The sequence below is a fragment of the Micromonospora halophytica genome (assembly GCF_900090245.1).
GTDB lineage: Bacteria > Actinomycetota > Actinomycetes > Mycobacteriales > Micromonosporaceae > Micromonospora > Micromonospora halophytica.
This window is the reverse complement of record NZ_FMDN01000031.1, coordinates 1-49,071: the sequence shown is the minus strand read 5'-3', so window position 1 is coordinate 49,071 and position 49,071 is coordinate 1. Positions and strand designations below refer to the sequence as shown.

The window sequence follows — 49,071 nt, the reverse complement described above, 5'->3', positions numbered from 1 at the left end:
ACCAGCGTCGCTTGCGCCAGCGCAGCCGTACCGGCCGGCCTCCGACCGGCAGGTCCCGCGGCCGGGTCGTGGTCCACTGCTTGATCCGGACCGCCCGCTGCCCGCACTGCGGGCAGCATCGCGCCTGTTCACAACCGGTGGCCAGGTGCACCACCGGGACGCCGGTGGCGTCCAGCTCGACCCGCTCGGCCACCAGGCCGTCCAGACCCAGCAGCCGGGTCGTATCGTTGACCATGCTCGCAGCTCTTCACTTGTGACCATCCGACTTAGACACTCAGATGATCACCGATGAGCTGCGAGCCCTTCACGCTCGGGCCGCCTCCAGCAGCGAACCCCGCTCAACTTCGAAGAGCCGTCATGGCCGCCTCCACGACCGAGAACACCGCCGGGATCCAAGCCCTGGAACAGGTAAAAGCCACCCATCCCACCGTGACCAAGAGGGTGGACGCCGGTTTCAAAACCAAGTTCGTCGAACACGCCGCCACTCTCGGTATCAACGCCGAGGTCGTACCGAGAAACACCGAGACCAAAGGCTTCCACGTAGTCAAACGGCGATGGGTCGTAGAGAGAACGCTGGGCTGGCTGATGCTTCACCGCCGACTCGTGCGCGACTACGAGACCCACCCGGCCAGCTCCGAAGCCATGATCCACATCGCCATGATCGACAATGTCAGCCGCCGCATAACGGACGAAGCTACACCCACCTGGCGAGGCACATACTAGTAGATCAAGAACAAATCGAACGCCCTCTGACACCTCCCGCTGGTCTGCACAGACATACGACCACGGCCTTGGCCACCCTCACTTGCCCGATTGATGGCGGCATTGCCAGGGGCGACGCCACCGCGTGAGTCGGGGCTATCGTGCTCCGCATGCGCGTTCCCGGTTGGCTCGACGACACTCGGACTTCCTACAACACCGTGGCGGTCAGCTACGCCGACCTGCTGCGGGACGCCCTCGCTGGCGAACCATTCCAGCGGGGCATCCTGGCACTCTTCGCCGAACTGGTGCGCGCTCAGGGGAACGGGCCGGTCGGCGATGCCGGCTGCGGTCCGGGTCGGATCACCGCCTATCTGCAAGGCATCGGCCTGGACGCGTTCGGCGTTGACCTGTCCCCCGCGATGATCGACATTGCCCGGCGGGACCATCCCGGCCTGCGGTTCGAGGTCGGCTCCATGACGAGTCTCGAACTGGCCGATGGCTCGCTGACCGGCCTGCTCGCGTGGTTCTCTCTGATCCACGTCCCCGACGACGAGGTCCCCACGGTCTTTGCCGAGTTCTTTCGGGTGCTGCGGCCTGGCGGGATCCTGCTACTGGGCTTCCACGCCGGCGAGGGCAGCAAGCTCAAGACGGAGGGCTACGGCGGCCACCCAATGAATGTCTACGTGCATCGTCGGTCACCGGCGCGGGTCGCGACCTGGCTGGACGCTGCCGGATTCACCGTCGAGGCGGAGATGGTGCATCACCCGGCCCCTAACGTCGAAGGCGCCTTCGTCTTCGCCCATCGGTGAGGTGGCTGGAGAAGCATTGGTGATCGCGGTCGCCACCGGGCACACGCCTGTTTGCCACCTCCGACGTTCATCTCAGTCCGACGCCGACGTGGCGACCATTGCGAGACTCAGGATGGAAGGACATGGACCAAGGCACCCGCGCCGAGTTGCTCGGCCGCCTGACTGAGGCAGTCGGATCCGTCACCGTCGCCCACCCGACCCGAGTTGCCATCGACGGACCCCCCGCCGCAGGCAAGACCACCCTCGCCGACGAGCTGGCCGACGTCTTGCACAAGCAAGGCCGCGACGTCATCCGCGCGAGCATCGACGATTTCCTCTTCCCCCGGGCACAGCGCTACCCTCGCGGCGAGTACTCGGCCGAAGGCTGCTACTTCGACACCCACGACTACGACGCGCTGAACAGGGCTCTCCTCGATCCGCTCGGCCCAGGCGGAGATCGACGCTTCCAACACGCGGTCTACGACCGCACTACAGACACTGCCCTGTCCCCGCCGCTCAGTACCGCCCCCGCCGACGCCGTGCTGGTCTTCGACGGCGTCTTCCTCATGCGCCCGGAACTGATCGATCGATGGGACCTCCGTATCTTCGTGTCGGCCGCGCTCGACAAGACCGTAGATCGTGCCGTGATCCGAGAACGCCGGGTGTCATCTCCGGCCGAAGTCGAACGGCGCTGGCGCGAGCGCTACATCCCCTCCCAACAGCTCTACTTCGCCACGGTCCGCCCGACCGATCACGTCGACATCATCGTGCACAACGACGAGCCCCAACAGCCGGCCTGGGAGATCCAAACACACTGAGCGCATTCGACTGGACAGATCCGGATGCCGACGCAAGCCCGCTGCAGCTACGGTGCGTGACGCGCCCCTACGGCGGCTGGCTCGCCCGCGGGAACTCACATCGGACGAATACGCACTCCTGCCAGTCCAGCAGCGCAATGGTTAGTCTCGGAGGCGCTCGCCACGACTAGGAACGGCGGAACCCGCGTGACGGACCACTTGCAGGTGCCGGTTTGGACCCTGGCGACGGACCCCGAGAGGGTCTCGCGGGCAGCTCAGCTTCCCGTGGACCACAAGGGAATGAATCCGGAGCGGCTTGCCGGGCTGCGGCAGGCGCTCGCCGCGTTTCTCGACACACCGCTCGTCACGGTGGAAGCGTATCCGCTGCCCGCAGAGGCGCACTTTCGAGGCGGAAGACTCCTCGACGCCGCTTCGCCTCTCGCCGTACAACTCCGGAACCTGTTGAAAGTACCGGCGAACGCCTCCACGAGCACGGCCGGCGCCGCGCAGTCGACGGAGACGCTGTACCGGATGGTGGTGCCGAGGACGGTGGCCGCGCAGCTCGGTGAAGGCCTCGTCCGCTCCATGCCGTCCAAAGCCGCCACCGGCGGGATCTACAGCGACATCCTCGGCAAGTCGGGGATCGTGAAGAAGGCGACCTTCGTCCCGGTGGTGACCGACGCGCCACGTTCAGGCGGTACCGCGGCGATGAGCGGCACCGCAAAGGCGGTGACCGGCGCCGGCATGGTCACCGCCGCAGCATCCTTCGTTCTCCTCGCCGTCGCCACCGCCGCGAGCGTGTACGCCGAAGAGCAGCGGCGTAAAGCCATGGAGAGAGTCACCGAGCTTCTCGAGGAGCTGACCGCCGACAATCTCGACGCGGAGCGCGATCGCCTCAACGGCGCGACGACAGCGGTCGAGAGAGCCACCGCGCTCCTGCTCGACAAGGGTGAGGCCGGACACGCCCTCGGCCTGGACGCCGCGGTGCACACCGTCGACACCGCCATCGCCGCGGCCACACGCAGAGCCGGCACCTGGCGAGCGAAACTCGCTGCGTTCTCTTCCGAAGGTGTGGAGGTCGCTGACCTCGTCAAGGCCTTCCCCGGGATCGACCAGCCCAACGGCGCCTTCCGCGTCGAGCTCCGGCTCGCCTCGCTCGCGATCGCCACGAAACGACGTGTCGCGGTTCTCCAAGCCGTGCAACACGCGCAGAAGTCGCCGGAACTCGACTTCCATCGCTTCACCGCGATGCTGCAGGATGAGCAGCGAAGCGTGGACGAACTTCAAGGCGAGCTGCGCGCGCTCCTGGTCGACTTGGTGGAACTCCGGCTCCGTGCTCCCACCAAGAGCTTCACGGACCGCCTGCTGACGCAAGGCGAAGTTAACAACCTGCTCGCCTGGCCGGCCCGTCTGCGCCAACTGGCGGCCGAGGAGTCGGTGGCTACCTCGGAGCTCCCCGACGTCGAGATCGGCCTCGTCCAGCGGGAGGACGACAAGGTACTGGTTCTGCCCGCGAAGGCGTTGCCACGCGATCACATCGCCTGAGGTCCTCCGCCGCACTACGGTCGTGTCGAAACGACACACGGCGAAACGTCCGGGACCAACCGCACCAACTCGTCCCACTTTATCGATCTTGTTTCAACCAGTTTGCGCGGGTGGACCAGACCTAGCGGCCAGGCCCACCCGCTGTCTAACGCTCAGGCCAAAGGATGGGCTTCGCTGGTCAAGGCCGCCAGAGCCGCGGCCACCTCCTGCAGGCTCGCCCGGACGTAGGTACTGGTGGTGCCGACATCGCTACCGCTGTCTGAGTGCCCGGCGTACGCGCGTGCCACGGCGTAGCCGAAGTTCCGCTCGACCCACGTCAGGGTCGTGTGCCGCAGCCAGTGCGTGCTGAGCTGCTGCACGTACACCCACGGCAGGTGCTCACCGATGCGCACCCATAGGTGGTCGTAGCGCCGGTAGGTGATCGGCCGCCCGTTTCGGTAACGCAGCAGCTGACCCGTTCCCACCGCCCGACGCTCCTCGGCATGCTGCTGCAGATGCCTCATCAGGGTCGGCGACACCGGCTGCCACCGCACCGTGTCGCCCTTCTCCCGCAGCAGGATGAGGCACTGGTCCGGGTCCAGGTCGACCGGGCGCAGGGCCAACGCACCGCCTCGACGGCACGCCGTCTCGGTGTGCAGCCGCAGCAGCAGGCTGTCCAGCGCCGGATCGTCGCCCGTGCTGGCGGCGACGGCGTTGATCTCCGCCAACCTGCTGTCGGCCACCGCCCGCCTGGTGCTGGGCAGGCGCCGCGGCTTGGCCACCTTGAGGGCCGGGTTGTCCGCAGCGGCGACGTACCCGTCGGCAACGGCCCGCTTGTACAGGCAGCGCAGCGCGGCGATCAGGTGCTCCGCCGCACTGCGTCCGCCTCGCGCGTTGCGCCGGGCAACGACGTGCGTCTTGGTGTACTCGGCGAGCTGCTCAATCTCCGACGGCGTCGGCTCATCAAGCCGCCGCTGCCCCCACTGCTCCAGGACCCGCTTCCAGTACGAGCCGTACGCCCGCCGCGTACCGTCGCTGACCGCCGCCGAGATGACCGGCACGTACTCGGCGAACGTTGGTGCTGGTGGACGATCCGACGCCGCCGCGACAAGATCAGCCGGCGAGATCCCCATCCGCGACAACAACAACCGCGCGGCGTCCAGCTCCGCCCGGCCCACGGTGATGTCACTCATGCCCGACCACTCCCGCACCAGTGCCGGACAGCCGTCGGCAGGTGGAGGTGACCTTGGTCGGTGACGGTGAAGACGCCCTGTTGGTCCAGCCGGACGACGATGACTCCAGAGCCCTCGCGGATGTGCAGCCGCGTGCCCGGCCCCCATCCAAGGGCACGGATGATTGCGCGGTCGGCGATGCGGTCGCTGGTGTCGATGGCAGCCAAGCCGTACACCATCGTGCCGGCGCGTGGCGTCGGCAGGACCGGCAGGGGCAAGGGAGAACGACGAGAAGCTCCACCACGCGGGCGACGAGATCCCTGCTCCCGGTCCGACAGCCGCACGGGAGGGATGACGGGAGCCACGGAACGATCAGCCACGACAATCGCCCCCGATCAAGACACGATCGATCGAGGGAGCCGCTGCGCTGAGACTGGCGTGGTCAAGCGTGCTTGACCACCAGTACGCGAACCACAGCATGGATGCTGCAATTTGGTGTCCGAGGGGGGACTTGAACCCCCACGCCCTATACGGGCACTAGCACCTCAAGCTAGCGCGTCTGCCATTCCGCCACCCGGACCTGCTCCGTGAGCCTACCCTGTCGGCCGCGGCGGGTCTCCCGCCAGTCGGCCGCCCTGGCGGGCCGCACGGGGCATTACTGTACACGGCCGGGATGGATCATGCACATCGCCGTCCGGCACGTTCCCTCACGACGCGTATGCCCTGGTCAGAGGCGTGCAGCCGGGAGAGCCGGAGGTCCCCGCCTGCTCTGCGGGTAGCGTCCGGGCTCGGTCTAACGGCAGCATGGCTCCCGTGTCACAGCCCTCTCCCCTCACCACCGTCCAGCAGCGGGCCCTCGCCCTGCGTTCCGCCGGTGATCTTCCTGCCGCCCGCCGGCTGCTCACCGACACGATCGCCTCGGCCCGGCCCGCGTACGGCGAGGACCACCCGGAGGTGCTGAGCAGCGCTCACCTGCTGGCCCGGATGCACCGCGAGGCCGACGACCCGACCGCCGCCCGCCGGGTGCTGGAGGAGGCGTACGCCGCGGGCGAGCGTCGGCTGAGCGCCGCCGACCCGCTCATGCTGGCGATCTCCTTCGACCTCGCCTCCGTCGCCGAGGAGTTGGGCAACCGGCACGAGGCGCGCCGCAACTACACCCGGGTCGCCACCGCTGGCCCCGCCGTGCTCGGCGAGCACCACCCTGCGGTACGGGCCGCCCGGCAGTACCTCGGCGGGAACGCCGCTCCGGCGACACCGCCCGCTCCCGTCGCCCCACCGCCCGCGCCGCGTCCCGGCCCGATGCCGCCAGGGCCGGTGCCACCCGGTCCGGTGACCGCACCAGGGCCCGTGCGACCCGGTCCGGTGACCACGCCGGGGCCGGTCACCCCGCACCGGCCCGGCCCGCACGTCGCGCCCGTGAGCTCGGGTCCGCAGGAATGGCGGCCCGGTCCGGCCACCGGCACCCCGGGTCCCACGCCGGCCCCGCCCTACCCGCCGCAGGCCGGGCAGGCGCTGCCGTACGTGCCGATGCCCCGGCAGCAGCGCCCCGGCCCGCCGGTGCCGACTCCGCCACACCAGGCACCCACACCGCCCGGGCCGGTGCCACCAGTCCCGCCGCACCGCCAGGTCTCGGTGCCGCCAGGCCCGCCGATGCCCGGTCCCCGGATCGAGCCACCCGCCGTACCCGGGCCCTACCCGCCCCGGATGGGCCCGCCCGTGCACCCGGGCCCCGTCGCCCCGGCGACGTCCCCGTGGGCACCGCCGCACCTCCGGTCACCGGCCACCCCGCCGGCGCCGCCGGTCGTACCGCCGGCCTCCCACCACGCCTCTGCGACTGCGCCGCCGGGACCGGCTCCCGTCCCGCAGCCGCCGCACGTCGCCCGCGCCGTCGCGCCGTCGCCCGACCCGGCCCCCCGGGTCGCGCCGCCGCCCCAGCGGGGACAGCCGACGGCGGGTCCGGTCTCCGCTCCCCCGGTCGTCCCGCCGCCCCCGGCCCCGGCCCCGGCGCACGGCATGGCCGTTCCGCCGCAATCGGCGCCACCGGTCGTGCCCTCACCGGCGACCGTTCCGCCCCCACCGCAGCCGCCGGCCACCAACGGCCCGGGACCGGTGCAGGCCCGAGCCCCGATCGCCGCTGCGCAACCGACCAGCCCGGTCAACCCTGAGCGACCCGCTGCCAACGCCACGGCTCACCCCACCGGCACTCCGCAACAGGCCGATCCGGTGCCGCCTGCCACCAGCGCTCCGGCACCGGTCGAGGCCACGCGTACGGCCGCTGCCGCCCCGCCCCGGACCGCACCGGTTACGCCGCAGCCACCGACCACCGGCCCCGCGGTGCCGGTCGAGGCCCGGAGCACGGCCGACACCCCGCGACAGGCCGATCCGACCACGACGGAGTCGACGGGCACCGGCGGCTCGGAGTCGATGACCGACCGGCCGCCGACGATCGCGAAGCCGCTCGGCTGGGACCTGCCGACGATCCAGGTCAAGCAGATCGGACCGCTGCTGCAGGAGGAGGCCGAGCGGATCGCCGCGACGGCCGGTCGGACCTCCAGCGCTCCCGCCCGACCGGATGCCGCCCCGGCCAGCGCGCCCTCGGTCAGCACGCCGCCCGCGCCCACCCACCCGGTCTCCGCGCCACCGGTCGTCAGCGCGCCACCGGCCCCTCCTGCCGTTCCGCCGCCCCCGCCGGTGAGCGCCCCGCCCGTCAGTTCGCCGCCCGCGCCCGCCCGGCCGTTCTCCGCGCCGCCGGTGGTCAGCGCGCCGCCGGTCCCTCCTGCCGTTCCGCCGGCACCCGCCCACCCGGTCAGCGCGCCGCCGACGCCTCCGCGTCCGGTGAGCGTCCCGCCACCGCCGGTCGTCAGCATCCCGCCGGCGCCCACCTACCCGGTGAGCGCACCTCCGGTGCCGCACCAGCCGGTCAGCACTCCCCCGGCACCGCCGGTGGTGAGCACCCCGCCCGCGCCGGCCCACCCGGTGAGCACGCCGCCGGCCGCGTACCACCCGGTGAGCACCCCACCGGCCCACCCGGTCAGCGCCACGCCGGTGAGTGCCGCACCGCACAGCGCTCCGCCGTGGGGGCTGACCGCGCCGCCGTGGAGCAGCGTCGCGCCCCCGCAGCCGCTGACCACGTCCCCGGCCGACGACGAGCCCGACGAGGACACGACGGACGGGGTGACCGATCCGGCCGACGGCTCGCTGGTGGCCTACGACGTTCCCGAGCGGGTGTCCGAGGTGGCCGATCCGTCCGCCCCGGTCGAGCAGGAGCAACGCCCCGCGGCGTACCCGCAGGGCGACCCGGCGTTCCCGCCGCCGCTGGCGTACCCGATGGGTCCGGAGCCCGAGCGGCGCGGACGGGGCCGGACGGTGATCGCGGTCGTCGTCGGCGTCGTGGTGGTGGTCGTCGCCGGCGTGGTCGGCGCGGTGGTGCTCGACCGGGACGAGGCCGCGCCCCCGTCGACGCCGCCGGGTGCGTCTCCCGGCGTGCCGAAGGCGACCGGCGCGCCACCGGCCGACCTGAAGCTGCGCGACGACGACACCACCGTGACGATCAGCTGGTCCGATCCGACCAACGGTGGTGTGCCGTTCATGGTGGCCGGCGGTCGGGCCGGCAAGGCGCTGGGCGTGATGGCGACCGTCGAACCCGGACAGACCAGCTACACGGTCAACGGGCTCAGTGAGTCGGTGGACTACTGTTTCACCGTGCTGGCCGTGTACTCGACGGACGCCTTCGCCACCTCGGGGCAGGTCTGCACCGACCGGGAGCGCCGCTCGCCGGCCGGCTGACCGTCGATCCACACCGCACACGCTGGGTGTCCACAGCGGGACGGTGCGGGTTTCCCCGTGCCGGAGCGGCCCATATGATGTCCCACGGCTCAGGGGAGGGTCGCCGGGGCACGGCGCGCCACCTGGGAGAGCCAGACGGGGAGGCAGCCGGCCGTGGCCACCATCGAGGACGCCGTGAGCACCGACACCGGGACCGCACCACGCCGCTCGCGGATGCGGGGCGGGCTGGTCACCATCGGCACGGTGGCCGCGTTGCTGGCCGCCATGGGGTTGACCGTGCTCGGGCTGGGCGCCGCCGACAACGCGGTGGCCAACTACGACGCCAGCAGCTGGTTGTGGAGCGCGGCGCGCAGCGAGATGGCCCGGGTCAACGGGGTCACCGCCCGGGTGGACACCCGGATGGAGGTCCCGGGCGCCCGCCGGCACCCGATGCAGGTCACCCAGACCGACCGGCTGCTGATCCTGCGCGACCTGAAGACCGGTCAGGTCAGTTCGTTGGACCTGGCCACCCTCCAGATCACCGCGACCACCCGCACCACGCCGGGCCTGGGCGTGAACGTCGTCCTGCACGAGGACGCCGCCTTCGTGGTCGACGCCGTGCAGGGCATCGTCCGGCAGCTCGACCCGCGCTCGTTGACCCCGGTCGGCGAGCCGGTGCGGTACCCGCCGGGCATCACCGGTGGCGCGTTCGACGGCGAGGGCAGGCTCTGGATCGCGATCCCGAGCGAGGGCACCGTCTCGGCGGTGACCGCGGCCGATCTGCCCGCCACACCCGAGGCGGAGGCGACCGGTGGGCTGAGCCCGAAGCAGGTCGAGACGTACACGGTCGCGGAGCCGAGCCACGAACTGGTGGTGTCCACCCTGGACGACGGGGTGGCGGTGCTGGACCGCACCTCCGCGTCGCTGGTCACGGTGCGCGCCGGCACCACCCGGCGGACCGCGTTGACCATGGCCGCCGCCGGCACGCTGCCGGCCCGTACCAGCGGCCCGGCCGTGCCGGTCACGGTCAGCGGCGACCGGCGGGTGCACGTGGTCGCCGACGGCGACGGCGAGGTGCGGCAGTTCACCGTGCCCGGGGCCGGCGACCGGCTCAGCCCTGCGGTGGCCTGGGCCGGCCGGTTCTACTGCGCCGACGAGGCGACCGGCACCGTCTACGCGTTCGACGGCGCCGGGCAGCTGGTCGACACCGTCGCCGGCAAGGCCACCGGCCCGTTGGAGCTGGAGGTGCGGGAGAACCACCTCTTCATCAACGCCCCGGACTCCTCCACCGCCCGGGTGGTGGACGACAGGCACCAGGTCCGTGAGGTCAACAAGTACGCCAATGACGTGCTCGGTGGTGACCCGCCGCCGGCGCCCCCGCCGCCGCCTCCGCCGAAGAAGCCCAAGGTGGGCAAGCCGGGCGCTCCGCGCAGCGTCACCGCCTCCGCCGGCGACGCGCGGGCGCGGATCAGCTGGCGGCCGGCCGCCGCGAACGGCGCCGAGATCACCAGGTACGTGGTGCAGGGCGCTGGGCAGAAGCACGAGGTCGGCGCCAACCAGCGGGCGATCGAGATCAAGGGCCTGACCAACGGCGAGACGTACACGTTCTCCGTGCACGCGGTGAACGCCAGGGGCGAGGGCCCGGCCCGCCGGAGCAACCCGGTCACCCCGACCGCGGCGGTGCCCGACCCGCCGGCCAGCGTCACCGCCGAGGCCCGGCCGGACGGCACGGTGCTGGTGCGGTGGCCGGCCGCGAACGGCCAGGGCAACACCATCGCGAAGTACGCGGTGACCGCCACCTCGGCCGGCACGAACGCCCCGGCCGGCGAGTCGACGAAGACCGAGCTGGTGATCCCGGCCGGCGAGCTGGAGTACGGCACCCAGTACGCCTTCACCGTGGTGGCCGTCAACGACGAGGGCGCCGGGTCGGCGGCCTCGCCGATGAGCAACACCGTGGTGCCGTTCGCCCCGCCGGGGCAGCCGGTCGGGCTGCGGGCGAGCACCGTCGCCAACCGGCCCGGCACCATCGCGGTGCAGTGGTCCCCGGCGGTCGACAACGGTCGCCCGGTGGCGAAGTACCTGGTCGACGTCGCCGGAAAGGTCAGCGAGGTGACCGACACCCGGGCCACGGTGGGCGGCCTGGGCGACGGGCAGAACGTCCTGGTGAAGGTCAAGGCGGTCAACGAGGCCGGCCCGGGTGCGGAGGCGAGCGCCACCGCGCGGACGGTGGCGGCGCCGAAGGTGACGGTGACCGGGTCGTCGGCCGACGCCACCTCGGTGACGGTGTCGTTCACCGTGGACGCCGGCGGCGGTCAGGCCACCTGCACCGCCGCCACGGGCGGGAAGACCGCCGGCGGCAGCTGCTCCAGCCTGCGGGTGACCGGCCTGACGCCGGGGACGGCGTACACGGTGACGGTGACGGCGACCAACGCGGCCGGCAAGGGCACCGCGACCCGGGCGCAGGCCACCGGCGCGCTGTACGGCATCGCCACCTGCCGCAACGGCTCGGAGGGTGAGCAGCGCACGTACTGCGACCGGGACGTCGACGGCCGCAACGGCAACGAGATCTTCTCGGTGCCCCGGCAGGACGACCCGAAGCAGGTCGGGTGGGCGAAGCCCGGCACCCGGCTCAAGGCGTACTGCAGGAAGCAGGGCGAAGAGGTCTACGCCTACGTCTACAACAACGACAAGCGCAGCACCTGGTGGGTGCGGGTCGAGTACTCCGGGAAGAACTACATCCCGTGGGCCTGGCTCAACCTGGAGGGCGGCGACAACATCAACGTCCTGCCCACCTGCTGAGCCGTACCACCCAGCCGAGGAGCAGCACCACCGTGAACAGCACCCAGGAACCGCTCACCCAGCCGGAGGTGCAGGGCTTCGCCGCCCTGGCCGCCCGGCTGGCGGAGAACGTCAACGCGGTCGTGCTGGGCAAGCCGCAGGTGGTCCGGCTGGCGTTGACCGCGCTCTTCGCCCAGGGGCACGTCCTGCTGGAGGACGTGCCCGGCGTCGGCAAGACCACCCTGGCCCGGGCGATCGCGGCGACGGTGAAGGGCCAGTGGCGGCGCATCCAGTTCACCCCGGACCTGCTCCCGTCCGACGTCTCCGGGGTGACGATCTTCAACCAGGCGACCCGGGGCTTCGAGTTCCACCCGGGCCCGGTCTTCGCCAACATCGTCATCGCCGACGAGATCAACCGAGCCTCGCCGAAGACCCAGTCGGCGCTGCTGGAGGTGATGGAGGAGCGGACGGTCACCGTGGACGGGGTGCGGCACCCGGTGCCGCAGCCGTTCCTGGTGGTGGCGACGCAGAACCCGGTGGAGATGGACGGCACGTACCGGCTGCCGGAGGCGCAACTGGACCGGTTCCTGGTGAAACTGTCCGTCGGCTACCCGGACGAGGCGGTCGAGGTGGAGGTGCTGCGCGGCGCGACGGTCCGCTCCCCCGACTCGCTCAGCGCGGTCACCGACACGGCCACCGTCGGGGAGATGGTCAGGATGGCCCGTCGGGTGCACATCGCCGAGCCGCTCTACGCGTACGCGGTCCGGCTGGCTGCCGCGACGCGCACCCATCCGCAGGTACGAGTCGGGGTCAGCCCCCGGGGCGTGATCGCGCTGACCCGCGCGGCGTGCGCGTACGCGCTGATCGACGGCCGGGGCTGGATCATGCCGGAGGACCTGAAGACCCTGGCCGAGCCGGTCTTCGCGCACCGGCTGCTGCTCACCCCGGACGCGCAGGTGCGCGGGGTGACCGCCGCCGAGGTGCTGCGCCAGGCGGTGGCGTCGGTGCCGGTGCCGCTGCCGTCGGGTCAGCCGGCCCCGGCGCACGGCTGACCGGCCGGGTCGGTATGGGGATCACCGCCCGGGGCGTCGGGCTGCTCGTCGCCGCCGTGGTGCTGCTCGGCGTCGGTTTCCGGTACGCGTACCCGGAGTTGGCGCTGCTCGGCACGGCGGCCGTCGTGGCGGTCGGCTACGCCGTGGTGTCCGCCGCCTGGCGGCCCCGGCTGGAGGTCACCCGTAGCGCGGACCCGGACCGGGTGGCGCGCGGCGAGGCGGCCCGGATGACGGTGACGGTACGCAACGCCGGCCGGCTACGGGCGGCGAACCTGCTCGCCGAGGACCGCTGTGGCGCCACCGCCGTGCCGGTGCCGGTGCTGCGGCTGCGCCCCGGCCGGGACACCACGGTGGACTACGAGGTGCCGACGCGCCGCCGGGGGGTGGTGCCGGTGGGTCCGCTGCGGGTGATCCGGCGGGATCCGCTGGGCCTGGTGGCGCTCTCCCGCCCGTACGGCGGCATGGTGCCGGTCTGGGTGCATCCGCGCGTGCATCCGCTGCGCGCGGTGCCGACCGGCGCGGGCCGCAGCCTGGAGGGGCGTTCGGACAGCGTGCCGCACGGGTCGATCACTTTCGACTCGCTGCGCGAGTACGTGGTCGGTGACGAGCTGCGCCGGGTGCACTGGCGCACCAGCGCCCGGGTGGGCGAGCTGATGGTCCGGGAGAACGTGGACACCAGCCTGCCCCGGCTCGTGGTGCTGCTGGACAACCGGGCCGTCGCCCATCCGCGGCGGGTCGACGGGGTCGCCGAGTCGTTCGAGGCGGCCTGCGAGGCGGCCGCCTCGGTGGTCACGGCGGCGTTCCGGGAGGACCTGCCGGTGGTGCTGCTGCTGGTGGCGCCGGGCGGGGACCGGGCCGACGTGCCACCGCTGGACCGGCTGGCCGCGGTGGAGCTGGCCGACGGGGGCGCCGAGACGCTGCGCGCCTCGGTGGGGCGGCTGCGTCAGGACCGGGGCGGCGACACCCTGGTCTTCCTCACCGGTCCGGGTGGCCGGGACGATCTCGGGCAGGTGGGCGCGCTGCGCGGGGCGTACCCGTCGGTGCTGGTGGCGGTCCTCGGCGCGGAGGACCCGACCCCGTCCGGGACGGCGGGGCTGGTGGTGGTGGACGCCGCCGACGGCGCCGAGTTCGCCGCCGAGTGGGACGGGGTGCGCCGGTGGTGACCGTGACCGCCGTGCGTCCGTCCGCCCCGGTCACGCCGCCGCAGGACGACGCCGGCGGGCTCGCGCTGCGGGTACTGCGCGCGACGCCCGTGCCGCTCGCGCTGGTCGTGCTGGTCGCACTGGCCGGTGTGGTGCTCGGCCGGGTGTACGCGGGCGACCTGCTGACCCGGCTGATGCTCGGCGCGGCCGTCGGCTCGGTGCTGGTCAGCGTGGCCGCCCGGCGGCTGCCCTCGTGGCTGGTGGCGCCGGTGTCGGTGGCCGCGATGACCGGCTGGACGGTGTTCGCGCTGCACCTGGCGGCCCGGCGCGCGGCGCTGCCGGGCGGCTTCGCCGAGGTGGCCGCCGACGCCGCCCGCAACGGCATCCCCCGACTGCTGACCGCGATGATCCCCGTCGAACCGACCCCGGACACGGTGCTGGTGCCGCTGGTGGCGGCCTGGCTGACCGGGCTGACCGGTGCCGAGGTGGCACTGCGCGCCGGCCGGACGCTGCTCGGTTTCCTGCCTGCGGCGCTGCTCTACGCCGGCGCGCTCTACGTCGTCGGCCCGAACGCGGACCCGGCGGTCTGGCCGTCGTTGGCCTTCGCCGCCGCGGTGGCGCTGGGCCTGGTGGCACCCGGCGGGCGGGGCACGACGGGCCCGGATCCGACGGCCGCGCTGCCCCCGGAGGTCCGGACGGCGGTGCGGGCCCGGCTGGTGGCGGGTACGGCGGCCGGGGCGGCGGTGGTGGTCGGGCTGGCCGCGCTGCTCGGCCCGGCGCTGGCCGCGCAGGTCGACGAGCGGCCGGTGGATCCGCGCCGGTACGTCGAGCCGCCCCGGGTGGAGTCGCTGGACGAGAATCCGCTGATCCGGATCTCCGGGTGGGCGCTGAACCCGGACCAGAAGCTGCTGGACGTCAGCACGCAGGCGCCGGCCGGCCCGCAGACCCGGATCCGGTTGGCGGTGCTCAGCGACTACGACGGGGTGACCTGGCGGGTCGGGGCGACGTACCGCAACGCGGGGCGGATCCTGCCGGCCGCCGAGCCGGGCCCGGGGGCGGTGGACACCGTCCGGCAGGAGATCATCGTGGCGGACCTGACCGGCCGGCTGCTGCCGGCGGTGCCGACCCCGCGTGAGGTCACCGGCGCGCGGGTGGCGTACGACCCGACGACGGGGACGCTGATCCGCCCCGAGGGGCTGAGCCCGGGGCTGCGGTACACGGTCACCTCGCTGCGGGAGCGGCCGGACGTGGACCTGCTCGCCACCGCCGACGTGCCGGCCGGTGACGAGGTGGCCCGGGTGCTGCGGGTGGCCGACGGGACGCCGGAGCCGATGCGCCGGCTCGCCGCTCAGCTCGCCGAGGACAACGGCGCCCCGTACGCGCGGGCGACCGCGATCGAGCGGTTCCTCGCCGAGCACTACCGGGTGGTGGCGGACGCGCCGAGCGGACACGCGTACCCGAATTTGCACTTCTTCCTCTTCGGGCCGCGCAACGGCGGCGGGCAGCGCGGCACGTCGGAGCAGTTCGCGGCGTCGTTCGCGGTGCTGGGGCGGTTGACGGGATTGCCCACCCGGGTGGTGGTGGGTTTCTCCGCGCGCGGTGACGGGCCGGTCCGGGCCGCGGATGCGCTCGCCTGGCCGGAGGTGTTCTTCTCCGGGGTGGGCTGGGTGCCGTTCGATCCGCTGCCCCGCCCCGACACCGAGCCCCGCCCGGTGGAGGAGGACTTCCGGCCACCGAAGGAGGAGCCGCCGCCGTCGGAGGCCCCGGAGCCCACTGTGGAACCGACGGCGACCCCGCCGGCGGTGGCGGCGCCGGGGTCGGGCGACGCCGACCGGGGCGTGTCGAGGTCGGCGCTGGTCGCCGTCGCGGTGCTGGTGCTGTCCCTGCTGGTCGGGGCGGCGCTGGCGACGCTGGTCGGGATGCGCCGCGCGCAGGCCCGGGCCCGGCTCGGGCGGGGTGACCCCGGTGACCGGGTGGCCGGCGCCTGGCGGCAGGTCACCGACGCGCTGCGGCTGGCGGGGCGGCCGGTCGGCGACGACCTGGCCGCCACCGAGGTCGCGTCCCGCGCCCGGCAGGCGCTGGCCGAGGCCCGCGCCGCCCTGGCCGGTGGCAGCGCCGACACCCCTGCCGGGGCAGTGCTCGTGGGAGCGCCGGCACCGGGGGTGGACGAGGTGGCCCGCCTCCTCAACCAGGTCGCCTTCGCCCCCGGCACGCTGACCGGGGCGGAGGCCGACCGGGCGGCGGCGCAGGCGGCGACGTACGTGGCCGCGCTGCGCGCCGCCCGTCCCTGGTGGCGACGCCTGCTCTGGTCGGTCCACCCCGGCCCGCTGCGCTGGCACCGCTGACCCCACCCGGTCCCGCGGTGACGCCAAGCCTTTCGATCACCGGGGCCGGGGCCGAGGGGGCGGGTGGGTTCAGGCGCGGAGGCGACGGACGAGTTTGCGCAGGCCGGCCTGCCAGCCGTCCGGGTCCTGGGCGCGGCGCAGGGCGTACCCGGCGACCTCGGGATGCGGCAGGATCAGGAAGCGCTCCTCGGCCAGCCCGGCAATCGTCGCGTCGGCGACCTGGTCGGGGGTGAGCACCGCGCCGGAGGCGGCGATGACCTGCGCGCCCAGGTGACCGGAGGCGAGCCCGTCGGCGAGCATCGGCGTGTCCACCCCCTGCGGGCAGAGCGCGCTGACCCGTACGCCCCGGTCCCGGTAGGTGATCGCCAGCCACTCGGCGAAGCCGACCGCCGCGTGCTTGGTGGCGGTGTACGGGGCGTCGCCGACAGCGGTCAGCACCCCGGCCGCCGAGCAGGTGTGGAGCAGGTAGCCCCCACCTCGCTCCAGCATCCCGGGCAACGCCGCGCGGGCCGCGTACACGTGGTGCAGCACGTTGACCCGCCAGGCCCGGTCCCAGTCGGCGTCGTCGGCCTCGACGCCTGCGCCGGTGGAGACGCCCGCGTTGGCGCAGAACAGGTCGATCCGGCCGTACCGTCGCTCGGTGTCGGCCACCAGCTCGCGGACCTGGTCCTCGACGGTGACGTCGACGGCGACGGCGTGGGCGACCGGGCCGACGTCCTCGGCCACCGCGGCGGCCGCCACGGCGTCCAGGTCGGCGACGACGACGGCGGCGGCGCCCTCGGCGGCGAAGCGGCGGGCCAGCGCCGCGCCGATGCCGCCCGCTCCCCCGGTGATCACCGCCACCCGGTCGGTCAGGTTCATCTCAGTGTCCTTCCGCGGGGCCGAGCCGGGGGATCAGTCCGGCCAGCGCCGCGGCCCCGCCGGAGGTCAGTTCAGGGGTGGGCAGGAGGGCGAGCACCGGCACGTCCACCCCGGCGTCGGCGTAGCGGCGCACCTCGGACCGGCAGTGCTCGGGTGAACCGTGCAGCACCAGTTCGTCGACCACCTCGTCCGGCACGACCGCCCCGGCGCCCCGCCGGTCACCGGCCGCCCAGGCGGCCCACATCGGCCCGAGGGCCGACTCCCGACCGAGCCAGCGGTGGAACTCGGCGTACGCGGGGACGGTGAGGTAGCTGGTGATCAGCCGGCGGCCGAGGGCCCGGGCGTAGCCGGCATCCTCGGTGGGGCAGACGAAGATCCGGGCGACGACCTCGAAGCCCGGCGCCCGGCCGCCCAGCCCGGCGAGGGCCTTCGGCACGTCGTCGGCGGCGAGCCAGTTGAGGATCACCCCGTCGGCCTCGGCGGCGGCCAGGCGCAGCATGCCGGGACGCAGCGCGGCCAGCAGCACCGACGGCGGCACGGCGGGCGGGCGTTCCAGGGTGAACCGGCGGACGGCGAAGGTGTCGAACGCGCCGTCGACGGTCTCCCCGCGCAGCGCCGTCTTCACGAACCGCAGCACGTCCCGGGTACGCCGGAAGGGCTCGGTGAACTCGACGGCGTTCCAGTCGCCCACCACGACCGGCGAGGACGCGCCGATGCCGAGGGCGAAGCGGCCCGGCGCGGCGTCGGCGAGGGCGGCGGCGCTCATCGCGAGCAGCCCGGGCCCCCGGGTGAAGACCGGCGTGATCGCGGTGCCCAGGCGCAGCGTCGGTTGCCAGGCGGCGGCCAGGGCGAGCGGGGTGAACGCGTCGGCGCCGTTGACCTCCGACGACCAGACGTCGGTGAAACCGGCCCGGTCCAGGGCCGCGTAGACCGCGGCGTGGTCGGCGAGTGGGATGCCGCCCAGCGGCACCGTCATGCCCCATCGGTTCGTCATCCGGTCGATCGTGCCCGTTCCTCCGCGGCGGGACAAGGGCCGGATCCGGCCGTCGCCCGTCGTCCCGTGCCGCCGGGATGCCACGAACGCCGGGCGGACCGTGCCGCCGGGATGTTACGAACGCCAGGTGGACCGGGCCGAACGGCGACGATCGTGAAGAGCGGGACGGGGGCCGGGCCTCTCCCGCTGGCCGGGCCGTCCCAGCGGGCGACCTTCCTGGAGCTCTTCTTCGACCTGGTCTACGTCTTCGCGCTGACCCGGATCTCGTACCGGGCCTTCGAGGATCTCGCCCTGGAACCCGGCGGCGCCCAGGGCTGGGCACCGATCACCGGGGGCGGCAAGACCCTGCTGCTGCTCCTGGCGCTGTGGGCGATCTGGCAGGGCACCTCCTGGACCACCAGCCGGTACGACCCGCGCCACATCTGGTTGCAGGCGCTGGTGGTGACCGCCCTGATGTGCAGCATGGTGATGGGGGTGGCGATCCCCCGCGCCTTCACCGAGACCGCACCGGCGTTCGCGGCGGCGTACGTGGTGGCACAGGTGTCCCGCCCGGCCATCCTGCTGCTGGCGTTGGGGCAGCACCATTACCGGCGGCTCAAGTGGCGGATGCTGATCACCTTCGGCGCGACCAGCGTGCTGTGGGTGACCGGCGCGCTGCTGCCCACCAACCCGCAGGTGGTGCTCTGGGCGTCGGCGCTGGGCCTGGAGTACCTCGCGGCCCGGTTCGGCTGGCCGGTCCCGGGGCTGGGCCGCTCCACGATCAGCCGCTGGGACATCGCCGGGGAGCACCTCGCCGAGCGGTACCAGCAGTTCTTCCTCGTCGCCCTCGGTGAGACGGTCCTGGTCAGCGGGCTGGCGTACAGCAGAGCTCCGCTCGAGACCGCGCAGAGCGCCGCGTTCGCGGTGGCGATGGTGACCTCGGTGCTGTTCTGGCGGATCTACGTGCAGCGGGCCGGGCTGATCCTGGCCGAGGCGGTGACGAGGTCCCGGCACCCGGCGGCCACCGGCCGCTCGGCGGCCGACACCCACCTGGTGATGGTCATCGGACTGGTGGCGACCGCGATCGGCTACGAGCTGACCATCGAGCATCCGCTGAGCGATCCGGAGGCGGCGTGGGTGGCGATGATCGTGGGCGGCCCGTTGCTGTTCCTGGCCGCCCGGGCCCGCTTCGAGTACGAGGTGTTCGGCCGGGTGTCGCCGTCGCGCTGGATCGCCGGCGGCGTCCTGGTGGCGATGGTGCCGCTGCTGCTGCACGCCGCCCCGCTGCTCTCAGCGGCGCTGGTCGCGGTGGTGCTGCTCGCGGTCGCGCTGGCCGACGCCCGCCGAGCCTGGGGCCGGCCGCCGGAACAGGCGAGGCCACCGATGTGACGCTCCCCGAGCGGCGGCCACCCGTGCGAGAGGGCGGCGGGGGCGGGAGCGCGCGCGGCGGGCCGACGGTCAGCCGCCGAAGGAGAGCCAGCGGAAGCCGGCCACCTCGACCACGGTCCGCTCCCGGGCGGTGAGCGGCGTACGGCCGGTGGCCTTGCGGATCAGGGTGAGCGGGTCCCAGCCGAGCAGGGCCGGCACCGGCCGGCCGGCGGCCAGCAGGTCGGCGACCACCCGGGCGGCGGCCGGGGTGAGCCAGGGTTCCCGGTGCAGTGCCTCGGCCAGGTCGAGACCGTGCACCCCCACCTCCACGACCCGGGTGACCAGGAAGTCGGTCAGCGTCATCGGGTCGCCGTGCCGGGTGCGGACCAGCCGGCCGGCCGGGGCCCCCGCGAGCGCCGCGTCGGTGCGGCGCCAGGCGGTGGCGAAGGCCACCGCGACGGCCGCCACGTCGGGCCGCCCACCCGCCACCCGGCGGGCGTTGTCGACGCGCGCGGAGTCGACCTCCGGGACGAACTTGGCGGCGCCGAAGTAGCCGGCCGCGTCCACCTCGGCCCGGTTCGGGGCCGGCGCGGCGAGCATGTCCGTCAGGCGTCCGGCGCCGGTGCTCACGTGCGCGACGAGGTCGCGCACCGTCCAGGGCGGGCAGGGGGTGGGGCGGTCCAGGTCCGCCTCGTCGAGGGTGCGCAGGATGTCGTCCAGCCGGGCGCACTCGTCGCGGAAGGCACCGTGCACGTTCTCCACGGTCGTACCCTCTCACGCGGTTTCGTCGGCCGGGCGACGGGTACGCGCCGGGCCGACGAGAGGGGGCGGGCGAGAGATGGCCGGGATCATGCTGCGCAGCACCGCGTTCACCGACCACGACCAGCTGCCGGGGCGCTTCGGCAGGGAGGACGGGAACGTCTCACCGCCGCTGGAGTGGTCCGACGTGCCGGGGTCGGCGACCGAACTGCTCCTGTTGGTGGAGGACCCGGACGCGGGGCGCAGTCCGTTCCTGCACTGGCTGGTCACCGGCATCTCCCCCACCTCGGGCGGGGTCGCCGAGGGCGGAGTGCCCGAGGGCGGCCGGGAGTGGCCCAACGGCTTCGGCACCACCGGCTGGGCTGGTCCGCACCCGCCGCAGGGCGAGGAGGCGCACCGGTACTTCTTCCGGCTGTACGCGCTGGAACGCCCGCTGGACCTCGCCGACGCGCCGCAGGCCGCCGACGTGCACGCCGCCCTCGCCGGCCGTGAGCTGGCCAGCGGGACCCTGGTCGGGACGTACCGGCGTTAGGGCGTGTGTCGAGGGCGTCAGCCCTTGTGGCGGGGCACCAGGCGGTGCACGGAGAGCAGCACCAGCGCCGCCACCACGCCCATCGTCCCGGCGATGCCGGCGGCGCTGCCCGCGTACCCGATGAACAGGGTCCGCCGGCTCAGCTCGTGGACGGCGATCTGCTGCTGGTCGAGCAGCGAGGTCACCGCCAGCCCGGAGGCGACGACGGCGGCCAGACCGCCCACGCCGAGCACGGCGGCGGCGACCCGGTGGGCGTCCTCGCCGGCGACCTTGGCCTGCTCCCGCTGGAAGATCAGCAGCAGCAGCCCGGCCAACGCCGCCCAGACCCCGACCACCAGGAACGCGGCCACGGCGTCGCTGGGCCGGTGCCAGCCGGCGGAGAGGGTGGCCACCCCGGCGACGGCGGCGTACGCGACGCCGAGGAACGCCCCGAGCGCGCGCACCTTCGGCGGCAGCACCAGGATCAGCGCCAGCGCCACCGACGCGGCGATGGTGGTGTGCCCGCTGGGCAGGCTGTTGCCGACGGCGTCGCGCTCCGGGTCGATGCCGAGGGCGGGCCGGTCGATCACGTACTTGAGCACCTGGGTGGTGACGTTGGCGCCGGCGATCAGCAGGGTGGCCGCGAGGGCGAGCGTCTTGCGTCCCCGGATCAGCGCGATGAAGCCGATCACCGCCGTGGTGGCGAGCAGGGAGACCACGGACATGGCGTTGAGGATCCGGTTGACCAGCCCGTCGATGTGGTCCTGGCCGATCCGGTTGCCGGTCAACGCGACCGTGTCGAGCCACTGGCCCGTCCCGGTGTGCACGGCGAGCCGCCACACCACGGCCAACGCGGCCGCCTGGGCCAGAGCCAGTACGACCAACCAGACCGCCGTCCAACCCCTCGCCGTCGCGCGCACCCGCACACCGTAGCGGTACCCCCGGCAGGTCGCTCGTGGGACCACCGGTGCGTCCCGGCTACGTTGGGGCCGGACCACGGGAGGTGACGGTGGACGGCACATCGGAGCGGGAGCGGACGACCGCGGGTCGGCCGGAGTCGCTGGCGGACCTGCTCGGCGGACGCAGCGGCGCGGTGGACGCCACCTGGCCGCCGGTGGCGTTCACCGTGGGCTGGCTGCTGACCGGCCGGTCAGTCGTCGGCGGGGTGGCGGTGGCCGTGCTGGCCGGCTCGGCGGTGGCGCTGTGGCGGTGGCGCCGTGGTGACCGGCCGCGGTCGGTGCTGATCGGGCTGCTCGCGGTCTGCGTCGCCGCGCTGGTCGCCCTCCACACCGGACGGGCGGTCGACTTCTTCCTGGTGCAGCTCTTCTCCAACGCGGCGAGCGCCCTGGTCTGGGTGGTCAGCATCGTGGTGCGGTGGCCTCTGCTCGGGGTGCTGGTCGGGGTGGCGTTGCGGCAGCGGGGCCGCTGGCGTCGGGACCGGGCGTTGCTGCGGGCGTACGGCCGGGGCAGCTGGGTGTGGGCGGCGACGTACGCGCTGCGGGTGGCGGTGTTCCTGCCGCTGTACCTCGGCGGTCAGGTGGTCGCGCTGACGGTGGCCCGGGCGGCGCTGACCTGGCCGCTGGTGGCCACGGCGCTGACGGTGAGCTGGCTGGTGATCCGGCGGTCGCTGCCGGCCGGTCATCCGGGGCTGCGGCACCCGGTGACGCCCTCGGGCGGGTGACGGCCGGACCGTAGCGGGGCGGGTCGGAACGTAAAGGGAGAGGCCGCCACGGGGGGAGCGGCCTCTCCGAGGAACACGGTACTCCGTCGCGGGGCGTCGTGTGATCCCACGGCGCCCTCTTTTTTCCACGACGGCTGGAACGGCGGACGGTGGGGTGGGCCTCCCGATCCGCTGCGTCGACCGGACGGTCGACCCACCCCCGGCCTGACCGTGGGAATCAGGCCGCCCGCCGACCGGGCGGTCCGCTCCCCCGGGCCCGGTCGGCCTCCGGGTGGGTGGCGCCGCGCCACCCACCCGGAGGGGTCACCTCACCCGTTCGGGAACAGGTGGCCGTAGTCGGCGTACGCCATGGCGACGTCGGCCTGCGCCCAGAACCGGTGGTAGTTGAAGACCGGCTCCGGCCCACCGTCGAGGTACGCCTGGACCTTCGGCCAGGCGGGGTCGTTCTTGTAGAACGACCGGATGTCGGTGAAGCTCTTGCCGGCGGCGATGGTGTCGCCGTTGGGCATCGTGCCGGTCCAGCCCGGCGGGATGTAGAGGCCCTGGCCGGTGGCGGCGTCGTAGACGTCGTCGAAGCGCTTGTAGTCGCCGCGCTTCTCCGGCATCGAGACGCCCTGGGCGTCGCTGGCCGCGTGCAGCGCGTCCAGCAGGCCCTTGGCGGTGTTCTTCGCCGACACGTCGCCGGACTTGGCCGCGTACGCGATCAGCGTCCGGGCGTAGGCCGCGGCCACGCCGACGTCCTGGCCCTTGACCGTCACCTCGACGTGCAGGTTGGTGTTCGGCTGCGGGTCGGTCGGGTTCCAGTTGTTGGGCTGGCCGGTCCACTTCATGTCCGACGGGATGGACCAGTTGGCGCCCAGCGTGGTGTTGGCGATGGCCCACGGCACCCACTTGTCGAGCAGCGCCTTGGCCTTGGCGTTGCCGGTCTCCAGGTAGAGCTCGGCGATCCGCTGCATCGACCAGGCCTGCATGCCGAACCACTGGTTGGACGGCGGGTCGTTGTAGACGGGGTCGACGTCGTAGAACATGCCGTAGAAGGTGGCGGTGCCGGCCGGCGGCTGGGCGTAGCTGCCGTCCCAGCTGTTGGTGGCGCCACCGGCGATGCCGCCCTCGGCGGACTGCAGCCAGGTGTAGAACTCCAGCTGCCGGTCGAGGCTCTTCTGCCAGTCGCTGACCGCGGTCGGCGACTTCGGCTTGAGCTCGGCGACGTTGGTCAGCGCCCAGGCCGCGAACGGGTTCTGGTAGCCGAAGTGGTTGTGGCTGGAGCCGATGCGCCACGACCAGTTCTGGTTGGTCTCGTACGCGCCGCCCCAGGCGTAGTACCAGGACATCAGGTAGTGCGCCGAGTCCTTGCCGGTGCCGGCCGGGCAGGTGGACGCGCCGACGCAGTTGCCGATCTTCTTGAAGTACTTGTCGAACATCGCGTAGCGCAGGTAGTCACCCATCTTGGCGGCCTTGGCGACGGTCGCCGCCACGTCGGCCTCCTTGCCCTGGGCCTTGGCCCAGGTCATCGCCCAGTACGCGGCCTGCACGGCGCGGGCGTCGGCGTCGGGGGCGTTGGTGTACTTCCACTGCTTGGCCGGGGTGCCCGACTCCTTGATGAACAGGTCGAGGTAGCCGTTGGGGCCGCCGTGCGCGAAGGTGTCGCAGGACGGCTGCGGCACGGTCTCCCAGACCGACTCCTGGGTGCCCCGCTGGAAGGTGTTGATGTACGCCGGCCGGGTGGTGCCGTCGCCGCAACGGCCGTAGCCGTAGACGTTGTCGACGTCCAGCAGCCAGTGCATGCCGTAGATGTCACCGGTGCCGTAGGTGGACTGCAGCTCCGAGCGGAGCGGGTCCTGGCCGACCGACACGTTGGGCTCCAGCTGCGACGGGTACCCGCTGGGCAGCGGGTGCTCCGCGGCGTACTGCGGGGTGCCGGCGGCGCCGGCGGTGGGCTGGTCGTCGTGCGACGGGATGATGTACTTCTCCATCACCGTCCAGGCGTTGTTGAACGGGGCCCAGTTCTGGGTGACCCGGCCGTAGTTGGCCTCCAGCCAGAGCCAGAAGCTGAACGCCTCCGAGGTGGTCTCGTGCCCGTGGTCGGGCGCCTCGACGATCAGCGTCTCGATCGAGTGGTACGGCACGCCCTCCGGGCTGAAGTACCCGGAGTTCTTGATCTTGCCGTACTGATCGAGGAAGCGCGCGATGTAGGTGTTGTCGCCGCCGGGGGTGTCGTTGTCGATCTCGGTGGCGGTGATGGCCAGCGGGGCGAACCCGGTGGCCGAGGCCGTGATGGTGGCGGTGCCGCCGACGGTGTCGGAGTCCTCCGCCGCCGCGACCGTGACGTTGACGCCGGTGTTCCAGTTGCTCGGGGTCAGCGTGACGGAGGCCGGCGAGACGGTCACGTCGGTGTCGCCGGTGCGGGTCAGGGCCGCCGTCACGTTGGCGCTCGGCGCGGCGCTCAGCTTGAGGTTGACCGTGGAGCTGCCGCCCTCGGTGACACTGACCGCCGACGGGGTGGCCACGAGCACCGGGCCGGAGGCCGGGCTGACCGTGAAGGCCTTCTCGGCGACCGCGCTGGCGTTAGCGTTGTCGTACGCCTTGGCCTGGACGGTGTAGCTGCCGGCCGGCAGGTCCTCCAGGGTGTAGCCGTACGGCGCGGTGGTGTCGGTGTTGACCAGCAGACCGTTGCGGTAGAACTCGACCTTGCTGATCGTGCCGTCCGGATCGCTGGCGGTGGCGGTCAGCGGCACGTCCGCCGGCGCCTCGAACGGGCCGGCGGGCACCCCGAGGGAGACCGTGGGCGGCTGGTTGGTCGGGGCGCCGTTGCAGGCGACACCGTTGAGGGTGAAGTCGGTGGGTTTCGGGTTGCTGCCGGAGTAGGCGCCGTTGAACCCGATGCTGGTCGAGGCGCCGGTGCCGAGGCTGCCGTTCCACGACTCGTTGGTCGCGGTCACCTCGCTTCCGGTCTGGCTCCACCTGGCCGACCAGCCCTGGGTGACGCGCTGGCTGGTGTTGGGGAAGGTCCACTTGAGCGTCCAGCCGTTGACGGCGTCGCCCAGGTTCTTGATGGTGACGTTGCCGGTGAAGCCACTGCCCCAGTCGTTGGTCGCGTAGACCACGTCGCAGGCGGGGGCGGCCTGCGCGGCGCCGGCCGGCAGGGTGACCCCGCCGACGGCGAGGGCGGTGGCGGCGAGCATCGCCAACCGGCGACGTCTTGCCATGAGTCTCATGTGCGCGGTGTCTCCTCGGACCGGGCCGGGGCCGTACGGGCCGCCGGCGAGGCGCCTCCACGCGCAGCAGGGTTCGCGGGGGGACGGAGGCGCCGGGAAGGTGGTCGGTGCGGATCGGCCGTGCGCTGCCCAGCGGCAGCGTGCCGTCTCCTCGGGTGCCGTCCGGAGAACCGGATGCCCTCGGCGACCCGCGCTCGCGCGAGCTGGCTCCGCGTCGCGATTGCGACAGTCTGCCATGGAAGCGCTCCCACAACAACACCGCAGGTCAAACGCAGATCCATGTTTCGATCTCGTTTTGGGGCTTTCACAAAGCGGTGACGGGCGTTACAGTCGCAGCATCGCCGATGGGAGCGCTTCCATCGACGGAGATGCAATTATTTGGATCGACCGTGGTCATCGGCCACGGGCACAGCCCGAGGGGCTGACGACGGGCCAGCCCGGACACCGTCGTCAGCCGACACCCACCAGCAGGAGGGAGGTGGAACCAGAGCCACTCGCGTGGCCCGGCTCCCGCGCGACACGCACGGCCGGACAGCCAATTCCACACGTGCGTGTGTGCACCGAAGGTGGGGACGGGGGTTGCCCTCCCCCGTCCCCACACTAAACCCCCGTACTCGACGGGAAAAGAGGCCGACGGGACAGGCGTGCGCGCCACCCGGCCGGCCTCGCTCGCTATCTGCGCACCGTCGGGGTCCCGGCCGAGCGGCCAGGCCCCACCCCCTCCACACACCCCCATCCCGGCCACCCGCACGGGTCCGGCCCCTCTAGGCTGGCAGTCCGCCCGACGAGACGGCCGGGTCGCCACGCGCCCGATTTGGGAGCGCTCCCGGCCGTCGGGTGGCCCGCACCCGAGGAGAATGCCCATGTCGATGCTCACCCGACGGCGACTGCTCCGCCGCGCCGCGCTCTCCGCCACCGCCACGGCCGGTGACGGGCCCTCCCCCGCCGTCACCACCGCCGTGGCCGCGGCCCCGGCCACGAGCTGCGACACCACCACCGGGCCGGACGTCGACCCGCAGGACGCCACCGCCGCGCCCGGCCTGCGCTTTCCCCGCGACTTCGGTTGGGGCGCGGCCACGTCCGCGTACCAGATCGAGGGCGCCGCGAAGGAGGACGGCCGGGGCGAGTCGGTCTGGGACACCTTCAGCCGTACGCCGGGCCGGACCCGCAACGGCGACACCGGCGACGTGGCCGCCGACCACTACCACCGCTGGGCCGAGGACCTCGACCTGATGCGCGACCTCGGCCTGCGCAGCTACCGGTTCTCCATCTCCTGGCCCCGGATCCAGGCCGACGGCACCGGGCAACCCAACCAGCGGGGCCTCGACTTCTACCGGCGGCTCGTCGACGGCCTGCACGAACGCGGCATCGCCCCGATGGTCACCCTCTTCCACTGGGACCTGCCCCAGTCGTTGGAGGACGCCGGAGGCTGGGAGAACCGGGACACCGCGTACCGCTTCGCCGACTACGCCGACGCCGTCTTCCAAGGGCTGGGTGACCAGGTGCCGGTCTGGCTCACCGTCAACGAGCCGAAGACCGTGGTGCAGAACGGCTACCTCTGGGGCCACCACGCCCCCGGCCGGCAGGACCCGGAGGCGGCGTACCTCGTCGCCCACCACCTCCAGCTCGCCCACGGCCTGGCGGTCCGCGCGCTGCGCGCCGGCGACTCGGACGCCCGCATCGGCCCGGCGCTGAACCTGCACCCCTGCTACCCCGCCGACGACACCCCCGGCGCCGCCGCAGCCACCCGGCTCTACGACGGGTACGAGAACCGCCTCTACCTGGACCCGATCCTCACCGGCGCCTACCCGGCGGACGTGCTGGCCGACCTCGGCGAGGGCAGCCGGTTGGCGCGCGGCATCGCCGACGGCGACCTGGAAATCATCTCCAGCCCGGTGGACCTGCTCGCCGTGCAGTACTACACCCCGATCTACGTGACCGCCGACGGCACCACCACCCGGCGCTGGTCGACCTCCGAGGCCGACTGGCAGCAGATCTACCCGGACGGGATGTACGACGTCCTGACCCGGGTCACCCGCGACTACGGACCCGTCCCGATCACCGTCACCGAGAACGGCCTGCCCTGCCCGGACGTGCTCGGCCCCGACGGCACGGTCGACGACGCCGGCCGGGTCGCGTTCCTGCGCGACCACTTCGCCGCCGCGCACCGGGCCATCGCCGAGGGCGTACCGCTGGAGAGCTACCACGTCTGGTCCCTGCTCGACAACTTCGAGTGGGACCAGGGGTACGACCAGCGCTGGGGGCTGGTCTACGTGGACTACGCCACCCAGCGCCGGGTCCTCAAGCGCAGCGCGCACTGGTACCGGGGCGTGATCCGCGACAACGGGCTCTGAACGGCCGACGGACCACCCGGGTCGGCCGGACCGCGTGGGGGCGGTCCGGCGGGCCGGACGGCGTCGATCAGCGGGGCAGCGCCTGCTGCAACTCGGCCCGCAGCGCCGGGGTGAGCATCTCACCGGCCTGCTTGGCCAGCCGGGCCATCTCGTAGCCCACCACGCCGATGTCGGCCTCGGCCCCGGCCAGGGTGGCCAGGATCGAGCCGTCCCGGATCTGCATGACCAGGAAGTAGCCGCGGCCCATCTCGACGACCGTCTGCTTCACGATGTCGCCGTCGAACATCTGCGCGGCCCCGGCGGTGATGCTCATCAGCCCGGAGGTCACCGCGGCGAGCTTGTCGGCGTGGTCGCGCGGCAGGTGCGCCGAGATGGCGACCAGCAGCCCGTCGGACGAGACCACCACCGCGTGGGCGACTCCCGGCACCCGCTCGGCGAACGCGGTGACCAGCCAGCTCAGGTCGCGCGCCTCCTGGCTCAACGTCGTCACTGTCGTCCCCTTTCACTGCCCACGCCGTCCGGCGGCAAGAATATCTCTCTGGTCTCCTCGGCCTCCGCCTGGCGGACGCCGCTGTACAGCCGCGACAGCATTCCGCCGACCGCCTCCGGATCCGGATCCTCACGGGCAGCGGGGACCGCCGCCCGGGCGGGTTCGGTGACGGCGGAGAGCTGCGCCATCGGCACCCGCACCGGGAGCCCCTGTCTGTTGGTTCCTCCGGTCACCGGCGTCGCGGGGGGCTCGGGCGCCACCTGCCCGGTCGAGGCGGGCGAGGACGGGGCCGGCCCCTGCCGGGACCACCAGCCGCCGCCGGCCGGCGCGGGCGGGGCCGGCGCGGACGGTGCGGGCGCCGGGTTCAGCACGTCCTCGGCACGCAGCGGCACCGGACGGCCCGCGAAGGGCGTCGGGTCGGGGCGGCGACCGGCCACCGGCAGCTCGGCGGCGCTGTTCGCACGGCCCGCCCGGGGCAGGGTGCGCCGCCGGGTCGTGCCACTGCCGGCCGCAGCGAGCATCCGCTGCGACGCCGGCGGGTCCAGCTCCGGCGCGGCGGCCGGGGCCAGCAGCACCGGCGGGAGCAGGACCCGGGCCACCAGTCCCCCCGCCCCGCCGGAGAGGTGCACCCGCACCCCGTGCCGGGCGGCCAGGTGGCTGACCACGAAGAGACCCATCCGCTCGGAGGCTGCCACGTCCGCGGCCGGCGGCGTGGCCAGCACCTCGTTGGCGGCCTTCAGGGCGGCCGGGCTCATCCCGAGCCCCTGGTCGACGATCTCCACCAGGGCGCCGGGGCCCTCCCGGCGGGCGGTGACCTGGACCACGGTGTCCGGGCGGGAGAAGGACGTGGCGTTCTCCAGCAGCTCGGCGAACAGGTGCACCAACTCGCCGACCGCGTGGCCGACGACGTGCAGGTCGGCCACCACGTCGTGGCGGACCCGCTGGTACTGCTCGATCTCCGCGCTGGCCGCGAGGAACACCGCGCCGAGCCCGATCGGGCGGTTCCACCGCCGGGTGGACTCGGTGCCGGCCAGCACCAGCAGGCTCTCGTCGTTACGGCGCATCCGGGCGGCCAGGTGGTCGAGCTTGAACAGGTTCTCCAACTGGTCCGGGTCGGCCTCCTCCCGCTCCAGGTCGTCCAGCAGCTCCAGCTGCCGTTCCACCAGCACCTGGCTACGCCGGGCCAGGTTGACGAACATCGCGTTGACGTTGCGCCGGGTCTCCGCCTGCTCGACGGCGACGCTGACCGCGCTACGGTGCACCGCGACGAACGCCTCGGCCAGCTCGCCGATCTCGTCGAGCGAGGAGACCACCGGGGGCGCCACGTCGATCGTGGGCACGCCGCCCTGGATCAGGCGCAGCCGCTCCAGGGCGTGCGGGAGCTCGAGATGGGCGATCCGCAGCGCCTGCCCGCGCAGCAACTGCATGGAGTTCGCGATGGAACGGCCGATCAGCAGGGCGAGCAGCACGGCCAGCCCCAGCACGACCAGGATGCCGCCCACCACGAGCAGGGTGGTCCGCAGCTGCTCCCCGCTGACGTCGTCGGCCCGGGCCACCGCGTCGTCGAGCACCCTGGCCTCGATCCCGCGCAGCAGCTCCTGTCGCGCCGCGCTGGCGTCCCACCACTGCTGCGCGGGCAGCACCGCCGGTCGGGCGCCACCCCCGGCGAGACTCCGCTCCTCCAGCTTCGTCGCGGCGACGAACGCCGGGTCGACCGAGGTCCGGTCGTACAGCTGGATCTGCCCGGTGGTCGCGGCGACCCGGAACGCGCCCAGCGCGGAGAGCTGCTGGGCCCGCAGGTCGGTGAGGGTGACCTGGTCGTCCAGGTCGTACCGGCCGGCCCGGGCGGCGGCATAGAGCTCGGCACGCACCCGGGACGACAGCTCCTTGACCCGGGCCAGCTGCACGTAGCGCAGCACGGCGTCGGTCAGCTCCGGCTGGCCCTCGCCCGGCGACGGCTCGGCCAGCAGGTTGAGCAGCGCCTCGGCGGCCCGGTGGTAGTTGCTCAGGATCGTGTCGTTGTTGAGCACCGCCGGCAGGATCGCCGCCCGGATGTAGCGGACCTGGTCGTACGCCTCCAGCACCTCGCCGTAGCCGATCCGCCACGAGGCGTCGGCGTCGGCCAGCGGCTCGGCGGCCCGGCGCAGCTCGGTGACCGCCGCGTCGGTGGCATCCTGGAACGGCCGCAACGCCAGCGCCGACGCCGCCCGGTCCGAGGCGAGCCCGTCCCGGCGCAGCTCGGCCAGCTCACCCGCCGTCCGGTCGCGTTCCTGCTGGATCCGGTCCACCAGGACGGTGATCTGCCGCCCGATGCCGACCTGCTGGGCGAAGTCGCTCAGCGCGGTCGTCCGCCCCACCAGCGTCGTGGTCTGCACCCCGGCCAGCACCAGGAAGGCCACGGACGGGATCACCAGCACGGTGGCCAGCTTCGTGCGCATCCGCCAGTCCCGCAGCCGGAACGGCGACCGCTGCCGGTGGGGGGCGACCCCTACCTCGGCCCGCACACCGGGCTGCTCGCCGCCGGTCGCGTCGGGACCTGCGCCCACGCCTGCCTCCTCGGTCCCGCCCGACTTCCCCTCGCCGGGGAGCGGGGTCCATCCAACCAGGCCCGCGAGCTGTGTCAACGGCCCGCGGGGGCAACCCCTCAGGACGGGGTGCCGGCAGGGGGCGGCAGAGCTGGGGAGACGACCTCCGCCGTCCGGCCGGCGCCGGCGAGCCGCTCCGCCTCGGCCACGCGACCGAGCGCCACCAGCGCCGCTCCGGTCGCCCCGATCTCCGACTCCGAACGGTGCCGCACGGGCCGCGGCGCGAGCGCCGCCGCGAACGCGGAGCGCCACCACCCGGACGCCGTCACCGCACCACCGCCCAGCACCACCTCGACCGGGGCGTCCACGACGGACTCCAACACGGTCAGGTCGTCGGCGACCATCCGGCACAGCCCGCTCATCAGGCCGGCCAGGATCTCCACCGCGGAGGTGGAGAAACCGAGCCCGTGCAGCTCGCCCGCGCCCGCCGGGGCGAGACCCGGTGGGCGGTCGCCGCCCAGGCGCGGGTTCGCGACCACCGGGCCGTCCGGCGGTACGCGGGCCAGCGCGGCCTGCAGCCGCGCCCCCTGCGGCAGCCGCAGTTCCCGGTTGGCCCAGGCGAACAGGTTGCCGCCGCTGGAGTAGGCCGCCCCGGTCACCACGTGCTCGTGGTCCACCCGGTACCGCCAGAGCCGATCCGGCAACGGCGGTGGCTCGGCCCCGGCCGGGACACGCTGCACCAGCCGTACCGCGGCGGAGGTGCCCACGGTGACCGCGACGCGACGCGGATCGACGCAGCCGGAGCCCACGTTGGAGGCGGCGCCGTCGCCCACCGGGGCGGCCCAGCGGGCGCGCGCCAGCTGGGGCCAGCGGCGGGCGTGCTCCGGGCGCAGCCGGCCGCGCCAGTCCATCGGCGCCAGCTCGGGCAACTCCCCCCGGCGGACGCCGGCCAGCTCGCAGGCCTCGGCGTCCCAGTCCATCGTGCGCAGATCGAGCAGCCCGGTGCCGGAGGCCATCGACACCGACATCGGCGCGGAGTCGAGCAGCTCGCCCAACGCGTACTCCACCAGGCCGACGAAGCGGGCGGCCGGGACGCGCTCGCGCAGCCAGGGCAGCCGCACCGACCAGTAGCAGCGGTGCCACCAGGTGCCGGTACGCCGGTGGAAGGCCGCCGGATCGGCCGGGCCGGCGGCCCCGGCGGGCGGCCCGGGCCGGGTGTCCAGCCAGGTGAGCACCGGCCCGAGCGGGGCGCCCGCGGCGTCGAGCGGCACCACCGAGTGCCACTGGGCGGAGACGGTGACCAGCTCCACGTCCCGCAGGTGCCCGCCCTCGGCCAGTTCGTCCAGGCACCCGGCCAGGCAGGCCAGGTAGCCCGCGCTGTCGAGGGTCCCCGCGCCGTCGTCGGTCACGTGGACGCGCACCTTACGGCGGGCCAGGGCGCCCGGCAGCGGGTCCGCGTCGGCGTCGAGCACCAGCCCGCGCACCGAGGAGGTGCCGAGGTCGAGAGCGAGAATGTTCATCGCGGGTCACGGTACCCAAAGGCGGGAGTGGCGACGCCATGATCGGCCGTCGGCGTACCCCCCGCCACGGAGTGGGAACGGCTACCCGCACCCGCGCGGTCCCCGTATGGTGGCGGCATGCCCGCGCATCTGTCCTGCTGGTGGCCCGCCGACCCGGCGGCCACCTTCCGCGCGTAGCTTCCACGCGGCCGCCCGACGAGGCGGCCGCCGGTCTCTCCCCGGCTCCCGGGCCGCCCCCGCCGGGCGGCGTACAGCCCCGGAGGAGACCCTGATGATCCGCCCGCACGACCTGCTCGCCGTCCTCGCCCAGGGTGCCGACCCCGGCCCGTTCGCGCTCGTCCGCCGTGAGGGCGCCGACCACGTCGACCTCTTCACCGGCACGGTACGCGTCGCCGACCGGCTCGCCGACCTGCCGCTGCCGGACGGCCCGGCCGGCGCGCGGACGCTGGCCCTGGTGCCGTACCGGCAGATCACCGAACGTGGCTTCGACTGCGTCGACGACGGCACGCCACTGGAGTACCTGGAGATAGCGGGGCACGCCCGGATCGCCCTCGCCGACGCGCTCGCCGCGCTGCCCGACGCCCCGGTGGTCACCATCGGCGCCGCCTTCGACGTCGCCGACGACGAGTACGCCCGTACCGTCGAGCGGGTCCTCGCCGAGGAGATCGGCCGCGGCGAGGGGGCGAACTTCGTCATCCACCGCACCCTGCGCGCCACGGTGCAGGGCGCGCCGCTGGGGGCGGGGCTGGCGGCGTTGCGTCGGCTGCTGCTCGCCGAGCGGGGCGCGTACTGGACGTTCCTGGTGCACACCGGCACCCGGATCCTGGTCGGCGCGAGCCCGGAACGACACGTCAGCGTCGACGACGGCCTGGTCATGATGAACCCGATCAGCGGAACGTTCCGGCACACCGGCGCGGCCGCCGACCGGGACGCGCTGCTGCGCTTCCTGCGGGATCCCAAGGAGGTCGAGGAGCTGTACATGGTCCTCGACGAGGAGCTGAAGATGATGGCCACCGTCGCCGAGCACGGCGGCCAGGTGGTGGGGCCGTACCTGAAGGAGATGGCGCACCTCGCACACACCGAGTACCTGCTCGCCGGGCGGGGCACCCGGGACGTCCGGGAGGTGCTGCGGGAGACGATGTTCGCCCCGACCGTCACCGGCAGCCCGATGCAGAACGCCTGCCGGGTGATCGCCCGGCACGAACGCACCGGCCGTCGCTACTACTCGGGGGTGCTGGCCCTGCTGGGCCGTGACGCCGAGGGCAGGCAGACGCTGGACGCGCCGATCCTCATCCGGACGGCGGAGATCTCCCCCGCCGGCGAGCTGCGGGTGCCGGTGGGCGCGACCCTGGTGCGGCACTCCACGACGGCCGGCGAGGTGGCCGAGACGCACGCGAAGGCCGCCGGAGTGCTGGCCGCGCTGGGGTTGGGCCCGCAGGCGCCCGCGTCGGGCCCCGACCCGGCGGTACGCCTCGCCGACGACCCCGAGGTACGCGCGGTCCTCGCCGAGCGGAACACGCCGCTGGCCCGGTTCTGGCTCGACCAGCGGGCGCCCGGGGCCACCGTCCTGCCGGGGCTGGCCGGCCGACGGGCGTTGATCGTCGACGGTGAGGACACCTTCACCGGGATGCTGGCCCACCAGCTCGGCGCGCTCGGGCTCGCCGTCGAGGTCCGCCCGTGGCGGAAGCCCGGCCCGCTGGACCGGTACGACCTGGTCGTGGTCGGCCCCGGGCCGGGCGATCCGCGGGCGGTGACCGGGCCGAAGATGGCGGCGCTGCGCGAGCTGGTGACCGACCGGCTGACCGCCGGCCTGCCGACGCTGGCGGTCTGCCTCGGGCACCAGATCCTCGCCGGCCTGCTGGGCCTGCCGTTGCACCGCCGCGAGGCGCCGTACCAGGGGTTGCAGCGGGACGTGCGGGTCTTCGGCACGCCCCGGCGGGTGGGCTTCTACTCCACCTTCACCGCGCTGGCCGACGCCGACCGGGTCGGCACCCCGTACGGGCCGGTGGAGCTGTCCCGCGACCCGGCGGACGGGGCGGTGCACGCGCTGCGCGGCGCGGGCTTCGCCGGGGTGCAGTTCCACCCGGAGTCGGTGCTGAGCCGTGACGGGTTGGCCGTGCTGGCGGACCTGCTCGGGCATCTGCTGGCGCATCCGGCGCTGACCGCGCACGGTTCGCCGGATCGCGGGTAGGGGTGGCGGCGACCGGTGGAGCCGGGCGGGTCGAGAGCCCTCGCCCGGTCCGCCGGTCACCCGCCAACGGTCAGCCTGCGGCGAGACCCCGCTTGAGGGCCGCGCCCATCTGCACCGCCCGCTTCGCGGTCAGCGCGGTCGCGCCCAGCGCCTTGTGGTCCGGGGGGATCTCGCCGTTGTTGCTGGTGTGCGACGCGCCGTACGGGTTGCCGGCGACGAACTGGCTCGGGTCCGTGTAGCCGGGGGTCACCACCACGCCGCCCCAGTGGTAGAAGATCGTGAACAGCGACAGCAGGGTGGACTCCTGCCCACCGTGCTCGGTGGCGGTGGAGGTGAAGCCGCTGTAGACCTTGTTCGCCAGCACGCCGTTGGCCCACAGCGGGCCGGTGGTGTCGATGAACTGCTTGAGCTGCGCGGCGATCATGCCGTAGCGGGTCGGCGAGCCGAGGATCACCACGTCGGCCCAGGCGAGGTCGTCGACCTCGGCCTCCATGACGTCCTGGGTCTCCAGGCGGTGCGCGTGCCAGCCCGCGTTCGAGCGGATCGCCTCGTCCGGCGCCAGCTCCCGTACCTTGCGCAGGCGGACCTCGGCGCCCGCCTCACCGGCGGCCTCGCACGCGGCCTGCGCCATCTGGTAGGTGATACCGGTCGCGCTGTAGTAGATCACCGCGACCTTGACCTGGCCGTCCATCAGACGTGTCCTCCTCGATTCGGGTCAACTCCGGCGACTACCCGGGTAGTTGCCACGTCAAACGACGGCTGCGGCATGCTCGGGGCAGCTCAAGATTTCCGCAAGTTCCGTGCCACGGCGGTGCCACGGCCTTCGCCGGCCGGGATCCTGTTCCCACAGGTGTCGGCGGCGCGGGACCGCCGCGACATCCCGACGAACCTGAACGGGGGATCGCGCTCCGCCCGTGAAGCGGCGGGCGTAGCGCGATCAGGGGGCCCGTTCTTCGGCTGGGGGGCTCCGCCAGCGGGTCGACGGCCCGGTACCGCTCACTCGTTGAGCTTGTCGCGCAGGTCGTCGACCCGCTGCTGGAGGCGGTCCACCGCACCCTCGTTGTTCACGAACGTGGTGATCCCGGCGGCCAGGGCCAGCCCGAGCAGCACCGCCAGCGCGCTGAGCACCAGCCCGCCGATGGCCACCCCGCGACCGGTCACCCCGGGACGACGGCTCATCTTCAGCCCGACGATCCCCAGGATCACCCCGATGATGCCCAGCACCAGGCCGATCCAGGCCAGGATGGCGGTCAGCACGCTGAACAGCGCGGCCACCCCGAACACCAGGGCGAAGGTGGCGGCGGCGCTGGTCTTGGCCGGGGTGCCGGCGTTCATCGGTCGGACCCGGCCACCCCGGGCCGGTTCACTGGACGCGGTCATCTCGTACCTCACATTCGTCGCGTCGGTCGCGTGCGGCGCATTCCCCCGGCACCGGCGCTCATGCATCCCCGTCCCCCGCTGGTGGACGCCGCCACTGCTATCCGTGGCGGCCCGGCCGAATGCTGCTCGCCCCGGTCGGGTAGCCACGTCGTGACCCACGAGAGGAAGGACGAACCATGCGACTGACCGAACAGCAGATCCGTTCGCTGTACGGACAGGATGTCCAGGACCGCTCGGGTGCGAAGATCGGCAGTGTGGGCCAGGTCTGGGCCGACGCCGCCGGCGAGCCGACCTGGGTCAGTGTCAAGACGGGCGTGATGGGCCACCACGAGTCCATGGCGCCACTGGTCGGAGCCGGGATGGCCGAGGGCCGGCTGAAGGTGCCGTACGACAAGGCGACGGTGCGCAGCGCACCGGCCGTCGAGTCGGGCACCGAGCAGCCGCTCGACGCCGACCAGCTGGCCCAGCTCTACCGGCACTACCAGCTCCAGCAGCAGGAGCGTCCGCCGCAGCGGATGCCGGGCTCACCGGAACTGACCCGGTCGGAGGAGCGGCTGCGGGTCGGCACCGAGAGCGAGCCGGCGGGCACTGCCCGGCTGCGCAAGCACGTGGTCACCGAGGACGTGCACACGACCGTGCCGGTCGAGCACGACGAGGTCAGCGTGGTGCGCGAGCCGATCACCGCGGCGAACCGGGGTGACGCCCGGGCCGACATCGGCGACGAGCAGCGGGAGATGGAGCTGCGCGCCGAGCGTGCGGTGATCGGCAAGGAGCAGATCCCGGTCGAGCGGGTCCGGCTGACCAAGGACGAGGTGGTCGAGGAGCAGCCCATCGACAGCCAGGTGCGGCGGGAGATGGTCGACGCCGACGTGCCCGAGCGGGCGCGCCGACGCCGCTGACCGGCCACGAACGCCGGGCGGGTGGGCCGTCGGCCCGCCCGCCCGGCTGCCGTGCGGCCGGAGAAGGAAGGTCGGAGCCGCCCGCCGGTCGTGCCCGTTCGCCCCGGCGCGGCCGGTCCGGGGGTGGTGACGCCGCCCGACGGTGTCGGTGCCGCCTCCTATGCTGGCCCTCCACGGAGGAGAGGGCGACGGCGTGGACGTGCGGTTGACCGACGGTGAGGCGCTGGCGTTGCGGATGACCAGTCTGCTGCTACGCGAGCACCCCCGTGGCCGGCCGAGCACGGTGGCCGGCGTGGTGCAGTGGTTCGGGGCCATGCAGGCCCAGGACGTGGCGAGCGGGATGTGGTCTCTGGGCGTACGGCTGCCCGGGGCCACCGCCGCCGACGTGCACGAGGCGCTGGAGCGGCGGGAGGCGCTGCGCACCTGGCCGATGCGGGGCACCGTGCACCTGGTGCCCCCGCGCGACGCCCGGTGGATGCTGGCGGTGACCGGCGTGCGGGCGCTGGCCGGCGTGCAGGCCCGTCGGGCGGCGCTGGGCCTGACCGAGGCGGAGGTCGACCGGGCGGCGGACGTGCTCGGCACGGCGCTGGCCGGCGGTGGCCGGCTGACCCGCGCCGAGTGCCTGGCCACGCTCGCCGCCGCCGGCATCGGGACCACCGGCCAGCGCGGCTACCACCTGCTCTGGTACGCCAGCCAGCGCGGCGTCACCTGCATCGCCCCGCACGTCGGCACCGAGCAGACCTTCGCGCTGCTCGACGAGTGGGCCCCCGACCCGCACCGGCCCGAACGGGACGAGGCCCTGGGCATCCTCGCGCTGCGCTACTTCCGCAGCCACGGGCCGTCCACCCGGCAGGACTTCGCCGGCTGGACGGGGCTGACCGCGGCCGACGCCAGGCGGGGCATCGCCGTCGCCGGCGACGGCCTGGCCACGGTACGGGTGGGCGAGACGGAGGCCGTGCTCGACCCGGCCCTGCTCGACGCCCCCCGGCAGCCGCTGGACGACGTGCTGACGCCGCCCGGCTTCGACGAGTACCTGCTGGGCTACAAGGACCGGGCGCTGATGCTCGACCCCGCGCACAAGCAGGCCGTGATCCCGGGCGGCAACGGCGTGTTCCAGTCCACCGTCGTACGTGCCGGCCGGGTGGTCGGGACGTGGAAGCGGACCCTCGGCAAGACCCGCGTCACCGTGACGGTCCACCCGCTGGCCGACGTCGACCGGGCACCGGTCGAGGCGGCGTTGACCGGGTACGCCCGCTTCGTCGGCCTGCCGCTGAAGCTGACCTGGCCGGCCTGAGCATCCGTCGCGCCGACGGTGACCGTGGTCGGTGCCGGGGCGGCGTGCATCAGCGCTCCCCGGGCAGCGCGCGGTGCGCGGAACGACGAGGGGCCGGTGGCGGGCCGGCCCCTCGAGTGACGCGCGGTCAGTCGGCGAGCGCGCCCGACGACCGGCCCTCGTTCAGGGTCAGGTTGCGCCCGCTGGTCGGGTCGAACAGGTGGATCTTCTCCAGGTTGAACCAGACCCGCCGGTGCTGTCCCTCCCGCACCGGTGACTCGGCCGACAGCCGGGTCACCAGGCTCGCTCCCCCGCCGCTGAAGTCGGCGCCGGCGTCGGCCGCCAACTCCTCCAGCTCGGCGGCGCTGGCCCGCTCCCCCTCGACGGTGAAGTAGACGTACTTGTCCGAGCCCATCGACTCGACGATGTCCACCGGCGCCTCGAACTCCATGCCCCTGCGGCGGGTGTCGTCGTCGATCAGCTCGGCGTCCTCGAAGTGCTCGGGACGGATGCCGAGGATCAGCTCGCGGGGCGCGTCGGCGGAGTCCAGCTCCCGGCGGATCCGCTCGCCGATCGGCACGTCACCCAGCGCCGTACGCAGCTTGCCGTCCTCCACCGCGGCGTGCAGGAAGTTCATCGACGGGGAGCCGATGAAGCCGGCGACGAAGAGGTTGCGGGGGTGGTCGTACAGCTCCTGCGGCGGGCCGACCTGCTGCACCGCGCCGCCCCGCATGATGACCACGCGATCGCCGAGGGTCATCGCCTCGGTCTGGTCGTGGGTCACGTAGACGGTGGTGGTGCCGAGCTGCTTCTGCAGGCGGGACACCACGGTGCGCATCTGCACCCGCAGCTTGGCGTCCAGGTTGGACAGCGGCTCGTCCATCAGGAACGCCTTGGGTTGCCGGACGATCGCCCGCCCCATCGCCACCCGCTGCCGCTGGCCGCCGGAGAGGTTGGCCGGCTTGCGGTCCAGCAACGGAGTCAGCTCCAGGACCTTCGCCGCCTCCTCGACCTTGGTGTCGATGGTCGCCTTGTCCATCTTCGCCAGCCGCAGCGGGAAGGCCACGTTCTCCCGCACCGTCATGTTCGGGTAGAGCGCGTACGACTGGAACACCATGGCGATGTCACGGTCCCGGGGGGCCTTGTCGTTGACCCGCTGCCCGCCGATGCGCAGCTCACCGGAGCTGATGTCCTCCAGCCCGGCGATCATGTTGAGGGTGGTCGACTTGCCGCAGCCCGACGGGCCGACCAGGATGACGAACTCGCCGTCGGCGATCTCCAGGTCGACGTCCTGCACCGCCACGGTGCCGTCCGGGAACCGCTTGCTCACCTTGTCCAGCACGATGTCAGCCATTGTTGTCACCTATCCCTTGACTGCGCCGGAGGTCAGACCGGAGACGATGCGGCGCTGGAAGAAGAGCACGAACAGGATGATCGGGATCGTGATCACCACGGCGGCGGCGCAGATCGCCCCGGTGGGGTCCTCGAACTGCGACTCGCCGGTGAAGAACGACAACGCCACCGGCACCGTACGGGCCCGCTCGGTCGAGGTGAGTGTGATGGCGAACAGGAAGTCGTTCCAGCAGAAGATGAAGACCAGGATCGCCGTGGTGAACAGCCCCGGCGCGGCCAGCGGGGCGATGACCCGCCGGAACGCCTGGCCCTGGGTGGCGCCGTCCATCTTCGCCGCCTTCTCCAGGTCCCACGGGATCTGCTTGAAGAACGCCGACAGCGTGTAGATCGCCAGCGGCAGGGCGAAGGTGATGTACGGCAGGATCAGGCCCGGCCAGGTGTCGAAGAGGCCGAGCTGCCGCTCGATCTCGAACAGCGGTGACACCAGCGACACCTGCGGGAACATGGCGATCAGCAGGGACACGCCGACCAGCAGCCGCTTGCCGGGGAAGTCCAGCCGACTGATCGCGTACGCGGCCATCGCGCCGAGCACCACCGCGATCAGGGTGGCGATCAGGGCGATGCCGATGGAGTTGACCAGGGCCCGGACGAACTGGTCGGTGGAGAAGATCGTCCGGTAGTTGTCCAGCGTCCACTCCCGGGGCCAGAACTTCCCGTCGGTGAGGGTGGCCGGGGTCTTGAACGACAGCGAGGCGATCCAGAGCACCGGGATCAGGGCGAAGACGACGACGATGACGTCCAGCAGTCCCCAGCGCACCTTCGCCCGCGTGGTGGTTTCGACTGACATGTCAGCGCCTCTCGGAGTCGTCGCTGCCCGGGGCAGCGGTACCGAACAGCTTCACGAAGACGAAGGCGATGATCGCCACGGTGAGGAAGATCAGCACCGACATCGTCGACCCGATGCCGAGGTTGAGGCCCCGGATCAGGTTGTTGTAGGCGAGCATCGACACCGAGGAGGTCTCGTTGCCGCCCGCGGTGAGCACGAAGATGTTGTCGAAGACCCGGAACGCGTCCAGGGTGCGGAACAGCAGCGCGACCAGGATCGCCGGCTTCATCACCGGCAGCATCACCTTGGTGAACCGCTGCCAGGCGGTGGCGCCGTCGGTGGAGGCGGCCTTGAGCAGGTCCTCCGGCACCAGCGCCAGGCCGGCCATCAGCAGCAGCGCCATGAACGGCGTGGTCTTCCAGATCTCCGCCAGCATGATGATCGCCAGCGAACTGGCCCGCTCGGTCAGCGGCGCCCCGTCGGAGAAGAGGTTGGCCAGGTAGCCGGTGCCGGGCGTCCAGGCGTACCGCCAGGAGAACGCGGCGACGACCGTGACGATGCCGTACGGGATCAGCGCCGCAGTGCGGACGATGCCCCGGCCGACCAGGGTCCGGTGCATGATCAACGCCAACCCCATGCCGAGCGCCAACTCGACCGCGACGGTGACCACCGTGATCAGCATGGTCACGCCGAACGCGGTCCACCAGAACTCGTTGGTGAGCACGGTGACGTAGTTCTCCAGCCCGATGAACTCGCGCTGGTCGGGGAAGCGCAGGTCGAAACGCTGCAACGACAACCAGACCGAATAGATGATCGGGTACGCGGTGACCAGCACCATCACCAGCGCGGCCGGGGCGCAGAGCAGCCAGCCCAGCCGCCGTTCGGCCTTCTTGTTCCCGCTCAGCGGGCTCTTGGCCCGGCGGGTGGCCCGCTGCGCGGGCACGGTGGCGTGCCGGCCGGTGGGGCGTTCGGCCTCGGCGCTCACCTGCGCGCCGGCCGGTGTGGCGTTGACGCTCATCCGGTCACCTCCGGGCGGTCGCCCGGCACGGGGCGGTGGGTCGGCGTGGTCACGGCAGGACCCCCTTCGACTCCAGCGCGTCGGCGATGGCCTGACGCAGTTCGTCGGCGGTCCGCTCCGGCTCGATCGCCGAGGGCGGCGACAGGATCGCCGACATCACCGTGGAGATGCTCTGGTACGCCGGGGTCAGCGGCCGGACCGCCGGGTCCTTCAGCTCCTCCAGGATGGTCTCCTTCATCGGGTACGCCTCGGTCATCTCCGGGTCGTCGTAGACCTTCTCGATGGTCGGCGGCACGCCGTCGTTGATCGCGGAGAACTTCTGGTTCTTCTCGTTGCGGATACACCTGGCCGCCTCGAAGGATTCCGTCGGGTGCTTCGAGTAGGCGCTGACGGCCAGGTTGACTCCGCCGATGGTGACCTTGCTCGGGGTGTTCGGGTCGATGCCCGGCACCCGCGCCCACTTGACCTTCTCGGCCAGTGCCGGGTCGGCCTCCTGCAACGCCGGGTAGACGAAGGGCCAGTTGACCTGGAAGGCGCCGTCGCCGGACTGGAACTCCAGCCGGACCGGGTCCTCGGTGGCGTTGCTGAACGACGGCGACGTCACGCCCGACGTGGCGAAGCGCTTGAGCTGGTCGAGCGCCTTCACGGTGCCGGCGTCCATGACGGCCTGCTTGCCGTCGTCGCTGAGGATCTTCCCGCCGGCGCTCTCGGCCAGGGTGTTGTAGAGGACGACCAGGCCCTCGTACTGGGCACCCATGGTGAGCACCTGGTACGGCTTGCCCTGCCCCTTGAGGTCCTGGGCGGCCTTGATCATGTCGTCCCAGGTCTTCGGCGGCTCCGGCACCAGGTCGGTGCGGTACCAGAGCAGCTGGACGTTTGTGTTCTTCGGTGCGCCGTAGGGCCGGCCCTCATAACGGGCGGTGTCCAGCGGGCCGGTGAGCGTCCCCTGTTCCACCTCGGCCTTGTCCTGGCCGGTCCACTCGCGGATCCAGTCCGCGCTGGCGAACTCCTGGGTCCAGGTGACGTCCAGGCCGAGCACGTCCATGCCGCTGTCCTCGGCGGCGAGTCGGCGGACCAGCTGCACCCGCTGGTCGTCGGCCTGCCGGGGCAGCACCCGGTAGGCGATCTCGTAGCGGCCCTGCGCCTGGGCGTTGCAGTCGTCGACCACCTTCTGCAGGTTCTGCTCGGGCGGGTAGTACAGGTTGATGGTGGGCGTGCCGCCCTCGTCACCGGAGCCGCACGCGGCCAGTGGCGCCAGCAACGCCAGCGCGGCCGCGGCAGCGCCGACCCGCACAGCCGGCCGGCGCCGATGTCGAGTCGTTTCGGGGTGCCTCGTCATCGCCCTGCCCCTCTCCTCGGCGATGGACCGGGGGAGTCACCCGCGCCCCGGCGCACGGCGGAACGTTTCCGGGAGGATCAGGTTGCGGAAATCCCTGGCCCGGACGTTTCGTGCGCCTACACTGCCCGACCTGCGAAGTCGCGAAACCTGGCGACACGAGACCGGACCGACAGTCGCCGCTGCGGTGTGGATCACCGCCGAGCGGTGGGTCATCGGAGGATCACCACCGGGCGGCGGAGGCCGGGGTCGGACCCGAGGGTCGGGAGCCGGGCCAAGGGTCGAGACCCGGGGCTCCGAGGGACGGTGCGTGCGGCGGGCCGGTTCGCGCGGGACGGCGCGGCGGCGTCCCCGGCCGGCATGATGAGGCGGTGATCGCGCGCTTCAAGGACCTGTGCATGGACGCCGCCGACCCCCGCGCGCTCGGCGGGTTCTGGGCCCACCTGCTCGACGGCGACCTCGTCGACACCGGCGACGGGGACGCCCGGATCGACCCGCGCGCCGCCCGCTCGTCCGCCGAGTCGATCTGGGTGAACCGGGTGCCCGAGCCCCGGACCGGTAGGACCCGGGTGCACCTGGACCTCCGGTTGGCCGACAGCGGTCCGCAGGGGCTGTCGGCCGCCGGCGCGCGACTGGTCCGCGAGCCGGACACCGAGATCGACTGGTGGGTCCTGGTCGACCCGGAGGGCAACCAGTTCTGCGCCTTCGCCCGCCGCGAGGACGCCCGGCCCGGCGTCTTCCGCCTGGTGGTGGAGAGCGCCGACCCCGTCGCCCAGGCGAGGTGGTGGGCCGGCGTGACCGGTGGCTCGGTGGAGACCGCCGAAGAGGGGCGCGCGTCGGTCACCGGCGCCGCCGGCTTTCCCTGGGAGCGCTGGGTGTTCGACCCGGTGCCGGAGCGCAAGCGGGTGAAGAACCGGGTGCACTGGGACGTCGAGCTGACCGGGCCGGACGTCACCGCGCTGATCTCGGCCGGCGCGACGCTGCTGCGCGAGCCGGACGAGCGGATCGGCTGGTGGGTGCTGGCCGACCCGGAGGGCAACGAGTTCTGCGCCTTCCGCCCGCGCCCCACGATCTGACCGGCGTCCCGTCAGGTGGACGCGACGGGGTTACCCTGCGCCCGCCCGGTGGACTAGCGTCAGGTGAGCTCCCCCGCCAGCGCGTCGCCGTCGAAGTCGATACGCCTCCGGCCGACCCCCGCCCGCCCGATCGGTTGGTTCTCGCGCGAACTGCCACCGTCGGTCCACCGGTTGGGCAGGATCGTCTCCAACGAGGAGGTGCCGTCGTGCAGGACACCCGCGCTCTCGCCCTGACGTTCGAGGTGAGCGGCCTGCCACCGGTCAAGACCGAGGCGCTGTCCATCTTCGCCGCCGGGCACCGGCAGGCGACGAGGGTCCGCGCCCTGCTCCAGGCGGCCTGCGCCGCGGCCCAGCGCACCGGCTGGACGCCGCTGTCCGGGCCGGTCGAGGTCGACCTGACCCTGCGCTGCCCGCCGGGGCACCGCACCTCGGACGCCAGCACCCTGCTCGGCGGGGTGTGCGCGGTGCTCCAGGACAAGAAGCGGGTCGCCAACATCGGGCTGGCCCACCTCGGCGTCCTGGTCGACGTCGCGCTCTACGACGACGACCGGCAGATCCGGCGGCTGTCGTACATCGAGGAGCCCGCGGAGGACTTCTCGTACCAGGTGCGGGTGGCCGCCGTACCGGTCGCGGTTTGACCGTCGCCCGCGATCGGGTATCGCGGACGCCGACGAAGGGAGCGCCGATGTCGGAGCCACATGTCACGTTGGACCCTCGCGGGCTCGACCCTGTGCAGCAGAAGCTGCGCGTCCCGCTGGAGGACCAGCTGACCTCGGCTTTGCAGGCGGCCACGGACCGGGTCCGCGCCAGCTACGCCGGCGAGCCGGTCGAGCAGGTCTGCCAGCGGTTGCTGGACGAGACCCGCTCGGGCCTGCACCCCGACATCGCCGCCGGATTCAGCCCGGACATGGACGAGTTCTGCCGGGTGGCGGTGGCGATCGTCCGGGGCGAGGTCTCCTGACACCGACGCACCGGGCGGCAGCCGGTCAGGCTGCCCGTGGAGCCACCGGCCGACCGGTCAACAGCTGCGCCGCAGCGGGCGACGCCGCGGTCAGTTCCGCGGCGTACTCGCGGACCAGCCCGGGCAGCCGGTACCGGCCGGGCTCGTCGCGGCGGACCAGGTGCGTTTCGACCAGATCGTCCAGGGCGCGACGCAGCCGCGGGGCAGATACGCCGAGCTGCCGGGCCGCCCGGTCGGGCTGGAGCGGGGCGTCGGGGGCCGCGCCGAGCAGCGTCAGGAGCTGCCCGGCCACCTCGTCCTCGGCACGGACCGCAGCCACGACGGTCGCAAGGCTGGCCCGCACCGACAGGTCCTCGTAGTCCAGCAGGTCCAACTGCTCCCGCCCGTCGGCGAGCTGATCGATCATGGCCTGCACCGACCTGTCCGGCCGGGCCGCCAGACGCATGCCGGCGATGCGCAGGGCGAGCACCGAACCGGCGCAGAGACGGACCAGTTCAGCGGTGGCCGACGCGTCGGCGACCAGCCGCTGCGGGCCGGCGAGCGTGCCGAGCAGTTCACGCGCCTCGGCGGCAGCCAGCGGACACAGCGTCACCTGCCGTACGCCGTCCAGGCTGCTCAGCCGGGACTGGCCGACCACCAGGAGGGCCGGCCCGGGCCCGGCCGGGAGCAGCGGTCGCACCTGGGCGGCCCGGGTGACACCGTCGACGACCAACAGCAACCGTCGTCCGGCGACCAGCGACCGGAACCAACCGGCCCGCTCGTCGGTGCTCTCCGGTACGCCGGCGGGGGCGACCCCGAGCGCACGCAGCACCCGCGCCAGCACCTCGCCCGGGCTTGCGGAGCGCTGGTGGCCGAGGTCGACGAAGACCTGCCCGTCCGGAAAGGCGCTCGCGACGGTGTGCGCGGCGCGTACCGCCAGGGCGGTCTTGCCGCTGCCGAAGGCGCCGGTGACGACCACCGTCGCCGGCGACGTACCGCTGAGGGCCGTGACCACGGCGGCGGTCTCCCGGGCGCGGCCGACGTAGGTGACCAGGTCCGCCGGCAGCTCGCGGGGGACGGTCCAGCCGACGCTCCCGGTGGGCAGCGCCGCAGGGGTCAGCGCGTCGCCCGGCGGCGCGGGCGGCACGGTCGTCGTCGTGACCGGGACGGCCGGCGGGGTGTACGCCAGGTCCGCAGCCCGGTCCAGCATCGCGCGGTGCAGGTTGGCCAGGTCCTCGCCCGGCTCGATGCCGAGCTCCTCGTCCAGGACGGTCCGGGCGTCCCGATACACCGTCAGCGCCGCCGGGACGTCCCCGCAGCGGTAGAGAGCGAGCATGAGCTGCCCCCAGGCCCGCTCGCGCAGCGGGTGCGCGGCAAGGTGTACGCGGAGCTGCGGCAGGAGCTGCCCGTGCTCGCCAGCGGCCAGCCGCGCCTCGGCGAGTTCCTCGAACACCTGGAGCCGCTGCTCGTCGAGGCTCGCCCACCGGCTGTCCAGCGCGGTGCCCCGAGGCAGTCCGTCACCCGAAGCCCCGCGCCAATGCGAGAGCGCCGCGGTGAGGGTGGTGACGGCGCTGGCGGGGTCGGCCGTGGTGAGCAGGGCTCGCCCCTCTCCCGCCAACCGGTGGAACTCGGTGACGTCCAGCTCGTGCGGCGCCAACCGCAGCTCGTACGCGTTGGGGCGGGAGACCACCCGGTCGCCCAACGCCCGGCGCAGGCCGGCGGCGTGGGAACGCAGGTTCGCCACCGCTGATGCCGGCGGAGCGTCGGACCACACCATGCCGGTCAACTGTTGCAGAGAGACCGCCTGGTTCGCCTCTATCGCCAGGCCGGCGAGGAGGGCCCGCCGCTTGGCCGCGCCCGGCGTGACGACCTGGTCGTCCACGCACAGCTCCATGCTGCCCAGAAGCCGGATCTGCAGTTTCATTCGCCGCTCCCCCGTCGAACCCGAGCGCGCTCAGGTTACGAGGGCGGCTTCACGTACAACAAGGCAGAAAACAGGCAAACGAGGGTGATGAATATCAATGACCGAGGATGGTGTTTCAGCGTAACGAAATCATGACGGAGAGCGCTCGCGACGCTCGGCCATGGCGCGATCGTCATAGCCGCGACCTTTGCGGATGCCGATCAGTGAGCCGCCCCCGCACAGAGTGCGGACCCGTGCCGCGGTCACCGCCAGCGGAAACGCCGGGAACACGCGCCGTCGTGCTCGGGTCGCAGCAGGCAGCGCAGGCCCCCGGGCATCATCCGGTCACAGAAGGCCCAGTGGCGTACGTTCTGGTCGTCCTCGGCCGAGACGGTGGTGCCGCCCGGCTCGGTCTGCGGCAGGACGTGCGTCCAGTGCGCCACCACCCGGGCCAGCCGCTGCGCGGAGAGCAGGTCGTTGGCGACCACCGGCAGGTGGATGACCCACCGCCCGCTCACCGCTCGCACCCCCGCTCGTTGCGGGCCCGGGCCTGCTCCGACTGCCAACGGCGCAGCGCGTCCTCGACCCGCTCGGTCTCCCGGCGACTCTGGGCGAGCGCGTCGTAGACGACGGCCAGGTCCCCGGCCACCCGATCGAGGAACTCCTCCACCTCACCCGGGTCGAGCCCACGCCGACCGAGCGGGGTGGGCCGGAACCGGCGCTCGCGCACCTGCCAGGGCCGCAGCGGATGATAGGCCGCCGAGCGGTAGCAGGTCGGCCCGAGGACCGACCGCTGGCGACGCCGGGCACGCCGGAAAAAGACGCGCATGACAGGACCTGCCTCTCACCGTCGAGATCGAACTGTGGAAGGGGCAGGCCCACCGGCCCGCCCCGCACCGACGGACCCACCCCGGCACCTACCACCGCAGCCTTCGATCAGCGGTACGGCAGCAGGGCGCAGCGAGCAGCGTGGATCGGCGATTCTGGTAGCTCAGACGATCCAGCCGCTCACCCATCGTGCAGCGAACTACACCCTTTGCGCAACTCCCGATTCGAGAGTGTGTCGTTGCGAAGCACGTCCGGTTCCGCCACACTGTCCGGCATGACTGGAAGTCCGACCGTCCGACGTCGACGCCTGGCCGCCGCGCTTCGTCGCCTCCGCGAGCAGACCGGCATGACCGCCGACCAGGCCGCCAAGGAGGTGGGCATCTCGAAGTCGGCGATCAGCCGCATCGAGAACGCTCAGGTCTCCGTCATGCCGCCGGTCGCCCGTGGCCTCCTTGAGCTGTACGGCGTCGAGGGCGAGGAGATCGACGCACTCGTCCAGGTGGCTCGCGACGCCCGCAAGCGCGGCTGGTGGCAGGCGTACGACGACGTCCTGCCGGACTGGTTCGAGGTCTACGTCAGACTGGAGGCCGAGGCGTCCGAGATCCGGGCCTTCGAGCCGCAACTGATTCCCGGGCTGCTCCAGACCGCCGACTACGCCCGCGCCGTGATCCGCGCCGAGCACCCGGACGCGCCCAGCGACGAGGTCGATCGGCGGGTGGAGCTGCGGATGCGCCGCCAGAACTCCGACACCCCGCCGAAGCTCTGGGTGGTACTGGACGAGGCAGCCCTGCGACGGCCGGTCGGCGGCGCAGCGACGTTCGCGGCACAGTTGCGGCGGCTGGCAGAGGAGGCGGACCGGCCCGGCCGCACCATCCAGATCCTGACCTTCGGCGCAGGCGAGTACGGATCGATGGGCAGCGCCTTCAGCGTGCTGACCTTCCCCGAGCCGGCCGATCCGGGGGTCGTCTACGTCGAGACCCGCGCGGGTAGCCTCTACCTCGAAGGCCAACAGGTCAGGGAGTACAGCCGCGTCTTCGAGCACCTGGTCGCCACAGCGGCCAGCGCCCGCAAGTCGCGCGACCTGATCCAGGGGGCGATAGACGAGCCATGAGAGGACGGCGCGGGTGGAAGAGGTCAACCAGACCACGATGACCTGGCGCAAGAGCACCCGCAGCAACGGCTCCGGCAACTGCGTCGAGGTGACCGACAACCTCCCCGGCGTCGTCGGGCTCCGCGACAGCAAGGACCCGACCGGCCCGACCCTCGCCTTCGAGCCGAACAGTTGGGCTGCCTTCATCCGGGCCGTCAAGGACGAGACGCTGAACTGCTGACCTGATTGCCTGCGCCGCCTCCGAAGTTCCGCAGAGGCGGCGCAGAGCCCACTAGGCCGTGTTTCAGAAGTGGGCAGGGTTGACTGTCCGGGCTTGATCGATCCGGCGTGTCGGTGATCGATAGTCGGTGAGGTCTCCGGTAGATGGTTCTTCGACCAAGAAGACCTGAACACCGGAGACCTCGTGGCCAGCGTAGCGGCAACGAGGCGGCACGACCTGACCGACGCGCAGTGGGCGGCGCTGGAGCCGTTGCTGCGCACGGGCAAGAGGCCGGGTCGGCCGCCGACATGGAGTAAACGGCTGCTCATTGATGGGATCAGGTGGCGGACCAGGGTCGGATCGCCGTGGCGGGACGTGCCGGAGTGCTACGGACCCTGGCAGACGGTGTACGGGCT

Annotated in this window: 41 protein-coding genes, 1 tRNA gene and 1 pseudogene; 22 read left to right on the top strand and 21 right to left on the bottom strand. The window is 73.1% G+C overall.

The annotated features are described in order from the left end of the window. On the bottom strand, nucleotides 1–235 hold a 235-nt coding region (locus GA0070560_RS26245), incomplete at its 3' end, for a transposase family protein (protein WP_139131608.1). 119 nt (nucleotides 236–354) lie between these two features. Here GA0070560_RS26245 and GA0070560_RS26240 point away from each other — a divergent pair. The 4 genes and pseudogenes from GA0070560_RS26240 to GA0070560_RS26225 all read left to right on the top strand — a co-directional run. Next, a pseudogene (locus tag GA0070560_RS26240) lies at nucleotides 355–723 on the top strand (transposase); the annotation flags it as partial. A gap of 149 nt (nucleotides 724–872) precedes the next feature. After that, on the top strand, nucleotides 873–1,511 hold the full coding sequence (locus GA0070560_RS26235) for a class I SAM-dependent DNA methyltransferase (protein WP_091302538.1): 639 nt from the start codon (nucleotides 873–875) through the stop codon (nucleotides 1,509–1,511). 122 nt (nucleotides 1,512–1,633) lie between these two features. Next, entirely contained in the window at nucleotides 1,634–2,308 is a 675-nt protein-coding gene (locus tag GA0070560_RS26230) for a cytidylate kinase family protein (RefSeq protein WP_091302536.1), read from the top strand. Between the two features lie 186 nt (nucleotides 2,309–2,494). Beyond that, the gene (locus GA0070560_RS26225; RefSeq protein ID WP_091302534.1) at nucleotides 2,495–3,832 is read left to right on the top strand and encodes a hypothetical protein; all 1,338 of its coding nucleotides are present in this window, start codon (nucleotides 2,495–2,497) and stop codon (nucleotides 3,830–3,832) included. Nucleotides 3,833–3,984: 152 nt separating this feature from the next. Here the strand turns inward: GA0070560_RS26225 and GA0070560_RS26220 are convergent, their stop codons facing one another. The 3 genes from GA0070560_RS26220 to GA0070560_RS26210 all read right to left on the bottom strand — a co-directional run bounded on the left by GA0070560_RS26220 (nucleotide 3,985) and on the right by GA0070560_RS26210 (nucleotide 5,563). After that, nucleotides 3,985–5,022, bottom strand: coding sequence for a tyrosine-type recombinase/integrase (locus tag GA0070560_RS26220; RefSeq protein ID WP_245675732.1), 1,038 nt, complete (start codon nucleotides 5,020–5,022; stop codon nucleotides 3,985–3,987). After that, entirely contained in the window at nucleotides 5,001–5,210 is a 210-nt protein-coding gene (locus GA0070560_RS26215) for a hypothetical protein (RefSeq protein ID WP_139131607.1), read from the bottom strand. The genes GA0070560_RS26220 and GA0070560_RS26215 overlap by 22 nt, the downstream gene beginning before the upstream one ends. Nucleotides 5,211–5,476: 266 nt before the next feature. Beyond that, a tRNA-Leu gene (locus tag GA0070560_RS26210) sits at nucleotides 5,477–5,563 on the bottom strand. A 233-nt stretch (nucleotides 5,564–5,796) separates the two neighbouring features. Here GA0070560_RS26210 and GA0070560_RS29655 point away from each other — a divergent pair. From GA0070560_RS29655 to GA0070560_RS26180, 5 genes are all read left to right on the top strand, one after another. Then, nucleotides 5,797–8,769: a fibronectin type III domain-containing protein gene (locus GA0070560_RS29655; RefSeq protein WP_245675731.1), complete on the top strand. Its 2,973-nt coding sequence runs from the start codon at nucleotides 5,797–5,799 to the stop codon at nucleotides 8,767–8,769. Between the two features lie 213 nt (nucleotides 8,770–8,982). Then, on the top strand, nucleotides 8,983–11,547 hold the full coding sequence (locus tag GA0070560_RS26195) for a fibronectin type III domain-containing protein (protein ID WP_091302548.1): 2,565 nt from the start codon (nucleotides 8,983–8,985) through the stop codon (nucleotides 11,545–11,547). Between the two features lie 32 nt (nucleotides 11,548–11,579). Beyond that, the gene (locus tag GA0070560_RS26190) at nucleotides 11,580–12,578 is read left to right on the top strand and encodes an AAA family ATPase (protein ID WP_091302530.1); all 999 of its coding nucleotides are present in this window, start codon (nucleotides 11,580–11,582) and stop codon (nucleotides 12,576–12,578) included. Nucleotides 12,579–12,592: 14 nt separating this feature from the next. Continuing rightward, nucleotides 12,593–13,741, top strand: coding sequence for a DUF58 domain-containing protein (locus tag GA0070560_RS26185; RefSeq protein ID WP_091302528.1), 1,149 nt, complete (start codon nucleotides 12,593–12,595; stop codon nucleotides 13,739–13,741). Beyond that, on the top strand, nucleotides 13,717–16,065 hold the full coding sequence (locus tag GA0070560_RS26180) for a transglutaminase domain-containing protein (RefSeq protein ID WP_091302526.1): 2,349 nt from the start codon (nucleotides 13,717–13,719) through the stop codon (nucleotides 16,063–16,065). Before GA0070560_RS26185 ends, GA0070560_RS26180 begins: the two co-directional genes overlap by 25 nt. Before the next feature lie 69 nt (nucleotides 16,066–16,134). Here the strand turns inward: GA0070560_RS26180 and GA0070560_RS26175 are convergent, their stop codons facing one another. Further along, nucleotides 16,135–16,926, bottom strand: coding sequence for an SDR family oxidoreductase (locus GA0070560_RS26175; RefSeq protein WP_091302524.1), 792 nt, complete (start codon nucleotides 16,924–16,926; stop codon nucleotides 16,135–16,137). A gap of 1 nt (nucleotide 16,927) precedes the next feature. Beyond that, nucleotides 16,928–17,902: an LLM class F420-dependent oxidoreductase gene (locus GA0070560_RS26170; protein WP_091302522.1), complete on the bottom strand. Its 975-nt coding sequence runs from the start codon at nucleotides 17,900–17,902 to the stop codon at nucleotides 16,928–16,930. A 171-nt stretch (nucleotides 17,903–18,073) separates the two neighbouring features. On the opposite strand from GA0070560_RS26170, the gene GA0070560_RS26165 reads away from it, so the two are divergent. Further along, nucleotides 18,074–19,288 (top strand): low temperature requirement protein A, encoded by a 1,215-nt coding sequence (locus GA0070560_RS26165; protein WP_245675730.1) that lies wholly within the window; start codon nucleotides 18,074–18,076, stop codon nucleotides 19,286–19,288. A 69-nt stretch (nucleotides 19,289–19,357) separates the two neighbouring features. Here GA0070560_RS26165 and GA0070560_RS26160 read toward each other — a convergent pair whose 3' ends face one another. Beyond that, nucleotides 19,358–20,029, bottom strand: coding sequence for a maleylpyruvate isomerase family mycothiol-dependent enzyme (locus GA0070560_RS26160; protein WP_091302518.1), 672 nt, complete (start codon nucleotides 20,027–20,029; stop codon nucleotides 19,358–19,360). Nucleotides 20,030–20,105: 76 nt separating this feature from the next. On the opposite strand from GA0070560_RS26160, the gene GA0070560_RS26155 reads away from it, so the two are divergent. Next, nucleotides 20,106–20,558 (top strand): YbhB/YbcL family Raf kinase inhibitor-like protein, encoded by a 453-nt coding sequence (locus GA0070560_RS26155; protein WP_091302516.1) that lies wholly within the window; start codon nucleotides 20,106–20,108, stop codon nucleotides 20,556–20,558. A 17-nt stretch (nucleotides 20,559–20,575) separates the two neighbouring features. Here the strand turns inward: GA0070560_RS26155 and GA0070560_RS26150 are convergent, their stop codons facing one another. Continuing rightward, entirely contained in the window at nucleotides 20,576–21,463 is an 888-nt protein-coding gene (locus GA0070560_RS26150; protein ID WP_091302514.1) for a phosphatase PAP2 family protein, read from the bottom strand. An 83-nt stretch (nucleotides 21,464–21,546) separates the two neighbouring features. On the opposite strand from GA0070560_RS26150, the gene GA0070560_RS26145 reads away from it, so the two are divergent. Then, nucleotides 21,547–22,218 (top strand): DUF3159 domain-containing protein, encoded by a 672-nt coding sequence (locus GA0070560_RS26145; protein WP_091302546.1) that lies wholly within the window; start codon nucleotides 21,547–21,549, stop codon nucleotides 22,216–22,218. A 308-nt stretch (nucleotides 22,219–22,526) separates the two neighbouring features. Here GA0070560_RS26145 and GA0070560_RS26140 read toward each other — a convergent pair whose 3' ends face one another. Next, nucleotides 22,527–25,424 carry a glycoside hydrolase family 48 protein gene (locus GA0070560_RS26140; protein ID WP_170839593.1) on the bottom strand — a complete coding sequence of 966 codons (2,898 nt, stop codon included), beginning with the start codon at nucleotides 25,422–25,424 and terminating at the stop codon, nucleotides 22,527–22,529. An 872-nt stretch (nucleotides 25,425–26,296) separates the two neighbouring features. Here GA0070560_RS26140 and GA0070560_RS26135 point away from each other — a divergent pair. After that, nucleotides 26,297–27,787 carry a GH1 family beta-glucosidase gene (locus tag GA0070560_RS26135; protein WP_091302509.1) on the top strand — a complete coding sequence of 497 codons (1,491 nt, stop codon included), beginning with the start codon at nucleotides 26,297–26,299 and terminating at the stop codon, nucleotides 27,785–27,787. 67 nt (nucleotides 27,788–27,854) lie between these two features. Here the strand turns inward: GA0070560_RS26135 and GA0070560_RS26130 are convergent, their stop codons facing one another. The 3 genes from GA0070560_RS26130 to GA0070560_RS26120 all read right to left on the bottom strand — a co-directional run bounded on the left by GA0070560_RS26130 (nucleotide 27,855) and on the right by GA0070560_RS26120 (nucleotide 32,322). Beyond that, nucleotides 27,855–28,277, bottom strand: a complete 423-nt coding sequence (locus tag GA0070560_RS26130; protein ID WP_091302507.1) for a roadblock/LC7 domain-containing protein — start codon at nucleotides 28,275–28,277, stop codon at nucleotides 27,855–27,857. After that, complete coding sequence (locus GA0070560_RS26125; protein ID WP_091302505.1) at nucleotides 28,274–30,823, bottom strand: sensor histidine kinase; 2,550 nt, start codon at nucleotides 30,821–30,823, stop codon at nucleotides 28,274–28,276. The genes GA0070560_RS26130 and GA0070560_RS26125 overlap by 4 nt, the downstream gene beginning before the upstream one ends. A gap of 98 nt (nucleotides 30,824–30,921) precedes the next feature. Continuing rightward, on the bottom strand, nucleotides 30,922–32,322 hold the full coding sequence (locus tag GA0070560_RS26120; protein ID WP_091302502.1) for an FGGY family carbohydrate kinase: 1,401 nt from the start codon (nucleotides 32,320–32,322) through the stop codon (nucleotides 30,922–30,924). 271 nt (nucleotides 32,323–32,593) lie between these two features. Here GA0070560_RS26120 and GA0070560_RS26115 point away from each other — a divergent pair, with 271 nt between their 5' ends. Continuing rightward, on the top strand, nucleotides 32,594–34,513 hold the full coding sequence (locus GA0070560_RS26115; RefSeq protein ID WP_091302500.1) for an anthranilate synthase family protein: 1,920 nt from the start codon (nucleotides 32,594–32,596) through the stop codon (nucleotides 34,511–34,513). A gap of 70 nt (nucleotides 34,514–34,583) precedes the next feature. Here the strand turns inward: GA0070560_RS26115 and wrbA are convergent, their stop codons facing one another. Both wrbA and GA0070560_RS26105 read right to left on the bottom strand, forming a co-directional pair. Next, on the bottom strand, nucleotides 34,584–35,204 hold the full coding sequence (wrbA, locus tag GA0070560_RS26110; RefSeq protein WP_091302499.1) for an NAD(P)H:quinone oxidoreductase: 621 nt from the start codon (nucleotides 35,202–35,204) through the stop codon (nucleotides 34,584–34,586). A gap of 305 nt (nucleotides 35,205–35,509) precedes the next feature. Next, nucleotides 35,510–35,893, bottom strand: coding sequence for a DUF4190 domain-containing protein (locus GA0070560_RS26105; protein ID WP_091302497.1), 384 nt, complete (start codon nucleotides 35,891–35,893; stop codon nucleotides 35,510–35,512). A gap of 176 nt (nucleotides 35,894–36,069) precedes the next feature. Here GA0070560_RS26105 and GA0070560_RS26100 point away from each other — a divergent pair, with 176 nt between their 5' ends. Continuing rightward, nucleotides 36,070–36,792 (top strand): YsnF/AvaK domain-containing protein, encoded by a 723-nt coding sequence (locus GA0070560_RS26100; protein ID WP_091302495.1) that lies wholly within the window; start codon nucleotides 36,070–36,072, stop codon nucleotides 36,790–36,792. Between the two features lie 235 nt (nucleotides 36,793–37,027). Continuing rightward, complete coding sequence (locus GA0070560_RS26095) at nucleotides 37,028–38,086, top strand: winged helix DNA-binding domain-containing protein (protein WP_091302544.1); 1,059 nt, start codon at nucleotides 37,028–37,030, stop codon at nucleotides 38,084–38,086. Nucleotides 38,087–38,213: 127 nt separating this feature from the next. Here GA0070560_RS26095 and GA0070560_RS26090 read toward each other — a convergent pair whose 3' ends face one another. Genes GA0070560_RS26090 through GA0070560_RS26075 form a run of 4 tightly spaced genes read right to left on the bottom strand, consistent with a single transcriptional unit; the run spans nucleotide 38,214 to nucleotide 42,601 of the window. Further along, on the bottom strand, nucleotides 38,214–39,419 hold the full coding sequence (locus tag GA0070560_RS26090; protein WP_091302493.1) for an ABC transporter ATP-binding protein: 1,206 nt from the start codon (nucleotides 39,417–39,419) through the stop codon (nucleotides 38,214–38,216). A gap of 9 nt (nucleotides 39,420–39,428) precedes the next feature. Further along, nucleotides 39,429–40,265 carry a carbohydrate ABC transporter permease gene (locus GA0070560_RS26085; protein WP_091302491.1) on the bottom strand — a complete coding sequence of 279 codons (837 nt, stop codon included), beginning with the start codon at nucleotides 40,263–40,265 and terminating at the stop codon, nucleotides 39,429–39,431. A 1-nt stretch (nucleotide 40,266) separates the two neighbouring features. Further along, a complete protein-coding gene (locus GA0070560_RS26080; protein ID WP_091302489.1) occupies nucleotides 40,267–41,262 on the bottom strand; it encodes a carbohydrate ABC transporter permease in 996 nt (331 codons plus the stop codon). Between the two features lie 49 nt (nucleotides 41,263–41,311). Continuing rightward, nucleotides 41,312–42,601, bottom strand: coding sequence for an ABC transporter substrate-binding protein (locus tag GA0070560_RS26075; protein WP_091302487.1), 1,290 nt, complete (start codon nucleotides 42,599–42,601; stop codon nucleotides 41,312–41,314). A gap of 368 nt (nucleotides 42,602–42,969) precedes the next feature. Here GA0070560_RS26075 and GA0070560_RS26070 point away from each other — a divergent pair, with 368 nt between their 5' ends. From GA0070560_RS26070 to GA0070560_RS26060, 3 genes are all read left to right on the top strand, one after another. Further along, on the top strand, nucleotides 42,970–43,674 hold the full coding sequence (locus GA0070560_RS26070; RefSeq protein WP_091302485.1) for a VOC family protein: 705 nt from the start codon (nucleotides 42,970–42,972) through the stop codon (nucleotides 43,672–43,674). 206 nt (nucleotides 43,675–43,880) lie between these two features. Continuing rightward, a complete protein-coding gene (locus GA0070560_RS26065) occupies nucleotides 43,881–44,312 on the top strand; it encodes a RusA family crossover junction endodeoxyribonuclease (RefSeq protein ID WP_091302483.1) in 432 nt (143 codons plus the stop codon). Nucleotides 44,313–44,359: 47 nt separating this feature from the next. Continuing rightward, entirely contained in the window at nucleotides 44,360–44,635 is a 276-nt protein-coding gene (locus GA0070560_RS26060) for a hypothetical protein (RefSeq protein WP_091302481.1), read from the top strand. A 25-nt stretch (nucleotides 44,636–44,660) separates the two neighbouring features. On the opposite strand, the gene GA0070560_RS26055 is transcribed toward GA0070560_RS26060, so the two are convergent. The 3 genes from GA0070560_RS26055 to GA0070560_RS26045 all read right to left on the bottom strand — a co-directional run bounded on the left by GA0070560_RS26055 (nucleotide 44,661) and on the right by GA0070560_RS26045 (nucleotide 47,346). Then, nucleotides 44,661–46,538 (bottom strand): AfsR/SARP family transcriptional regulator, encoded by a 1,878-nt coding sequence (locus GA0070560_RS26055; protein WP_091302479.1) that lies wholly within the window; start codon nucleotides 46,536–46,538, stop codon nucleotides 44,661–44,663. A gap of 242 nt (nucleotides 46,539–46,780) precedes the next feature. Next, on the bottom strand, nucleotides 46,781–47,035 hold the full coding sequence (locus GA0070560_RS26050) for a hypothetical protein (protein WP_091302477.1): 255 nt from the start codon (nucleotides 47,033–47,035) through the stop codon (nucleotides 46,781–46,783). Next, nucleotides 47,032–47,346, bottom strand: coding sequence for a DivIVA domain-containing protein (locus GA0070560_RS26045; RefSeq protein WP_091302476.1), 315 nt, complete (start codon nucleotides 47,344–47,346; stop codon nucleotides 47,032–47,034). The genes GA0070560_RS26050 and GA0070560_RS26045 overlap by 4 nt, the downstream gene beginning before the upstream one ends. Before the next feature lie 273 nt (nucleotides 47,347–47,619). Between GA0070560_RS26045 and GA0070560_RS26040 the strand changes: the two genes are divergently transcribed. The 3 genes from GA0070560_RS26040 to GA0070560_RS26030 all read left to right on the top strand — a co-directional run. Continuing rightward, nucleotides 47,620–48,456, top strand: a complete 837-nt coding sequence (locus tag GA0070560_RS26040) for a helix-turn-helix domain-containing protein (protein WP_091302474.1) — start codon at nucleotides 47,620–47,622, stop codon at nucleotides 48,454–48,456. Nucleotides 48,457–48,493: 37 nt separating this feature from the next. Continuing rightward, a complete protein-coding gene (locus tag GA0070560_RS26035; protein WP_091302542.1) occupies nucleotides 48,494–48,676 on the top strand; it encodes a DUF397 domain-containing protein in 183 nt (60 codons plus the stop codon). Between the two features lie 183 nt (nucleotides 48,677–48,859). Further along, on the top strand, nucleotides 48,860–49,071 hold a 212-nt coding region (locus GA0070560_RS26030; RefSeq protein WP_139131430.1), incomplete at its 3' end, for a transposase.

Coding starts and splice junctions, on each gene's coding strand:
- GA0070560_RS26055 (WP_091302479.1), bottom strand. CDS start 46,538: ATGAAACTGCAGATCCGGCTTCTGGGCAGCATGGAGCTGTGCGTGGAC.
- GA0070560_RS26105 (WP_091302497.1), bottom strand. CDS start 35,893: ATGACCGCGTCCAGTGAACCGGCCCGGGGTGGCCGGGTCCGACCGATG.
- GA0070560_RS26095 (WP_091302544.1), top strand. CDS start 37,028: ATGACCAGTCTGCTGCTACGCGAGCACCCCCGTGGCCGGCCGAGCACG.
- GA0070560_RS26085 (WP_091302491.1), bottom strand. CDS start 40,265: ATGTCAGTCGAAACCACCACGCGGGCGAAGGTGCGCTGGGGACTGCTG.
- GA0070560_RS26140 (WP_170839593.1), bottom strand. CDS start 25,424: ATGGCAAGACGTCGCCGGTTGGCGATGCTCGCCGCCACCGCCCTCGCC.
- GA0070560_RS26100 (WP_091302495.1), top strand. CDS start 36,070: ATGCGACTGACCGAACAGCAGATCCGTTCGCTGTACGGACAGGATGTC.
- GA0070560_RS26195 (WP_091302548.1), top strand. CDS start 8,983: ATGCGGGGCGGGCTGGTCACCATCGGCACGGTGGCCGCGTTGCTGGCC.
- GA0070560_RS26090 (WP_091302493.1), bottom strand. CDS start 39,419: ATGGCTGACATCGTGCTGGACAAGGTGAGCAAGCGGTTCCCGGACGGC.
- GA0070560_RS26135 (WP_091302509.1), top strand. CDS start 26,297: ATGTCGATGCTCACCCGACGGCGACTGCTCCGCCGCGCCGCGCTCTCC.
- GA0070560_RS26080 (WP_091302489.1), bottom strand. CDS start 41,262: ATGAGCGTCAACGCCACACCGGCCGGCGCGCAGGTGAGCGCCGAGGCC.
- GA0070560_RS26235 (WP_091302538.1), top strand. CDS start 873: ATGCGCGTTCCCGGTTGGCTCGACGACACTCGGACTTCCTACAACACC.
- GA0070560_RS26040 (WP_091302474.1), top strand. CDS start 47,620: ATGACTGGAAGTCCGACCGTCCGACGTCGACGCCTGGCCGCCGCGCTT.
- GA0070560_RS26230 (WP_091302536.1), top strand. CDS start 1,634: ATGGACCAAGGCACCCGCGCCGAGTTGCTCGGCCGCCTGACTGAGGCA.
- GA0070560_RS26035 (WP_091302542.1), top strand. CDS start 48,494: ATGACCTGGCGCAAGAGCACCCGCAGCAACGGCTCCGGCAACTGCGTC.
- GA0070560_RS26120 (WP_091302502.1), bottom strand. CDS start 32,322: ATGAACATTCTCGCTCTCGACCTCGGCACCTCCTCGGTGCGCGGGCTG.
- GA0070560_RS26045 (WP_091302476.1), bottom strand. CDS start 47,346: ATGCGCGTCTTTTTCCGGCGTGCCCGGCGTCGCCAGCGGTCGGTCCTC.
- GA0070560_RS26115 (WP_091302500.1), top strand. CDS start 32,594: ATGATCCGCCCGCACGACCTGCTCGCCGTCCTCGCCCAGGGTGCCGAC.
- GA0070560_RS26060 (WP_091302481.1), top strand. CDS start 44,360: ATGTCGGAGCCACATGTCACGTTGGACCCTCGCGGGCTCGACCCTGTG.
- GA0070560_RS26175 (WP_091302524.1), bottom strand. CDS start 16,926: ATGAACCTGACCGACCGGGTGGCGGTGATCACCGGGGGAGCGGGCGGC.
- GA0070560_RS26170 (WP_091302522.1), bottom strand. CDS start 17,902: ATGACGGTGCCGCTGGGCGGCATCCCACTCGCCGACCACGCCGCGGTC.
- GA0070560_RS26185 (WP_091302528.1), top strand. CDS start 12,593: ATGGGGATCACCGCCCGGGGCGTCGGGCTGCTCGTCGCCGCCGTGGTG.
- wrbA (WP_091302499.1), bottom strand. CDS start 35,204: ATGGACGGCCAGGTCAAGGTCGCGGTGATCTACTACAGCGCGACCGGT.
- GA0070560_RS26075 (WP_091302487.1), bottom strand. CDS start 42,601: ATGACGAGGCACCCCGAAACGACTCGACATCGGCGCCGGCCGGCTGTG.
- GA0070560_RS26155 (WP_091302516.1), top strand. CDS start 20,106: ATGGCCGGGATCATGCTGCGCAGCACCGCGTTCACCGACCACGACCAG.